Genomic DNA, 40,675 nt, shown 5'->3' on the forward strand with positions numbered 1-40,675 from the left:
GCAACAGTCAAGAAGGCTTCTTAGTTGTACTGAGTTTTTTCAGAAATCAAATATGCGTCCTATATAGTAGATGTTGAATTTTTTCCTGAACTTTCGGCATGGTTGCGGATGGTTTACAAGTTTTATTGGCTAAATCAGATCATGTCTGCGTTTGTTATTCTTGCTTAGATAGAGATGTCTAGTATATGGTAATGCGATCGCAACTCATTAGCCTTAAAGTGGTAACGACAACTTTTTGTGGAATTGCGGTCAAGCGTCGATGAATGCTCTAATCAATTTCTTGCTTTTTTTGCTGCCAATTCTGAGTAGCCTTTGGATTGCCCAAACTTTCAACCCTCTATCTTCTTATCAGCCTCTCCAAGCTCTAGACGGTGCAGCTTTATATAAAAAACAATTAACGAATGGTAATGAAGCATATTTACAAGTTATTGATCTGGGCAAAATGCACATAGACCAAATTACCGGAGAGGTAGATAATATGGGTCTAAATGAAGGTAAGTATTATAAAGGAGAAGGTGGACATTACAGCCCTTTTTTCCAAAATAAGTTGTTTTCTGAAGTTGCAGACGAATATAAAAAACTTTACGCAAACAACGTTTTCTCAATAATTAATTGTTCTTTTTTTGAGCAATATCAATCTAGTACTCAATTATCTTTTCCAATTAAACTCAATGGTGTAGTCATCAGTGGTGGCAATAGTCCTTATGGCCCAATCAAGGAACCAAAAGATAAATATTATCGTAATATTCGCTTCAAAACCTTAGTCTGGGATGAGAAGCAGGCATATATTACCGATTACAACCAAGCTAGTGGTGCGCCTCTTAACCAAAAAGCAGTGAAGAATGCTATCGTCACTTACCGATATAGCGATCATCCGGCGAAAGTATTAGCCCAAAACCAAGCGAATAAGTATCAAGTCATCGGTACTCTGAACAAAGATGGTGTTAAAGGTGACGAGTTGTTATTGATTATGACGGTGAACCAAGCAACTCTGGATGAAGCAGCCGATTTATTACGTAAATTAGGAGTCAAAGGCGATATCATTACCGTTGACGGTGGCAGATCAACTTATTTGTTCAATTCCCAGAAAGGAAATATTATTGTTCCCCAACTGTCTAATCTGCAAGAAAATCCTACTTTCCGACATTTACCTCATTATTTGGGATTCCGTAAGAAACGTAAAAATCAGGTCGCGCCAAAAATCTCAATTAGTCAACCAGTTGGTAAAGTACTTCCAAAGAAGGATCAACCTTTTTTAATATTGTGGCGGGATAATTTTGATGGCGATGTCTCGATTAAGTTGTACGATGGGAACAAACTTATCCAAAACATTTCTTCCCGTACTGCTAGCGATGGAGTTTATGAGTGGACACCACGTATTTCGGTAAAAGAAGGCTACTTTGTTCGCATTTCTAGCTGGAAAGACCGGAATATTTTCGGGCAGTTGCAACTGTAGCAGAATGGGAAAATGAAATGGATAACTAGCTAAACACAAACCTCTCAACAAGGTTGACGGTGTGGCATTGATCGGAATTGTTATTGTTTCTCACAGTAAACAACTAGCCTTGGGTGTGCGGGAACTCGCCGCGCAGATGGTTCAGGGCCAAGTTTCCATTGCTGTTGCAGCAGGTATTGAAGATCCGGAAAATCCATTGGGTACAGATCCTATCCAAGTTTATGAAGCGATCGCTTCTGTTTTCTCTGATGATGGTGTCTTGGTATTAATGGATTTGGGTAGTGCTTTGCTGAGTGCAGAAATGGCAATCGAGTTTCTACCAGAAGCACAGCAGCAAAAAGTATATTTGTGTGAAGCACCTCTAGTAGAAGGCGCGATCGCTGCTGTGGTAGCTGCGGCGGCTGGTAGAGATATTCACCAAGTTATGGCGGAAGCACGCGGCGCACTCTTAGCCAAAGCGACTCAATTGGGTGTAGTTAGTAGGCCGTTGTCAACTGTCACCCCAGCAACAACTAATGTAGAATCACCAACGCGAGAAATCCGGCTGATTGTCAGCAATCGCTTAGGATTACACGCCCGTCCCGCAGCGCAGTTTGTCGCAACCGCAGCTAGGTTTCAATCGCAAATTCTGGTGCGAAATTTAACGAGAAATACTGAACTAGTCAGGGGCGACAGTATTAACCAAGTCACAACTTTAGGGGTGCGTCAAGGACACGAACTGTTGATTACTGCTACTGGTTTTGATGCAGATGAGGCGCTGACGGCATTACAGACATTATTCGCAAATAACTTTGGTGAAGATAATGTTGCCTTGAATTCTCCACCAGCATTTCACCATGAAGTTACCCCAGCAACTCACGGCGAACTTTCGGGAATTGCAGCTTCTCCTGGAGTAGCGATCGCACCTGTTGTTCATTATCAACCCACTCACATTTCTATTACGGAATATCACGTAGATGACCCTGATGCAGAGTGGCAACGAGTACAGGCAGCAATTAACACTGCTAGACAGGAAATTCAAGCAATTTTTTCACAAGCATCTCTGCAAATTGGTGACGCTGAAGCCGCCATCTTCGATGCCCAATTACTATTTTTAGAAGATCCAGTACTGTTGGAAGCGGCTCATCAACGCATTTTAGAAAACCATATAAATGCTGAAGCAGCTTGGCAAGCTGTAGTAGATGAAGTAGCAACTTCCTACCGCACACTTGAAGATTCTTACCTGCAAGAGCGAGTTGACGATGTTGTGGATGTCGGGCAAAGGGTACTACGATTACTAGCTGGGAATGCTGCGGCTAACCTCCATCTTGAGTCACCGGCGATTTTGGTGGCGACTGATTTAACCCCCTCAGACACCGCTGGATTAGATCCGACAAAGGTGTTGGGTATTTGTACAACTTCTGGTAGCGCCACCTCCCACAGCGCAATTATCGCCCGGACATTGGGTATTCCCGCAGTTTTGGGAGTAGATGCCCAGGTGTTGCACTTGGCAGATGGTACACTTATGGCACTTGATGGTGAAAGTGGCAGAGCTTGGGTAGAACCAGAATCACATATCCTGGATTTACTGGCAGCAAAGCAGTCAGCTTGGCAAACTGCCCAACAGGAAGCACGAGCTACAGCGCACCAACCAGCAATTACTCGTGATGGTCGGCAAGTTAGCGTCTTTGCTAACATTGGTAGTATAAATGATGTCCAAGTTGCTGTGGCTAGCGGTGCAGAAGGTGTGGGACTACTTCGCACCGAGTTTCTATATTTAGATAGGACAAGTGCCCCCACTGAAGAAGAACAACTAGCAGTGTATCAGGCGATCGCCCAAGTTTTAGATAATCGTCCGCTAATTATTCGTACCTTAGATGTTGGTGGTGATAAGCCACTTCCCTATATCAGAGTCGGGTTTCCAGAAGCTAACCCTTTCTTAGGTTGGCGGGGAATTCGTTTCTGTTTAGATCATTTGGATTTGTTCAAAACTCAGTTACGGGCAATTTTGAGAGCCAGTGTGGGGCATCAAATTAAGATTATGTTGCCGATGATTGCCACTGTGACAGAGGTACGTGCAGCTAAAGCAATTTTGGGTGAAGTGCAGGCTGAATTAAATCAAGCTGGTATTTCCTTTGATGTAGCGATGAAAGTGGGGATTATGGTAGAGGTACCCTCAGCAGTTGCGATCGCAGATCAGTTAGCCGCTGAAGTAGACTTCTTTAGTATAGGGACTAACGACTTGTGTCAGTACGTCATGGCTAGCGATCGCACTAATCCCCGCGTGGCAAATTTGGTTGATGCGCTACACCCGGCGGTGTTACGGATGGTACAGCAAACTATCCAAGCTGCCCATACGGCGGGAATTTCGGTAGGATTATGTGGAGAATTGGCAGCAGATACTTTAGCAACACCAATTTTATTAGGTTTAGGGCTGGATGAATTGAGTGTGAATCCTCAAGGTATACCTGGAGTCAAGCAAGCGATCGCTCGGTTAAGTATAGTTGAAAGTGAAGCGATCGCGGCATCAGCATTACAACAAGATTCCGCAGTTCATGTCAGAGAACTAATCTCAACTTCAGTTACCCCACCTGCATAATTCGTAATTCGTAATTCGTAATTCGTAATTGAATTAGGGACTTCCAGAAATTAAATTATTCAATTTTGGAGCGAAGATGATCATTCGATTCTTCCTCCCCTGCTTCCCCTGCGCCCCCTGCTTCCCCTGCTTGCCAAAGCGATGGGATATTTTTTTAGTTGGAAGTCCCTTAGTTGGAGTCTAAGCTCGACTTTATCCAAAATTAAGAACTTAGTTCTCTTCCTACGCCAAAAACCTAAACTGTGTAGGTTAGGTTGAGGAACGAAACCCAATCTACAATTTTTCTTAACTGAACCGTATTGCACCAAAAAAGACAATTACGCGCGAGTATTTCCCCAATAATTACGAATTACGAATTACGAATTACGAATTAGTTAAAATCTTATTCCCAGTTGCCCATTAAATCCACGAATAGAATTGTAACCAGCACCAACAAAAACGTTATCAGTAGCACCTACCTGAACGCCACCTGAAACTGCAACACCTTTATCCTCTGAATAAAGTCCAACTCCTACATAAGGTGAAATTACAGGTAAACTGATAAATTTCAAAACATCTACTCCCGTAGCACCATCAGGGCCAGTTCCAATCTCAACCCCGAAATCCAAAGCCCTAGCTCCTACAGCATAGGTTACATCACCATCTTTTCCACCAACTGAAACCCAAGGTTGCGGTATAAGTTGAGCCGATGCTTGACTTGGGGCAAATAAAGCTAACAAACTTATGGATGTAATTAATGTTTTAGCAATAATCGTTATTTTCACCTTGTTCTCCTACACTAACTGCTGCATCTTAATTGTTTTCTCACAACTACCCTTGCTTCAACACTACTGTTCACTAGGGTTTGTCTATGATGGCTAATCGTGACGGATTGAACCTCATTTGAGTGCCCGATGAGTGCAAGTTATTTACTAAGTGCTAAAAAAGTATAATTAACCGCAATATTTTTTACGTGATTAAGTGGGAAAAGTAGGATGTTTTATAAGAACCCTTGATTAACCTGTTGATAAGCTGTAAATTGGTGCGTAGTAGACAGTTAATATAAAACTATACAAGTAATTAAGAAAACGTAAGGGTTTGGGATTGTTTCTCTGCGAGATGCGATCGCAGAAATAGTAAATGCGATCGCAGAAATAGCAAATGCGATCGCAGAAATAGCAAATGTAGTCCCCGAAATAACTTTTGAGTTCTCCGAAATAGCAAATATAGTCGCCGAAATAGCTTTTGCGGTACTCAATGCCCAATGAATAATCGCAGTTATTGAATCGTTAAACAAAGAAAAAAGAGGTTAAATCTATGACACTGTATCAAGTCACCCAAACTACCGACAACGGAAATGGCGACACAGTAGGCACTCTCAGCTATGCTATCCTCCAAGCCAACCGCAATGCCGGGACTGATGCGATCGAGTTCAAATCGAACATCAGAATAACGAGCGTGATGAAGACCCTGCTCAACAGTGATATCGTGGTCATCGGCAACGGCAAGACCGTCAGTGGCGATGCCAACAACAATGGAAAAACTGATACTTATGAAGATCCTTATGAAGATTTGCGTCCCTTCTTCATCAAGTCTGGAAACGTGAAATTCTCCGACCTGACTATTACCAACAGCATCGCTAAAGGAGGGGATGGCGGCGCTGGTGGCGGTGGCGGTGCGGGAATGGGAGGAGGGATGTTCATCTACGATGGCAATGTCTCTTTGAGCAATGTGACTTTTAGTAACAACAAAGCGCAAGGTGGCCAGAGCAACGCGGGAAGCGTAAACGAGCGAATGTTCGGTGGCGGTGGTATGTTCGGCAGGGCTCAAGGCGGCGGCGGGGGATTGTTTGGTTCTAGCATTAGTGAAAATGCTAATTTTGGTGTAATTGGTACTGACGGTGGTTATGGTGGCAATGGGAACTACGGCGGCTACGGCGGCAAAGCCCCAGGTGGCAATGGCGGCTTCGGTGGCGGTGGCGGCGCCGGCGGTGGCAATGGCGGCTTTGGCGGCGGCGGCGGTGGCGGCGGCAGCGGCAGCGACTTGGGCGCCGGCGGCTTTGGCGGCGGCGGCAGCGGCAGCGGCTTGGGCGCCGGCTTAAGCGACGCCAGAACCAACGGTAGCGACGGCGGCTATGGCGGCGGCTACGGCGGCAATGGCAGCCGCGAGGGTCGCTTGGGCAAGAACGGGTTCGGTGCCGGTTTCGGCAACTTCACCCGCAACGACGGCGCAGGTATGGGAGGTGCTATTTTTATCCGTAGTGGCACCCTCACCCTCAATTCCGTCAATCTGAATAACAACGTAGCTCAAGGTGGGACTCTGGACATTGGCGTTAATGATCCGGCTAAAGGCTTTGGAGGGGCATTGTTCATCATGAAGTCCACTACCAATACCAACGGCAACAACCAAGGGATGCCCAACACTTTGCCTACTGTTGTCTCTGAGGGGACGGAGCCAACTTACTCAGGTAATTCTGACAGCGATGATGATAATAACGATAATAGTGATAATAGCGACAACGTATTTGGCACCATTAACACTGTGGCTGACCCCAACGCCAGTAATCAGCTATTCACTGGCACCAGCAGCAGCGAAGTCCTTGATAAGGGTGCTGGCGACGACACCCTAAACGGCGGTGGCGGCAATGACATCTTGCTTGGAGGTCAGGGCAACGACAGCCTAAACGGTGATGCTGGCAATGACATCCTCTACGGCTCCCTCGGCAATGATAATCTCAACGGTGGTGCAGGCAATGATACCCTGATTGGCGGTGCTGGGAGCGATCGCTTTACTTTCAATTCTGGAGAACGGTTCACCCAAGCTAACGCCGAACTAGTGGGACTAGATACCATCACCGATTTTGTGCGAGGTACTGACAAAATCGTTCTATCTAAAACCACTTTCACAGGGATTGGTAGTGCGGTTGGCAATGGATTCAGTCAAACTGGTGAGTTTCGAGTAGTCCAGAATACCAATGCCCTGAGCAACCTTCTTGGGAGTATCGGCCCAGTCAATATTGTTTACAACTTAGAGACCGGAGGCTTGAACTACATCTCTGACAATCCTTTGTCACTGAGGTTCACTCGATTTGCCACCATTCAAGGCAGCCCCGCACTGAATGCCAGCGATTTTCAGATTATCGCCTAACTAGGGCAAACTCATCTAATTAGGGACTTCCAAATAAAAAACATCCAATTTTTCTTGTGGGGTGGACATCTTGTCCGCCCATAGCCAAGGGCAAGATGTTCACACCACAAGTAGTAGTAATTTATTTGTTGGTAAAATGATACAACCGAAATTACACTTCATCTCTGGATTACCCCGTTCGGGTTCTACCTTACTCGGAGCTTTGCTGCGGCAAAATCCCCGATTTCACGCCAACATGAGCAGTCCTGTTGGGGGTCTGGTCAACAGTATGCTGGAAGCCATGAGTGCAGATAATGAGTTTTCAGTCTTTATTACACCAGAACAAAAACAAGCTCTAACTTTAACGATTTTTTCAACTTTCTATCAGCAGCAAGCAGATAAAGCAGTTATCTTCGATACCAATCGCCTTTGGTGTAGCAAATTGCCTTTAATCCACCAGCTATTTCCCGATGCGAAAGTGATTTGCTGCGTGCGGAATGTCGCTTGGATAATGGATAGTGTGGAACGACTAATCAGGAAAAATGCTTTTGATGTGTCGCGTTTATTCAATAATCCTGGTGAACGTTCTACCGTTTACACGCGCACCGAAGCTTTAAGTCAGTCGGGAAGGTTAGTCGGGTTTGCTTATAACGCTCTCAAAGAAGCTTTTTATAGCGAATATAGTGAATCTTTACTCTTGGTTGACTACGACATCTTAAGCCAAGCACCTGATAAAACCTTATCGCTGATTTATCAATTTCTGGGTGAAGAACCCTTTGAGCATGATTTTAGCAATGTGCAGTATGAAGCCAACGAATTCGATCGCCGACTGAATACAGAGGGACTGCATCACGTCCGCTCAAAAGTCGAGTTTCAACCTCGTGCAACCGTTTTACCCCCTGATTTATTCGCTCAATATGAGGGTTTATCTTTCTGGGAAACTCCCACCAGCAGTAGTCTAGCAAATGTGATTGTCGCCCAGCCAAAGATTCCCCTAGCGCCCCCGCTAGAGGTGGGAAATAAGGCAAACGGATCTAGTGTTTTTTCAAACGTGAGATGATTTTAACCCTTAGCGATCGCTAATAACTAAAGGTTCGATACTGTTGATTTTGTCGAAGTTTATGTAAATGCTCCACTTGCAGTTTGTGAATTCCGTGATGTAAAAGGACTTTATGCCACAATACGCTTGGGTTAAGAATAATCGTAGGTTGGGTTGAACGAACGCGAACAGCGTCCCGTAGGGAAGTGAAACCCAACAAAGCCCGATAAATGTTGGGTTTCGTTCCTCAAACGCCACTTGCTTCTCCCAAGGGGAGACGCTGCGCGAACAAGTCGGGAAACCGCAAGGGCGCAGTGGCTCCCCAACCTACGCAGTTTAAGGTTTTTGGCTTTAACCCAAGCGTATTGCTTTATGCCAAGCTCTAATATATGAAAAAATTTTAATTATTAAAAATTGATAATTTATAATCTAAGCTGAAACTCTAATTAATCTTCGCGGCAACAACCCTACTCAAAAGTGGATACATCTCGCAGCAAACTAGGAATTTCCCCTTGAGATAAAGGAAACTCCAGCAAGGTTTCTCTAATACCCAAATAGCCAGATTCAGCAAACGACAAAAGCATTCGTGAAAGCGCTAGCCAAACTTCCGGTTCGTATTCCCAATCACGATAACGCGAAGCTTGACCAGCAATTGAACGTAGCGCCCAGAAATAAGAGTTCCGCACTACTGAACCACCCTTCTTAAACTCTGGTAAATCTTCGTGGTGGATTAAAAGGACTTTATTTTCAATTCTGGCTCTCATAGCAATTTTAGATTTCGGATTAAAAATAAATTTTAAATAGGGTGCGTTACAATCCGTTTCAGTTAAGGTTTTTTGATTGATTATTGTAGAGACGGCGATTCATCGCGTCTCTTGCCTTAACCGTAGGGTTCGTTACGACTTTAACCTAAAGCACCATGTTGTATTATCGCGGTACCTCGTCTTTACCAAAAAGCTCCTCTTTATCTCTGTGTTCTCTGCGCCTCTGTAGTTCAATAAATAACTTTTAAACCGCAGAGTCACAGAGAACGCAGAGATTTTAACACCTAAAAACTGGCGTTTAAACCCACACGAAAAGTGAATCCAGGGCTATATATGCGATTAACTCGCTCATATTGCTCACCGAGGAGATTTTCTAAGTAAACTGTCAATCCTACATTGCTAGTTAAAGGTACACGACCGCTCAAATCTAAATTTACGAAAGATGGCGAAAAATCTGTAATCGTGTCACCAGGGTTTGTAAAGAAGGCTCTGCGAGTGCCACTATTGTAAGTAACATACAAATTAGCCTGCCAACCTGAATTTTCATAACCCACGCCAGTTTGCAGCACAGAGTAGGGAATCAAACCTAACTGTAAACCTCTCTCTGAGCCTGTTTTTATTTCAGCATCTGTATAAGTGTAGTTGAGGAAAGTTGACCAGCCAGCCGCAATTCTTAATTGCAATGCAACCTCTAAACCATTGGTATCAACTAGTCCAATGTTTTCCCATCTGCCGGCGATTACTCCCAAGCGATCGCTTATACTACTACCAAAGTAGGTAAATTGCCCAATCAGATTTTGAGAAAAATTGACATCTACTCCCGCACTCCAAGTAGAGCCAGTTTCCGGTCTTAAATCAGGATTAGGTTCCCAACCATGAACTGTATCATAAACATACAACTGATCTAACCCCGGATTGCGCTGTCCCCCTGCCCAACTTCCCCGCACTGCTACTATTGGTGTGACGGCATAACGTAACCCAACACTAGGGTTGAGATAATTTCCAAACTGACTGTCAAAGCTTTGCCTTAGCCCTAAATCTATCAGAAAATTATCGCTAATATTCCAAGTATTGACAGCAAACAAAGCTGTATTGAATAAACTCCGATCTTCAGTTTCGTTATTGGCAATTCTAGTAGGATTTGTACTCAAAACATCACCGATTAAGTCGGTGTTTTTCAAATCTAATCCCCAGCGCAATTTATTATTGGAAGTAACTTTCCACTCATGATCTACTCTGGCTGTAAGTTGTTGTGTATCTAAAGCTCCTGTACGGTAAAATGCTCCTGTAGGGCCATAAGTGCTGAAATAATCTCGGTTATAACCAATTGAGGTTGTCAGGTTAGAGCTTTCGCCATTACCTAATCGAGTTTTCCAAGATAAGCCAACGTTTAAACCATCGTGGTCTAATCTATCCCTTTGCAGAGGAAAACCAAAATAAATTAAGCCGCGACGACTGCTGAGTGCAGTAACATCTAAATTCAATGAATTTTTTTTATCTAAATCTACTCCAATGCTACCAAAATAGGTACTTGTAGCTGTGTCTGCATTCGATAAAAAGCCCTGCTCATCACGATTTGCAGCACCTACAGGGACGCGGTAACGGTTATCTATAAAGAATCTTTCAAAGCTAAAATTATACTTAACTTTATCAGATGAACCACCATAAGTCACTTGCTGATTATTTAAACTCAACGAGCCAAATTCTGCACTAGCGCTCAATTTAGGTTTGCCATAACCTTCCTTGGTAATGATATTTACCACTCCCCCAAAGGCTGAGGAACCATACAATGCGGAGGCTGTGCCGCTATATAATTCTACTCGTTCAATCGACTCTACCGGAATGCTATTTAAATCAGTTCCACCATGATAAGTGTTGACATTATTGTTAATTGGTCTACCATTAATCAAAAATACAGACTGATTAATTGAGGCTCCCCGGTAATATGTACCTGTGTGAATATCTGCCCCATGCCCTACATCATTGATCGCAAAGCCAGGCATTCTTTTCAAAATATCAGCTAAACTTGTAGCGCCCTGCTTTTGAATTTCTTCTTTATCAATTACGTAAGTTGGGGTAGATTGAGGTAAGTTGTCTGGTTCTGCGATCGCTTCTATAGTAATGTCTGTATCATCTGGCTCTGTTTCTGGCTGAGTTTCTGGATTAACTTCACTCGGTGCAGATTGTTGAGTTAATAATTCGGCATTAGTAGCGGGTAGCTCAATTTCACTCAAACTCGGAATATCTGAAATGACTTCGGTTGATTTATCAGTATTTCTCTGCTTAATTTCACTCTCAGCAGCAAAGCCAGGAAAGGCTATCAGTAAACTCGGTAAAGCAACTGTTAGCAACAAAAAATCCTTTTTCACGTTCTCTTTCACACCAAGTAAAAACAGTCACCACTTAGCATTGTTGCTATAATAGTAAAATTGTGTCAAAAGACACGCTGTCATATTTCCACAGTTCAGCTTAGACAGCAGGGTGAGAAGTTGATGCAACAGTGAGGGTTTAACACCCGCGTTGGTGTTCGCGTAGCGTCTCGGCATCGCTTACTGAACGGATTGCACAGGGTGTTACAGACATAGCAGTTTTCCTCCAGTCTCTTTCCCTACGCTTCAATTTATCAGACTTAAGGAATAGATATTTATATTACTAATGATAGAGAAAATAATATTATTTAATAAGCTAGATTATAACGTTAGTGATTTTAACGAATTATTAGTAACTTTAAGTTTCAACTAATTATTATTAATTATTCAAAAAAATCTAAGTTGATTATTTACCGAAAAACTAATTATTGAATATTTACTTATGTATGTAACTTTATGGCCAGGGAATGTATATCCTTTAGGTGCGACTTGGGATGGGAAAGGGACGAACTTTGCTTTATTTTCGGAAAATGCAACAGGGGTAGAGCTTTGTTTATTTGATAATAATGACGAAGAAATTCGCGTGCCTTTGACAGAAAAAAACAATTTTGTGTGGCATGGCTACTTACCAGGAGTTGGCCCAGGTCAAAAGTATGGATTTAGAGTACATGGGCCATGGGCACCGGAGGTAGGTCATCGATTTAATCCAAACAAACTATTGATTGATCCCTACACCAAGGCAATTGACGGTGAATTTAGTAACGATCCAGCTGTCTTTGGCTACTCTTTAGATGCTCCAGAAAAAGACTTAGTTTTTTCTGAAATAGATGATGCCAAAATAATGCCAAAGTGTGTTGTGGTTGATCAATCTTTTGATTGGGAAGATGATAAACGGCTTAATACACCTTGGCATACAACTGTTATTTATGAAACTCATGTCAAAGGTTTTACCAAACTACATCCAGGTATTCCAGAAGAGTTACGTGGCACTTATGCAGGGTTAGCGCATCCGGCTGCAATTCAACACTTACAGCAATTAGGAATTACAGCAGTTGAGTTGATGCCAGTACATCACTTTCTATCTCATCCAGGACATTTAGAAGATAAAGGATTAAGGAATTACTGGGGTTACGATTCCATCAACTATTTTGCCCCCTATTCTAGTTACAGTGCTAGTGGGACTGGGGGACAACAAGTCACTGAATTTAAGCAAATGGTTAAAGCATTACATTTTGCTGGAATTGAAGTGATTTTAGATGTAGTCTACAACCACACTGGCGAAGGAAATCATTTCGGGCCAACGCTATCTTTGCGAGGTATTGATAATTCTGTATATTACCGTTTGGTAAAGGATGATCCTCGCTACTACATGGATTTTACAGGCTGTGGTAACTCTCTGAATGTGCGTCATGCTCAAGTTCTGAAGTTAATTATGGATAGCCTGCGCTATTGGGTAACGGAAATGCATGTAGATGGCTTCCGATTTGATTTGGCCTCGGCGCTAGCACGGGAATTATATGAGGTAGATAACCTATCAGCCTTTTTTGATATTATTCATCAAGACCCAATCTTAGCAGATGTGAAGCTTATTGCTGAACCTTGGGACTTAGGAGAAGGCGGCTATCAAGTTGGGAATTTTCCACTGCGTTGGTCTGAATGGAATGGAAGATATCGGGATACAGTACGAGATTTTTGGCGTGGTGTAGATGATAGTTTAGGACAATTTGCTTACTGTTTTACCGGTAGCCCTGACCTATATCAAACTAACGGGCGCAACCCCAATGCAAGTATTAATTTCATAACTGCTCATGATGGTTTTACATTAAATGATTTAGTCAGCTATAACGAAAAGCATAACGAAGCAAACGGGGAAGATAATAGAGATGGTGAAAGCCATAATAGATCCTGGAATTGTGGTGTAGAAGGCGAAACCGACGATCCAGAAGTAATGCGTTTGCGCGAACGGCAACGACGAAACTTTTTAGCAACCCTAATGCTATCTCAAGGTGTCCCAATGCTATTAGAGGGGGATGAAATTGGCTGTAGTCAACAGGGAAATAATAATGTCTACTGCCAAGATAATGAGATTTCCTGGCGGCATTGGGATTTGCATAAAGCGAACTCGGATTTATTAGACTTTACACGTGAACTAATTAATTTTCGCCATCAACATCCAGTATTCCGACGGCGTAAGTGGTTTCAAGGTCGCCCCATCCACGGTTTAGGCATTAATGATATTGCTTGGTTTAATTCTGATGGCAGTGGAATGACTGAGAAGCAGTGGCTAGTTAGTTATGCCAAAGTAATGGAGATTTTTTTGAATGGGCAGGGAATTGCTACTCCAGGGGATCGTGGTGAGCGGATTATTGATGAAAGTTTTCTGCTATTTTTTAACGCTCATTATGAGTTAATTGAGTTTGCTTTACCCAATGAATTTAAAGAAAAGGTATGGGAGATAGTAATTGACACTAATGAACCTCGCTTTTTAGATCGGGGAAAGTTAGTTTCAGGTTCTCAAAGTGTACCAGTTACAGATCGATCTTTGATGGTATTACGCCTGATCAGTTAGCAGTGTGAGGAGAAAAAATACCACTCGAACTTCCCCCTTAGAGGATGTTTTAAAAGTCCTCTGGTCGGTAGAAAAACCTTTTAGATCCCCCTAAACCCCCCTTAAAAAGGGGGACTTTGATTTTGTACAAGAAACTCTAGTTCTATTTATGGATGAGATAAAATGGTTAATCCTTTTTATCAATGACCTAATTTTACTGGCTAAGGCGGAGCATCTAATTTTTTGCAGTTAAAAGGTAAACGTTGTCCGAATCGTACCAACATAAATTTTGTCGTTACTATTATTATTTTCAGGATTCGTGATGACAAATAAACCCGGAGTTATCGCTACATTATCTGTGATTTGCAGGTGGTAAAAAGCTTCTAAATGTAAAGATGTATCCTCATCTTCAAAGGTATCACCGAAACTATTATCAGTTACTTTAGGCGGTTGACCTACCACAAATCCGGCAAAGCTATCTTCTTGCCCAATATCTTTGATTGATAGTAGTAACGCCCATGTGGAGATAAAAGCATTTGGGGTTGCTGTTAAATCTTCTGCTGTCGCATGAATAAAACCAACTCGGCCCCCAAGGGTGATACTTGGGTTAAGTTGCCAAGCGGCTTCTGCACCAAAGGAATTCGCAGTAATGGCATCTGCCTGATTATTAAAGGGATTGTTGGTTAATTCGCTGCCGGTTCCGGTATTCACATTATTGTAAGAGTAGATATAGGTAACGCTAAGTGCTGTTGTTTTGGTGGGTTCAAGGGTGATTTGAGCGATCGCACCATGAGGACTAGCAAAAATTCCCCTCTCTGGATTAGCTGCATCGCTGGTGACGTATGCCAATGACAGATTCAGAGAGTCATTTAAATTATGAGAAATACCGATACCTGCACCGCCACCTTGTCGTCGAATTGGATTTTCTCGTCCAAATGTAGAAATCGATCCGTCTCCACTACCGCTAAAAAGAGGATTGACACTAGGAACAAAATCGCCTAATCCTCCTCCCAAAGCGTACAAGGTTATGCGAGTTTGCTTACCTAGTGGAAATTTATAATCTATCTCATCTACTTCCATCTCATTGTCATCGTCGCCATCAAATCCCAAATTGGCCATTTTAGTTCCAGTAAAATCTGCCAATTCTGGCGTATTGCGTCCTTGCAAGCGTATTTGTAAGTTGTCTTTGCCGGTAAAACTTGTCTCTAAGCTAAGACGGACGCGATCGCTCAACACTAAATTATCATTGATTTGCTTGGTTCTACTGTTGGCTTTTTTCCCACCAGCAACTCCAGTCATTGCAAAGATAATCTCTCCCTCTAACTCAACTTGGGGTGAAAACTGTTGTGCTTGCAATGCATTCACTTTGTTTTCTAATAAATCGATGCGATTTGTAAAAGTTGCTAATTCTGCCGAAAACTCTGCTTGTAATTTTTGAATAGTAGTTAAAGTTTTTCGATTTATTTTACCATTAGTGATTAACTCATTTATGTGTGTTACGCAAATATTTAATTTAGTAGCAAATTGATATCTATTCAGAGTTTGATTGTCAGGATTAGTGTGACTAACGCAATCATATTGCTCAATCAATGCTTGTAGTGTTTTAAATTCCCAACTATCAACACTAATATCCGACAACTGAGAAACTGATGTAATTTTATTTAATTGATTATTTTCTATTAATGCGGGTTTAGTAGTTGCATTAGCTTTATTGATGCTGCTCAAGATAAGGGAAATGATTAAACTAATCAAGTAAATTTTCTGCAAAAAAATCAAACCCATCAATACTATCTCCTGAAAATACTACCAGTTCGCAAAAATAGGGTGACAGATATAGCGATTCTCGTTTGTATGTAATAGACTTTGACCTCTCTCCAAGCCTCTCTCCTAAAAGGAGAGAGGCTTTGAATCTTACTCCCCTTTCCTTGTAGGGAAGGGGCTGGGGGTTAGGTCTGTATTGGTCTTTCAAGACGCAATAAATTGCGTCTCTACATGAGGGTTTTGGGGTTACTGTATTGCACTTAACTCAGAAACCCTATAATTACGAATTACGAATTACGAATTATCCCAAGTCGCTGTTCGCACAGATTTAATAGTGCTTCTGTAAAAGGACGACGTTCTGCAAATTGGGTGCTGATATGAATATGTCGAACTAAAGTTAGGGTTGTATAGGATTGAATTGCAGTGAGGAATTTATCGCTTGTAAGCTGAATAAATCTTTCAGTTAAAACATTTTCATACTCTTGTAATACTTGGGAATTACCAAAAATACGAAGGCTGTATTCTTGAATATGACCAATGAAGTTACCGATATCAAGCGCCGGATTACCTTCACAATATAAATCTAGGTCGATGAGATACAACCGAGAATTATTAATAATCACTTGGTCAGGATAAAAATCACGATGGATACCACAGTGTTTTATTTCTAGAGTGTTTTCTCCTAAATGATTACTTGCTTCTAATACTCTCTCTAAGCGTTCTTGCCATTGTGGATATTGTTGCGTAACTAATGGAATCCGCTCATGCAAAATTCTTAGTTCATCTGACATGGTATGAGAACGGCGAGGAGGAATATTCGCTTGGTGCAATTTATGGGCAGCTTCAGCAATTAGTTTTGCGGGTAAAATACTGTTAGTTTGTGATAAAAATTGAGTAGCAATAACCCCTTCAACCTTACGCTGTAACCACATTTGCCATTCAGGAATTACCCCAACAGGTTCAGGTACAGAAATTCCATCAGGACTATGATCACCAAATCCCGCAAACCATAGAGATTTCTGTAATTCATAACTATGAAAATCCGTTCCCTTAGCCCTAAACTTACCAATGAGCGTAATTATTTGTCCATCATCATTAATCAATTCATATTCAATCAAACAACGCCGCCCCAACTTATGACGAATAACTTGGACTTTCTGCACACGACAATTTGCAGCGATCGCTAAACACCGCCCAAAACACTCTTCCACCCGCAACCGATCAACCGCATCCGCCAAAAAAGGCATCTTCCCATCACTAAAGTCCATACTCTGCGTACCTCTGCGCTTACCTCAGCGTCCCTCTGCGTTAAAAAACTCCCCTCTAAACCCTCAAAGAACCCTGCACTTGATACAAAGCCGCATAACGCCCATTCTGTTGCATCAATTCCAGATGAGTACCTTGTTCCACCACCTGCCCATTTTCCAGATAAAGAATCATATCTGCGCGAGTTGCCAGATAAAGATCGTGAGTAATTAAAAAAGTAGTGCGATTTTCCGACAACTGTTGCAGCGCATCAATCACAGCCTTCTCATTACCCTTATCTAACCCCGTAGTCGGTTCATCTAAAATCAGGATAGGAGCTTGACGGATAGCAGCACGAGCGATCGCAATTCTTTGGCGTTGTCCCCCAGAAAGCGTTGCGCCTCTTTCCCCTACAAGGGTGTCGTATCCTTGCGGTAAAGCTTGGATAAAATCATGAGCATTAGCTAAACGAGTCGCATCTTCGATTTCGGCATCAGACACCCCGGCAATCCCGTAGGCAATGTTTTCTCGAATACTAGCAGCGAATAAGAGACTATCTTGCAAAACTACACTAATTTGTGGACGTAATGATGCCAATGTATATTCTCGAATATCCCGCCCATCAATCATTACGCGCCCTGCTGTTGGATCGTAAAGCCGTAATAATAAACTGACTAATGTAGACTTACCACCACCAGAAGTCCCAACGATCGCAACTTGTTGTCCCGGTTGAATGTTTAAGTTAATGTCTTGCAGTAGAACTTGTCCTGATTCGTAAGCAAAGTGAACGTGATCAAAACGCACTGCACCTCGGAAAATCGGCGCAGGGATTGCATCTGACAAATCATAGACATCGGGTTGCTGATTTAATACATCTAAAATGCGCTCACTAGAAGCCGCTGCTTTTGCCAGTCGTCCGGTGTACTTAGCGAAGTTCTGCACTGGCTTAAAGGCATTCTTTAGGTAGGTGAGAAATACCAGCACATCCCCAGGTGTTAACGCATCCCGCAGCGCTAGCCAAGAGCCATACCATAAAACGATCGCTGTTCCTAATGCAATCACAGCATCAACGGTACGTTCTAAGTGAGCCGCCAGCCGTTGAGTTTTGACGCTTTCTTTGAGACTACGCTGATTTTGTTGAGCAAATACTCGTGCAAAAGCGTCTTGCAAGGATAGGGCTTTCACTAATTTAATGGCAGCAATGGACTCAGCCGCCGTCGCCGCCACAGCACCTTCTTGGTGGCGTTGCTTTAATGAGGAATCTTTAATTCGCTGGCTGAGTCGGTTAGTAACTAGCCAAAATAACGGTAGTGTGAATAGTGAAAGTAGGGTCAGGCTAGGATTCATCCAAAACATCACCCCAATCATCCCAAATAGAGTCAGAATGCTGACTACTAGCGGTAATGCTGCCGTAATCATAATTTCTTGGAGACGGCTAGCATCGCTACTGACACGGATAATTAAATCACCGCTACGCGCTCTGGTGTGATATGCCAAAGATAAATTTTGGAGATGGCAATACAAATGATTACGCACTTTTGCCATGACTCGGCTACCAACTGTTGCTAATCCGACGGTACTCCAATAGGCAGCAAGGGCGCGTAAACCTGTAATAAGTAAGACGGCAACGGCTGAGAATGTCAGTAATGTTATCGGTTCTAAACTAGCAATGATCGGAATATTATTTATCTTGTCGCCACGCAGGAGAACATAATCAAAGACAAACTTGAGCGGCCAAGGTTCTAATACGCGTAGTCCGACATCTGCAATTAAAGCGATCGCAGAAATCAAAAGTAGTCCGAACTGTGGACGAATGTCAGGCCAGAAATAAACCAGGATTCCCCACAAACCAGGCACATTTTGAGCTTTTGGCATTTATCGTTTAACCTCCATCGGCAATGGAGATGCTATATGGAGAATTTTTTGAGCGATCGCATCCCAAGTATGATTTGCGATCACCGTTTGCCGCGCCGCCTGTCCTAAAGTATGACGGAGAGTAGGCGATCGCCACAATTTTTCTAAAGCCTCTGCTAAAGCGATCGCATCACCTGGAGGACAAAGAATACCATTCACCTCTGTATCAATTAAGTCTGCCAATTGCCCAATCTGACTCACGACTACAGGCAAACCAGCCGCCATATATTCATATACTTTCAATGGTGAGAAGTAAAAATCGGATTGCGCGGCGTAGGGTGCAACGGCGACATCCATTGCTGCTAATAATTGAGGAACTTCATCAGGATTCACCGCACCTGTAAATTGAGTATGAGCATCTAATCCCCGTGCAGCTAATTCCATTTGCAGATTTTCCCGTTCCGGCCCATCGCCAACAATTAAAAGTTTGGCATTGGGAACACGTTGATACAGTAAACTAAAAGCTTCTGTGAGAATTGGCAATCCATGCCACGGTTTCAAGGTACCGACAAATCCCACTGTAAAGGTTTCTGGTTGAGTTGTAGGACGAAGGGTAGAAAAGCGGTGAGGATTGACACCATTAGGAATGACATGAACTTTGCTACCGTCCACATAATTCATTAAGTAAGTTTTCACTGCATCTGAAACAGCAATCAGTGCTGTAGCAGCTGAAAACACCCGATTTGCGACTTCTTCTGCACTTTGACGATCAATCAAACCCCGATGCTGTGCTTGTTCTGTAATCAGAGGCGAATTTACCTCCAACAAACCCGGAATTCCCATAGCTTGGGCATATTCCATCGCGCTATAACTCCAAAGAGAATAACGCTCATAAATGAAGTCAAAGGGGCCAAATCTTTCCAAATTTAAACGTAAATCAGGATTGATCGCTAAAGCAACTTGCTCTCGCACCGCCCGTTCTAATTTGGGGATAACTGGGAGTTGATGAACAACAACATTAGCTAAATCTGCGGGTAATTCTCCCCCAATCCGAGTAGCAAACAATGTGACTTGGCTACCTTGCTTTTGCAACGCTCGAATCACCTCTTGGACATGAATCGAGCATCCTTTTTGACCAAATACAGGTATACCCGGATCAGCACAAATGTATGCAATTCGCATTTTCACACCTCCTTTACGCTTTTGCGCCTACTTTGCGAGTTCCGCTTGCGGTATGCGTGAGAAATAATTTCCGTAAAATTGCAGTATTACGATGAATATCAAACTCAGACTCAATTAATTGCCTAGCCTGGGTTGACAATTTAACCCGCAAAGCTGAATTAGTCAGAAATTGCCCAAGTGCGATCGCTAATTTATCGGCATCATGTTGTGGCACAATTAACCCAGTCTCGCCATCACGCACCAATTCAGGAATACCCGTTACATCAGTACTTACACAGGGCGTTCCCAAAGCCATAGCTTCCAGTAAAACTGTTGGTAGTCCATCCCGATTACCATCTTTGCCAATAACATAAGGTGCAGCAAACACAGCAGCTTTCTGTACTAATTGAAACACCTCATTTTGTGGACGCGGGCCGACAATTTCCACAATAGATTGCAGTTCTAAATCTATAATTTGCTGACGCAAGGTCAATTCTAAAGAACCAGTACCGACAATTTGACACTGAAACTGATAATTTCTCTGCTTGAGAATGGCACAAGCATCAATCAAAACAGATAGCCCTTTCTTCTCGATTAACCGCCCGACTGAGATAATTAATGGTGGACGTTCAGCCGGAGAAGAATATTGTAATTGTCGCAAATCTAAACCGTTGTAAATGCGCTGAACTTGCTTTGCAGCTAAGTTATATGTGTTGTGCAGATATCTGAGATTATAGTCACTGACAGTTACAACACTAGCCGCATCCTGTAGCTTACGTTGCATATCTTCAAATTCCACGCTTTCATGAAATATGTCTTTAGCATGAGCCGTAAAAGTATAGGGAATGCCTGTAAAGTGAGATGCTAGCCGAGCGACACTAGTAGCCACAGTCCCAAAATGAGCGTGTAAATGAGTAATGCCTTTGACTCGCGCTTCTCGCGCTAACCATGCGGCTTGGTAGACAGTGCTAGCTTGTTCACCTTGAGCGAAAGCCAGTTTTGGCCAAAAGTCAGGGATAACTTTACTTGCTTCTTGTAACTCTGCCCAAAAATAGCTAGCGGCTGTAGGTGCGAGACTATTGAGTGATTCACTAACCCGCCCTTGAATTGGCCTGCGGATATAACTTACAGGCGCACGCACTTGGGAAATAATATTTTGAAAGTGAGTGTCACATAGTGGCCGTAAGGCGAAAATTTCTATATCTAAGCCAGCCGCTTCGTGAGCCAAAATTTCATTGACGACAAAGGTTTCAGAATAGCGAGGATAACGTTTGAGGACATAACCAATACGGATTGACATAATTCGTAGTTCGTAGTTAGTAATTCGTAATTAATGAGGTGAGATTTTTGCCTTTGACAAATGACCAATGACTAATGACTAATGACCAATGACTAATGACAAATATTCATTAACGAATTGGGGAATGCGGGTAAGTCCTTTGAGATCGACGAAATTACGGACTTGTGATGGCTCTACCTCAAGCGTTAGCCAGTTCGTTAATGCAGCAGGTGTCAGTTGATGTGGGTGCAGTACATCGATTAAGCCAAGTGCTTGTAATCGTTTAGCACGGATTGATTGTTCTTGTCGGGGTTTGATGCGGGGTAAAATTAGCGATCGCTTTGCAAATGACAACAATTCACAAGTTGTGTTGTAACCACCCATTGCAATCACACGTTCGGCTTGATTTAGTAACAGCGTCGGCTCGGCTAAATATTCCAACACACGCAGATTGTCACGTTGCGCTGCATAGTTCTGGAGTTTTTGCCGGACTTCTCGCGGCATAAACGGGCCTGTCAAGATGATACCGTTCATCTCTGGTGGTAGTTCAGCGTGAGCAAATGTCTCTGCTAACTGCGCTCCGTCTTGTCCGCCTCCCACTAAGCACAATACCAATCGTTCAGATGGCAAATTGAGCGATTTAAATGCTTGAACGCTGTCTAAATCCAGATATTTCAGGCGGCTGCGTTGGTCAAGATAGCCCGTGTAGCGGAATTTGGCAACAGTTTTTGGCTGGAAGTGATACTCTTTTGCTAGGTCATAGATGTTGCGATCGCCATACACCCAAACCTGATCGTAGTAAGTTTGAATCGCCTCTTCATTAGCTGCTCGCTTCCAATCTCGACGCACAGAAGCGGGTTCATCTAAGATATCTCGTAAACCTAAAATGCAGTGTGTTTTTCCTTGAGTACGCAAGTAATTTAGGGTTGGATCTAGCTCTCTGACCGCTCCTCGCGGTACATTATCCACAATGAAAATATCAGGTTTAAATGTTTTGATGGTGGTAAGAATAACTTGCGATCGCAGTGTAATAATTTCCTGCAATGATAGATCCAATCTTCTGGCGTGATATTGCCCATCAATGCTTTTATGCAAAGCCGGGAGCGTCAAACAGTCTACCCCTGGAGGTGTTGGTACATTGCTGGCATCTTGAATGCCACTAATCATTAAAACATCAGTTTTTAGGGGTGAACATCCTAAAGTTTGAGCAATCAACAAATTACGGCGTTTATGTCCTAGCCCCATTGTGTCGTGGGAATATAAAGCAATACGCCACTTCCGAGTATTGCTAGATAAACTACTATCCTCTGAAGACCCGATACTACCCGATGTTCTTATAATTTCTCCAGAGTGGGGTAACAAGTTGTTCATTTGCACTCCTGACTAATTTTTCCCACAGTATCTAATCCCCTTTTTATCTAGCAATCTGAAATAATTCATTGAGAACACATAGTTCTATACCCAGAGCTAAAGTTTTCATTGATACTGATTTTCTTCCACCCTCTACCTTTCTTTGTTAAAAATTTTGTGTGTCGCTTAACTTGAACTTAACGTAAGTTTAACCAGGGTTTTATGAGAAGACAATGAAGGTTACATGAGAACTTTCTCATGTAACCTTCATCAGATATCAAATATTGCCTATTCGCTTTCAAAAACTATTTTTACTCGTAACTCTAATTAAAAAACGCAGACCTTCATTGACTGCTTCCGAATTGGGAAACATTTTTGCAACATCAGGTTCTAAAAAAACTGTCAATTTTTCAATATTATTAAAATTGTCTTCACAAACTATCACACTATTGTTCGTCAAGCCATGATTTGATTGAGTTTTATTCTGTATTATGCTTGTTTGGGAAGATACAGCATTTAATTTATTAACTAGTGATTCCCAACTACTAACTTTCAAGTTAAAATGAGCTTTTGCATTTCGTAATGTTTTAAACTGTTGCTTCAGAATATCAACAGTATAAGTATGCTTCTGAGATACCTCTTTCTCTGCATTCAGGTCTGACTCAACCATATCAACTACTTCATTAATAAGTCGGTCATGATTTTCGGCAATTTGAGCAGCAGCCCCTAAAATCCGAGAAGTTGCTTTTATCTGTACATCAGTCTCTTGTTTAAGGCGATCGGCAATACTGCGAATTTGATCTCCCAGCCCGACTTTACCTTGTTTTTGTGTAGCTGGAAGTGATTTTTTGTTCATGAGTATACTTGTTTATTCAGAAAGTATGTCTTTAATTGCCAACCAGATGCGTTTAAATTTTTGTACTAAACCTATAGGATTGTTAGTTGTTTCTTCTTCTACCGAATCAACTAGAGATTGAATCCGATCCATACGCTCTGCTACAACGTAAAGACTGTTTACTGCTTCATCCTTACTTTCTAAAGATTCACGCAATAGCACAACCATCTGGGAAATTTCCCGTTTTAATCGTTCATTCTCGGCTTTGCGGCGAGTTTCCCATCCCTTAATACTAGCTTTGGAACGACGCTCATATTTGAGTTCTGCTTTAGTCTCATTGTATAAACTCAAATACATTTCTCGTTCAGAGTTTACTGCTTCATATTTAGTAATAAATTCAGTCGCTCTCGCTTTTTCTTCATTGTAGAGGCAGAGCGTTTGTTGATGACTTTTTTGCTCATCAATATAAAAGTTATAATTTTGAGTTACTCGCTCTTTTAGCTCATTAGCTTCGAGTTGGCAAGTTTGGATCTCTCGTTGGTGAACATGAACTAGCTGCGATATTTTCGCTTTTTCTTCTTTATAAAGGCAGAGCGTCTTTTGATAATTTTCTTGTTCATCAATATAAAAGCGATAATTTTGAGTGACTTGCTCTTTTAGCTCATTCGTTTCGATTTGGTAAGTTTGAATTTCTTGCTGAACATGAACCAGTTGGGATGCAGCTTCCTCATTTTCTTTCGCACGTTGTTGCCATTTATCGCGTTCAGATGCAGCTTCCTCAAGGTTGAGGCGAACAGTCATTAATGAAAGTTTAAGCTCATGATAAGGAGTTGGTTCTTTCTGCTTTGAGCGAGGATTATTAACAGCGTTATCATAATTAGAATCTCTGCGATCGCCTCTCCTCATTGCCATAATTTAAGTTCCTATGTAAGTATAAATATTTAAATATAAGTATTCAGTTTAGCCGAGATGAACTTATTGAAGTGTGATCTTGGTTCTACTGGTAATATGATCTCAATCTGGATTGGATTGTAGATTATACTGCTTTAGGCGGTAGGCGATTTATTGGCAACCCTAAACAACCAACTGTCTCGCTTTACACCTTGATTGAGGGAGAATATCAAGTCAGCCAGTTTCAAGATAACGATGCCTGCGGCGGTAAACAACGCATTATCTCACCTCTTTTCCCCGAATTAAACTTAACCGCCGAACAGATTTTTCAAGCTGGTGGATACCCTGTATAGCCTTGCAGTGCTAGAAAAGAGCGATTTCCGTTACAGACGAAATTTGTTGTCGCAGATTCTTCAGCAAATCTAGAGTCTTTTCGTAGGCAACTTTCTTTCCTTGATGTTCGTAGTACTCAGATGCTTTTTGCAGATCAGCGATCGCAGCTAAATGATATCCTAAGCGATAATGAGCTACTCCCCGATTAACGTAAGCCTGGGCATTACTGGGGTTCAGTCTGATAACTTGGGAAAAATCACGCACTGCACCAAAGTCATCTCCGTTTCGTCCGCAAGCACAAGCCCGGTTAAAGTACGCTCTATAATCGTTAGCATTGAGACGAATTGCTAGATTAAAGTCGAGCATCGCAGCTTGGGTATCTTGCAAGACAAAATGCGCTAAACCTCGGTCATTATAGATATCTGCAAGCAGTAAGGTAGTAATTCGGGGAATTTGAGTTAAAGCTAAATTAAAGTCAAGAATTGCCTCCGAGTCTTTCCCATCACCAGCACGGGCTAGCCCTCGGTTGTAGTAAGCTCGAAAATCGTAGGGTTTAAGTGCAACGGCTCGATTATAATCAACGATGGCACCGGGATAATCCCCTTGTCTGTAGAGTGCCAAACCCCGGTTCAGATAAGCCTCAGAGTTATCTGGTGCAAAATTTATGGCTTGAGTACAATCTGCGATCGCTTGATGGTAATCTTGTAGCTGGAGATAAGCAAGACAGCGATCGCTATAAGCCACAGCAAAATCTTTCTCAAGTTCAATCGCCTGGTTGAAATTCTTTATTGCTTCCTGATAATCACCACGCCGCATCTTATCTACACCCAACTCCAAGAAATCACCCGCTGTAATTTGGGTAATTAAAATGGGTGAAGAATGTGCAGGTAAAGTTAAAAAAGCGAGAGGGAAAGCAACAATTACACTAATCAATAGTCGCCAAAAATTACTCATAATACCAAATTAGGATAAGTAATATTACTTGATATTTTGGGAACAATCTTTTTGCAAAGACTCGTAATCCAAAATTGGTATAAGCATCCCATTTGATAATTCCGGCAGTAGCAAAATTAGCGGGACAAAAAGCCCCGCTAATTATTAATTCTTGAAGTTATACCAATTTGAAAAAAGAATGCGACAAATAGACCATTTGTAGAGACGCGATTCATCGCGTCTTTACCCAAGGATGTGTTGCAATCATTAATTTAATTGGTATTAGATTTTAGTCTACTTCCAGCCACTATCTGCTTGTGAAAGCACATAAGCAGTTACATCTTCAATCTGGTTAGCTTTCAAACGACTGCCGAAAGCAGGCATGGCATTTTTACCTTTTGTAACTTGGGCGATAATCGCCTCTGCTGAGTACATACCATACTTTTCTAAAGCGTCCTTCTTCAGGTTCTTCGGAGCTTGAACCAGATTTTTACCTCCTGCGTGACAAGAGGCACAATTGGCACTAAATACTTTAGCTCCACTAACAGCATCTCCTGCCAAAGCTGGACTACTGAAGGCAAAGGTGAAGATTGCTATGCCTAACAGCATCACTGTAATCATTTTTTTCATTTCGTGTTCTCTCTGCAATAACGGCTTATTCGGTGCAATATCCTCCATAATTGTCAGTTGAGCCGCTGCTATAGTCAAACGACAAGCTGTCAAACTTCGCTTGAAAGTTTTTGGATTTTTAATCTTCGAGGTTTTAGATTTAGGGTTATTAGCACGGAGCGATATCTAACGATAAGGTGCTTCTTTATTTGCAGAAGTATGAATTGATGCTGATAATTAAAATACAAACTTATGTAAGTTTGAATACTTTATAAACAATAAATAACAAAAATTTAAGGATGAAATATTAAAGATAAAAATTGTCCCGATTTATCCTTTATACTTCATCCTTTGTTTTTTATTTTACAGATCCCAACTGAGTAAGCGCATCTTCTGTGACGCGACAAATTCTCCAATCATCTAATATAGATGCTCCCATACTACGGTAAAATGCTTGGGCTGATTCGTTCCAATCCAAGACACTCCACTCTAACCGCCCACAATCACGTTCTACAGCTATCTGGGCTACTTTAGTCAAGAGAGCCTTACCAATACCTTGCCTACGATATTCTGGTAAAACAAATAAATCTTCCAGATAAATTCCTGGCTTAGTCAAAAATGTTGAATAATTATGAAAAAATAGGGCAAAACCAATAGCTTGATCCGCAGATTCTGCTAATATTGCCTCTACATACCTCCGTGAACCAAATAAATGCTCCTTAAGTGCCAGAGCATTGCCAGTGATAGCGTGAGATAATTTTTCATACTCAGCAAGCCCTTCAATTAATTTAAACAGTACGCTGCAATCAGCTGGTTCAGCACAACGCACAATCAAATTGCTACACGAAGTCATTAGTCTATAGTCCATAGTTCATAGTCCATAGTCTATAGGTAACTGTGCAATTTTTTTTGAGTAATGACTAAACGAAAGCCGAAAAAAGGTACAAAACGCCCAGTTTTTGCGAATTGCGAAGCTAATTAAGTCAGGTATTGTATCTCTATCTTCATCAATGTAATTAAATCAACCAACCTTTTAAGCGTTTGGCTATGTGAGGACGCCGCAATTTCCGCATGGCTTTGCTTTGAATTTGGCGCACCCGCTCACGAGAAAGATTGAACATATTGCCAACTTCTTCTAAGGTACAGGGTTCGCTGGTTGTCAAACCATAGCGTAGAGAAATCACATCTTTCTCCCGTGGAGTTAACACGTCACCCAAGACTTCCCAAATCTCCTGACGCATCATGTTTTCATTCATTTTTGCTTCTGGAGACAGGTTGTCTTCATCTTCTAGCAAATCCATCAATTCCGTGTCTTCTTCCTTTCCGACGCGGTGGTTGAGAGAAAGTGCTTGACGCCGTAGTTGTTGTAGTTGGCGTAGTTGCTGCACACTAATTTCCAAAGCTTCTGCCATTTCACCTTCGGTAGGATTACGACAGAGTTTTTGTTTGAGTTCTCGTTGTGCTTTTTTTAGCTTGTTAAGCTTTTCAACAATATGAATAGGTAGCCGAATTGTCCGCGCATCGTTAGCTATAGCCCTAGTAATCGCTTGTCTAATCCACCAATAGGCGTAAGTAGAGAACTTATATCCTTTATCGGGATCAAACTTTTCTGTAGCGCGATTTAAACCCATTGCTCCTTCCTGAATTAAATCCAGAAAAGGCACTCCCCGATTTAGATATCGCTTGGCAATAGATACTACTAATCTCAGGTTTGAGCGAATCATTTTGCGTTTCGCTACTCTACCTTGATACAAGCGACTTTCTAATTGCTTTTCCGTCATTTCTAGCTCGGAAGCTACTTCTAATTTGCTGGGTTCATGTTCCAGTTTTAACTGTAAAGCCGCTTGTATTTCTCTGAATTCTTCTAGAAATCTGACTCGTCGTGCTAACTCTACTTCTTCATCAGGTTTTAGGAGCGGATAACGCGCCATTTCCTTAAAAAACGCGCCGACAGCATCATCATGTTCGGTTTTATTGTATCCCGAAGGACGAGCTGCCGCCATCTCATCCCCCCCGTCGCGCTCCTCTGATTCCAGATTTTCTACTACAATCGGAGATTCTTCTTCTGCTACTGCATTTAAACTATCAAGTGACGGTTCTTCGATATCAGCAGCATTCTCCAATATTTCCATTTTTCCCAATTCAACAATATTCATAGTTTCCTTTAGGGATTGTTGCTTTGTTTGGTACATAATTTAGTTACAGCTACTCGTTTGAGGCTTGGTAGTTTTCCCTAATGGACAATGCACCCGTTTATATAGTGAAATACAGGCTGATGCTAATTTATCTACAGAGATTAGGAGACAAGAAGCAGGAGGCAGGAGGCAGGAATAACCAACCTTTAAAAGTCCGGGACTTAAGCTGTGAACGCTTTGTATCTCGCAGCACTTTCCACTCGATACAATTGTTCTTTTTAAACTGGGTTTTATACCCAGAGCTAAAGCTTTCATTCATAATTCTTTCCTCCTGCCTTATTCTCTATCCCTCCTGCCTTCTCTGATAAAATTGGCATCTACCTAGCATCTATGGTTACGGTTCTATACAACCTATAACGAGACTGGTCTTAGCACCCAACAAAACTTTGTTCTTAGGCTCCCAACAGATATATTCTTCATTTTTTTCCGAATTATCAAATATGTCAAACCCCCTCAAACTTTCTCAACCTTAACAAACATAAAAATCTCAGTTAACCATCCAATTTTCTTAAACTTTCATATATTTTTCTAAATATTTTTAATGTCTTAGGCGTTGGAAGTCACTGGATAAAACAAAAACTTGGTATTAGTGTTATGCATTCCCGATTTCAAGTTACCCAGATAATACAAATTACAATAATGGCAGCTTAATTTCGGGATGTTCTTATTTGTATAAAAGCATCTCATAAGCAGAAAGGGTTGAATATCTATCGATAGGCGGAAAAAGGCTACTCCCTATTTAGTAGATGAGTAACTGTTGCAGCAAGAGCCGACATGTTTTTATTTGTATAGTGGGTACCAAATATTTATTGCACGTCTAGTTGATACGAATTTGTCTAGTAGATTACATAAGAGGAAACTTATCAAGTATTATGAAGGATAACAGTATTGAAAAATACCATTTAAATTTAAGAAAGCAAAAAATTAGAGTTGACTTAGCTAGGTTAATTTAGACCAGGGATGTGAGGAAAATATCTAACTATAAAGTCAGAAACTATGTATATTAATGACGTAAATTTATCTCCTTTAGTGGTGTCTGAACCTAGAGAATCATACCAGTCAGGTGCAACTCTTAATCGGTGGGTTGAAGTACTGGTAGACTGTCCAGGAAGTACAGGACTATTTACTTATCGATTGCCAGCCCAGTTAGAAATCAAACCAGGGGATATTTTAAGCGTGCCGTTTGGGGCACAACAATTAGGAGCGATCGCGATTCGGTTACTGACACAACCAAATGTCGATTTACCACCAGAAAAAATCCGGGAAGTAGAAGATATAGTTAGCGTTGGGTTTTTCCCAAGTGCTTATTGGGAATTACTCAATCGAGTAGCTGCATATTACTATACGCCGTTGATTCAAGTAATCCGGGTTGCCCTACCGCCAGGGTTGCTGGGGCGATCGCAGCGGCGTATTCGCCTTGTGAGAGGCGAGGGGGCAGGGGGAAGTCGTTATTTACTGGCATCTCCTAATCCTTTGGCTTTTCTGACTCCAACTGCGCGGCAAGTTTGGGAACTTTTGCAAGGGCAGGCGGCGGGGGACTATAGTTTTGTCTATCTCCAACAAAAAGTCAAATCTGCTTATCGGGGAATTCGGGAGTTATTGCGATTTGGTTTAGTGGAAAGCTACTTAGAACCGCCACGACTGACTCGACCAAAGTTGCAAAAAGCAGTTACGCTCACAGGTACAATTGATCGAGATTTAACCACTCGCCAACGAGAAATTTTGGAAGTGCTGCGGCGGCGTGGTGGCGAGTTGTGGCTAAATGAATTCTTACAGATTTGTAAAACAACTACTCCTACCCTGAAAGGGCTGGAGGAAAAAGGCTACATCGTCATCGAAGAACGGGAAGTATTGCGAACAGAACAGGGGCCAGATTTAGTAGGCGATAGTGCTAAATCCTTAACTACTGCCCAAGCTAGCGCCTTAGAAACAATTCAGACATTAAATGGATTTGCTCAAGTTTTATTGCATGGGGTGACAGGTTCAGGAAAAACCGAAGTATATTTGCAAGCGATCGCACCTCTCCTCAACCAAGGCAAATCTGCCCTGGTTTTAGTCCCAGAAATTGGACTTACACCCCAGCTAACCGATCGTTTTCGCGCTCGTTTCGGAAATAAAGTCAGCGTCTATCACAGCGCCCTCTCAGACGGTGAACGTTACGACACTTGGCGGCTTATGCTCGCTGGAGAACCCCAAGTTGTGATTGGTACTCGTAGCGCCGTTTTTGCCCCTTTGCCCAACTTGGGTTTAATTATTTTAGATGAAGAACACGACAGCAGCTTTAAACAAGACTCCCCCATACCCACCTACCACGCCCGCACCGTCGCCCAATGGCGAGCCGAATTAGAAAATTGCCCCCTAGTGTTGGGTTCCGCAACGCCTTCGTTGGAAAGTTGGGTAAGCGTGAGGAGGCAGGAGAGTGGGGGGGCAGGGGAGGCAGGGGAGGCAGGGGAGGCAGGGGAGGCAGGAGGAGAATTCATAACTCCTAACTCCTCACTCCTCACTCAGCACTCAGCACTCAGCACTCAGCACTCATTCAGCACTCACTACTTAAGTTTGCCTGAGCGCATCAACTCCCGCCCTTTACCGCCGGTGGAAATAGTTGATATGCGGCAAGAATTGCAGCAGGGAAATCGTTCTATATTTAGTAGATCGCTGCAAGCAGCTTTGCAAGAGTTGCAAGAAAAAAAACAACAGGGAATTTTATTTATTCATCGCCGGGGACACAGTACTTTTGTCTCTTGCCGCAGTTGTGGATATGTTTTGGAATGTCCGCACTGTGATGTGTCGCTGGCGTATCACCACACCGAAGAAAAAGCGCCGGAATTATTGCGGTGTCATTACTGTAACTATGCGCGATCGCATCCTAAATTTTGCCCTGATTGTAGTTCCCCTTACCTGAAATTTTTCGGTAGCGGTACTCAACGAGTCACCCAGGAACTAGCGCGACAGTTCCCAGAGTTGCGCTTGATTCGTTTTGATAGCGATACCACCCGCAACAAAGGCTCACACCGGACTCTACTCACCAAGTTTGCCAACGGCGAAGCGGATTTATTAGTCGGTACGCAAATGCTTACCAAAGGTTTGGATTTACCACAGGTGACACTTGTGGGCGTTGTCGCCGCCGATGGATTGCTAAATTTATCAGATTATCGCGCCAGTGAACGAGCATTTCAAACCTTGACTCAAGTCGCTGGACGTGCTGGTAGAGGCGAAGATCCGGGTAGAGTAATTGTGCAGACTTATACTACAGAACATCAGGTAATTGCAGCAGTGCGATCGCACGATTATCAATCTTTCTCTGAAGCTGAATTAGAACAACGCCAAGCACTCAATTATCCGCCTTATGGGCGGTTAATTTTGTTGCGCTTAAGTAGTCTCGACCCGATTCAAGTGCAAAATACAGCGCAAATTATTGCCACAGCCTTGAGTACAGAAGAAGAATTCGAGATATTAGGCCCAGCACCAGCGAGTATTTTACGGGTAGCTAATCGTTATCGTTGGCAAATATTGATTAAATTTGACCCCGATGCCTTACCAAAGTTGCCAGATTGGGAAGAAGTGCGATCGCTTTGTCCTTCGTCTGTGAGTTTAACTATTGATGTAGACCCGATTAATATTATGTAACCCGCATTTCTCACAAGCTTGAGAGAAGGGGCAGAGGGGCAGAGGAGCAGAGGGGCAGAGGGGAAAGAACTTGTACAATAACTCTCCTCTGCTCCCCTGCTCAAGAGCACAAGCACAGGCTTTGAGCATCGGTGAGAAATCCGGGTGTAACTACATCGGTAAGGTGAGAGTGAACGCCGTTTGACCAGAAGGTTTTAAATCAAGGGTGAGATCGCCACCATCTGCGCGGGCAATTTCACGGGCTAGGCTTAGTCCAAATCCAGGCGATCGCAATCAACGCCCACCCAAACCTGATTTTGCAGCCGCAGCCGCAAAACTTGGTGTCACTGAACAAAAATTAATCGATGCACTAGGCGTTCCACCTCATCCTCCTGGCGATCGCGGAGCCTCTCATCACGAAAATCGTCCTAATCAACCAGAATAGCTGAACATTATGTAGATTAAGGAGAAATTCAATTATCCATTAATCGCATAACAATTTGATAACAGAATGCGACGACCATTTGTAGAGACGCGATTCATCGCGTCTTGCACTTACAGCAGAATCCAGGAATCATTCAATTTTGGATTTTAGTCAATGAATATATAACACCTAATCTCTTCCTCACGAGGGAATAAAAAAGTAAGCTTTTGTGGTATTAAAAATTAAAAGTATGTTTTTGCGTTGCTTCTCTCTATGTTCTTAGAGGAGAAGCTAGTTACGAGAAATCTGTAGAACTGTTGTTAAAAAAGAAAAATTGTTTGACTGTCTTGCCAAAAAACCGTAACACCTGATGAGAGAATAAGACACCATAACAAAGCGATCGCAATTTGATTGTTACCAAGCCCATTAATCAGACCTGATTTTTTGAGGTCAAAGAGAAAAAAGCCTTATTGGGCACAAAGTAAAAAGTTAGTGCTTTAAAATACTCTTGAAAGCCAGTCTTTATTGAATAAGTTTTGTGTAGAATTTGTTGGTGAGGTTATTTACCTGATTTTCAATTGCAGCAACCCAGGTTTCATTTATGAGTCAGTCTTTTTCTCAAAACCAAGCAAGACGAAATCGTAAACAAAGACTGTGGCAACAAAAGTGGAGTTTAAAGACTAAAGCGATTGTTTGGGCACTAAGCATCAGTGTCCTTCCTGTGGTTGCAATTGGAACAGCTACTTACTACGGCATTAATTTAATTACCAAACAAATTCCCGAAATAAAACAAGAGAGTGTCAAAAGTTCAACAGAAACAAAACTTGCTCTACAGAGACAATTATCACTCCTGTTAACTGGTACGGGAGTAACAGCAATTTTGGCAGGTGCGATCGCTGTTTTGGTGACGAATCGAGTTATGAGTCGAGTCAGCAAGGCAGCTGCAATTTCTAATACCATCAAAACAAAGCTACGTCCAAATAGTGAGTTTACTGAAGTTTTCATCGCTAGCCAAGATGAATTAGTGATGTTAGAGAGAAACATCACCTTATTCACAGACCTGCTTTCGGTTTTGGTACAAGAGAAAGAAGCCGAAGCTGATTACTCCCAGCTATTGATAAAAATTACCCGCTGGATTCGAGAATCATTTAATGAAGAAGATGTTCTCAAAACTACCTCAGAAGAAATTCGCAGAGCTTTAAGCATTGATCGCGTAACCATCTTTTGCTTCAACTCCAACTTTAATGGAACCTTTATCAGCGAATCAGTAGCACCTGGTTTACCGAAAATATTAGGGGTTACAGTCTCAGATCCTGGGTTAGAGGCAGGGTATATAGGAAAATACCAGAGTGGTAGCATCCATGCTATTGATGACATCCATAAAGGCGATCTCAGTGATAGTGATATTGACTTGCTGGAACAATTTGCGGTTAAATCTCATTTAGTAGCACCCATTCTCAAAGGCAAACAGCTATTTGGTTTATTGATTGCACATCAGTGTTCTAGACTTCGCTTTTGGCAGCAGTCTGAAATTGATTTGTTCGCTCAGATAGCCATGCAAGTAGGATTTGCCCTTGACTACACCAAGCTTCTAGAACAGGTAGATACCAAAGCAGATAAAGCTCAGTTATTCATAGAAATTACCCGCAGCATTCGCCAATCCCTCAACGAAGAGGATGTCCTCAAAACTACTGTGGAAGAGGTTCGTAAAGTATTGAGTACTGATCGAGTGCTGGTTTATAGCCTTAACACTGATTTGTCTGGAATTATTATTGCCGAATCAGTGGTTCCAGGTTATCCCAAAGTTTTGCGGTCTGAAATCCAAGACGTATGTTTTGGTCAGGGTTATGTAGAAAAGTATCAGTCTGGCCGCATTGTAGCCACAAACAACATTTATGAGTCCGGTTTGGCTGATTGTCATATTAGCTTGCTCGAATCCTTTGCTGTCAAAGCAAATTTGGTCGCCCCCATTCTCAAAGATGAACAGCTATTTGGCTTGTTAATTGCACATCAATGCTCCAGACCCCGTGATTGGCAACAGCCTGAGATTGATTTATTTGCCCAGATAGCAATGCAAGTAGGATTTGCTCTTGACCACGCCAGGTTGTTGCAACGAATCGAGGCTGAAGGTGTGCAAAGTCGGTTACTGGCAGATACTATCGGCAGCATTCGCCAATCGCTCAATGAAGAGGATGTCCTCAAAATCACCGTAGACGAGGTTCGTAAGGTACTGAGTACTGACCGAGTGATGGTTTATAGCTTTAATGCTAATTGGTCTGGAACTGTGATTGCCGAATCAGTCGTCCTCACCTACCCAAAAGTTTTGCGAGCTGAAATCCAAGACCCATGTTTTGGTCAAGGCTATGTAGAAGAGTATCAGTCTGGTCGAGTTCTCGCAATCAACAACATTTATGCAGCTGGTTTGGCTGATTGTCACATTAGCTTACTCGAATCCTTTGCTGTCAAAGCAAATTTAGTTGCCCCCATTCTTAAAGATGAGCAGCTATTTGGCTTGTTAGTTGCACATCAATGCTCCAGACCTCGTGATTGGCAACAATCTGAGATTGATTTATTTGGCCAAATAGCCATGCAAGTGGGATTTGCTCTAGATCATGCAAGACTCCTGCAAAGAATCGAAGCCGAAAGGATGCGAAGTCAGTTGCTAGTGGATATTATCCGCAAGATTCGCCAATCGCTTAACGAAGAGGATATCATCAAAACCACTGTGGAAGAGGTTCGCAAAGCACTGAGTACTGACAGAGTGCTGGTTTATAGTTTTTACGCTAATTGGTTCGGAATTATCATTGCCGAATCAGTGGTTTCAGGTTATCCCAAAGTTTTGCGGTCTAAAATCCACGATCCCTGTTTTACTCAAGGCTATGTAGAAAAGTACCAGTCTGGTCGCGTGGTCGCAATCAACAACATTTATGAGTCTGATTTGCTTGATTGTCACATTAACTTACTCGAATCCTTTGCTGTCAAAGCAAATTTAGTAGCACCCATTATTAAAGATGAGCAGCTATTTGGCTTGTTAATTGCACATCAGTGTTCTGAACCCCGTGATTGGCAACAGCCTGAGATTGATTTATTTGCCCAGATAGCGATGCAAGTAGGATTCACTCTCGATCATGCTAGGCTCCTACAAGCCTATCAAGCTGCCGAAGCTAACTCTGATGAATAGCTATTGCATGCCGCAGATCCCCGACTTTTACGAAGTCGGGGATATTTTTCTCACGAATGAGCAAGTAATAACAAACTATGTATTTTCACGTTAAACTTAGTGTCACTTTTGACGAAGAAGCTGCTAGAGCGATCGCTAGCGGCAAAATCCGATGTTCCTGAATTTGAATCCTGGCGTGGAGTGTTTCTGCTGTATCATCCGGCAATACTGGTACTGCGGCTTGCATCAATATTGGGCCACTGTCCATTTCTAAACAAGCTATATGCGCTGTACAGCCAGTGATTTTTACCCCAGATGCCAAAGCTTGTTCTACAGCATGGATTCCCTTGAAACTAGGTAACAAACTAGGATGGATATTAATAATTTTGTCAGGAAAGGCATCCATGAAAACTGACGTTAATAATCGCATCCAACCAGCCAAAATCACCCATTCCACATCGTAGCGCCGCAATGTCTGCACAATTTGATCATCAAATTCTTCTCGGCTTTCATAGTTGCGGTGATTTAATAAAACAGCTTCTACACCTCTATTAGCTGCTCTTACGGCTGCTTTCGCCGAGGGGTTATTGTAAATTAAAACTTGAATTTGGGCATTTAGCTGTCCATCTTGGATAGCTTGAGCAACTACATCAAAATTGCTGCCATTCCCAGAAGCCATAATTCCCAATTTTAAAGGGGCGACTTGTTGGCAAACATCGCTAATGCTAGGAGAAACCAAGCTAAGGGTAGAATCAGGGCGGAGGGTCATAACAGCTAAGAAGGAAAATTATAGATGCCAAAAAAATATACTAAATCGTGGTTGGATAATGATACAGTAGCCGCCTAGATTTTTATGACATAAATAGGTAGAATTTGATTCTTTGATGAAGTTAGAGAGACGCGATAAATCGCCGTCTCTACAGGAAATTTATCTGTAAATTAGTTCTTGACAGACTACTAGTCCGGTTGATAAAGATGATATTCTAAAACTTGGTATTAAGGAAACAAGACAGAGATTAAAGCCGCATCGAATTTGATCGCAGCATAGGTGAGTTAAATGGCAAAGGTAGCGTTGCTGATTGGGGTCAGTGAGTATGAACCAGGGCTGAACCCTTTGCCCAGTGCAGTTAGAGATGTGGAAGCAGTGTATAGTGTACTGCTGCATCCAGAGATGGGCGGATTTGCTACGTCAGATATTACCCTGCTAAAAAATCCTGAGCGACAAGTTGTAGAAATTGCGATCGAAACGCTATTCTCTGGACGGCACAAAGATGATTTGCTGTTGCTGTACTTTTCAGGACACGGCATCAAAGACGATCGCGGCAGGCTGTATCTGGCAACTCGCAACACCAGTAAGACGCCGCAGGGCGAATTGATTCGCTCAACAACAGTGTCTGCTAATTTTATTCATGATCGCATGAGCGAAAGCCGCTCCCGTCGGCAAGTGGTGATCCTAGATAGCTGCTTTAGTGGCGCGTTTGCCGAAGGGATGTCCGCCAAAGATGACGGCATGATTGACATCCGGGAGCAGTTAGGCGGTGAAGGACGAGCTGTATTGACTTCTTCTACTTCGACTCAATATTCCTTTGAGCAAGAGGGGCAAGATTTATCGATTTACACTCGTTTTTTGATTGAAGGTATCAAGTCAGGTGAAGCCGATCGCGATCAAGATGAGTTTATCTCTATCGATGAACTCCATGAATACGCCAGTCAGAAGGTGCAAGAACTTCAACCTGCAATGAAGCCGGAAATCTATGCAATTCGAGAAGGCTTTAAAATTCGACTGGCAAAGGTAGCTCCGGGTGATCCCAGACAGCGATACCGTAAAGAGGTAGCGCGATTTATTCATCGTGGCGAAATTTCTCTTGTTGGTCGTCGCACATTAGATTATCAGAGGACTCGCTTAGGATTGGAGACAACTGAGGCGAAGGCGATCGAAGATGAGGTGTTGGAACCGTACCGCAACGAGTTCCGCGAAAAGCTCCAGCAGTATCAGCAGGTGTTTACTGAACTACTGGAGCGAGATGAGAGAATTACCGATAGCGATCGCCACGATCTGCAAAATCTCCAGCAAATTTTGGGGCTGCGGAATGAGGACACGATGCCGATTGAGGCACAAGTGACTGCACGGTTTAAGACGCATCAGCAAAACCTGCAAATCTATCACCAAGCCTTTACAACGGCACTGCGGCAAGAGTTTCCTCTGAGTACGGCAAGCCGCGATCGCTTACGGCAAACCCAGCAGCAATTAGAACTTACGAATGGAGATGTTGCCACGATAGAATCTCAGATTACGGCTGATGTAAAGGCATATCACCAGAAACTCCAGGACTACCAACGGCTGTTTTTTACTGCCACGCAGCAGGAATATCCTCTCAGCGAGGCAACCCGTAATAACTTACGCCAACAGCAGCAGCGTTTGGGACTGACTGATGTAGATGTTGCACCAATTGAAGCGCAAATCACAACGCAGATTGAAAGCTATCATCAAAAACTCCAGCAGTACGAGCAGGCATTTGTGAAGGCAACGCAGCGCCAGCATTATCCAGACGAGGTGACGCAGAAGCAGTTACAGCAAACCTGGCAGACATTGGGGTTGAGTGAAGGGGATGTGGGTGCGATCGAGAAGCGGATTAATGCCCAGATTGAAACCCATCAAGCAAACTTGTGGCAATATGAGCAGGAATTTACAGAGGCTATTCAGCAAGAATATCCGCTCAGTGCTTTCAAACGCTCTCAACTAACGCAACGTCATCAAGCATTGAATCTGACTGTTGAGAATGTGACTGCAATTGAAAATCCAATTATTGCTGCGATCAAAGAACATCGGCAAAAGCTGCAACAGTATGAAGAGGTGTTTAGAGAGTCAATGCAGTTTGAATATCCTCTTAGTGATGCTACTCGTGAAGAACTTCAGCGCTTTCAGCAAATTTTAGAACTAAATGATGCGGAAACATCTACGATCGAAACAATTATTATCCAATCATCTTCAGAAGCAGAAGACCGGAAACATCAAGAGAGAATTAGACAGCAACAAGAGACAGAACAACAAGAAGCTGTACGACTAAAGCAGCAGGAGGCAGAGAAACAACGGCAGCCAGAGGAAGCAGAAAAACAACAAAAATTACAGCAGTATATTCAGCAGCCAAGCCGTACTCAACTGACTCAACCGACTCAAGAGCGAACCACTCAACCAACTCAAGAGCGAATAACCCGACAAAAGTTTTTGAAGTGGGCTGGCTTTGGAAGCGTAGGTTTAGTGACAGCAGTAGCAGGTGGTGAAATTTTTAAACGTCAATCACCCAAATATATTCCCGTTAAGTTTGAAACCATTAAGTTTGAAACGCTAACGGTAGATAAAAATGGACAGGTAATTAAACGAGAGCCTAACAAGCAAGCTAAGTTCTTTAAGGAGGACTTAGGCAATGGCATAACTTTAGATATGGTTGAGATTCCTGCTGGTTCATTTAAGATGGGTTCACCACCCAGTGAAAATGGTCGAGGTAAAAGTGAAGACCCACAGCATGCTGTGAATGTCCCTGCTTTTTTTATCGGCAAGTTTGAAGTGACTCAGGAACAGTACCAGCAAATAATGGGTAGCAATCCGTCCAACTTCAAAGGAGCAAAACGTCCTGTAGAGAAAGTGTCCTGGAATGATGCAATAGACTTTTGCAAAAAGCTGAGTCAAAAGACTGGGCGTAAATATCGCCTACCTAGTGAAGCAGAGTGGGAATACGCCTGTCGTGCAGGAACAACGACACCATTTCACTTCGGCGAGACGATTACAACTGAGTTAGCTAACTATGATGGGGATTACACCTACGCTTCTGCACCAAAAGGAAAAAATCGTCAACAAACAACAGAAGTAGGAAGTTTTCCACCCAATGCCTTTGGATTATACGATATGCACGGTAATGTCTGGGAGTGGTGTCAAGATAATTGGCATGACAGCTATAAAGGAGCGCCTAGAGATGGAAGTGCATGGGTAAATAATGATAATCAATTTCAAGTACTGCGGGGCGGTTCCTGGATCGACTATCTTAACTTCTGCCGTTCCGCGTCCCGCAACTACAACTATAGGGCGGAGCGCGTCGGCATCAACCTCTATGTTGGTTTTCGTGTTGTCTGCGTGGTTGGAAGAAGTGCTCGGTAGCCCTTTATACTCTAGCTCTTTAGCCCTCTACCCTTCTTTCATTTACCCTTTTTGAGTGTAGCGGAGCGGAACGATCTAATTTTAAAAAAAACAGAGTGAAGCAAATTACGATTAGGGGCTACTGTGCCAATCCGAATCCGGGTTTTTTGTATGAATCGGAATTTTATGACCCCCCGCAGCGCAAAAACACTGTCGCACCTAATAGGGTTCGGTTAAGACGCGATAAATCGCGTCTTTGCGAGATATAGGTATGTCATCAAAAAACCTGATCCAAACCGTATTGCGATCGCACCTGCTGATCTACGAGATTAAGCTAGAATATTAGTAGGAATTATTTTTGCTACTAATTGGTAGGAAGATGAATGTAGAAAAACTCTCTATTTCCTTGCCACCGTATTTAGTGGAGTTTGTCGAAAACTACAAGCGCAATAAAGGCTGTAAATCTCGTTCTCAAGTAATTGAAGAAGCATTAGAATTGCTGCGAAACCGAGAATTAGAGGTAGCTTACCGAGAAGCGTCTGCTGAAGTTGATAACGATTGGGATGTGACAATAGCAGATGGTTTAACAGATGAAACGTGGTGATATTTATTACGCAAATCATAGTCCGGTAAAGGGTTTAGAAATGGGTAAACGTCGTCCAGTACTAATTGTCAGTAATGATATAAGTAATAATGCTGCTACCACTGTGACAATTTTACCGCTTACTTCTAATATTAACCGTGTTTATCCCTTTGAAGTTCTGCTTAATTCAGAGATTAGTGGTCTAACCAAGCCTTCTAAAGTACAGGCGCAGCAAGTACGAACAATTTCTAAGCAACGAATTACTGGTGAAGTATTAGGTAGTTTAAACGAAGAGATGATGGTACTAATTGATGCGGCATTAAAGTTGCATTTGGGATTGGTTTGAGTTTGCAGAAAAATAGCGATGTTTAAGTAAAGACTCTAACTAGTGGTATATCGCATTAATTTTCCTGGGCTACGAGATCCCCGACTTCTTGAAGAAGTCGGGGATCTGACCACCGCTAA

At 42.5% G+C, this 40,675-nt stretch carries 28 protein-coding genes and 2 pseudogenes; 13 read left to right on the top strand and 17 right to left on the bottom strand.

All coding sequences use genetic code 11. The annotated features are described in order from the left end of the window. Positions 1–259: 259 nt before the first annotated feature. Together ABF638_RS18950 and ptsP are read left to right on the top strand one after the other, a co-directional pair. Complete coding sequence (locus tag ABF638_RS18950; RefSeq protein WP_435024560.1) at positions 260–1,456, top strand: hypothetical protein; 1,197 nt, start codon at positions 260–262, stop codon at positions 1,454–1,456. A 67-nt stretch (positions 1,457–1,523) separates the two neighbouring features. After that, a complete protein-coding gene (gene ptsP / locus ABF638_RS18955; protein WP_435024586.1) occupies positions 1,524–4,034 on the top strand; it encodes a phosphoenolpyruvate--protein phosphotransferase in 2,511 nt (836 codons plus the stop codon). A gap of 374 nt (positions 4,035–4,408) precedes the next feature. Here the strand turns inward: ptsP and ABF638_RS18960 are convergent, their stop codons facing one another. Then, the gene (locus tag ABF638_RS18960; protein WP_069074362.1) at positions 4,409–4,798 is read right to left on the bottom strand and encodes a hypothetical protein; all 390 of its coding nucleotides are present in this window, start codon (positions 4,796–4,798) and stop codon (positions 4,409–4,411) included. 272 nt (positions 4,799–5,070) lie between these two features. Continuing rightward, positions 5,071–5,310, bottom strand: coding sequence for a hypothetical protein (locus ABF638_RS18965; protein ID WP_435024561.1), 240 nt, complete (start codon positions 5,308–5,310; stop codon positions 5,071–5,073). Positions 5,311–5,330: 20 nt separating this feature from the next. Here ABF638_RS18965 and ABF638_RS18970 point away from each other — a divergent pair, with 20 nt between their 5' ends. The 3 genes and pseudogenes from ABF638_RS18970 to ABF638_RS18980 form a co-directional block, all read left to right on the top strand. After that, complete coding sequence (locus ABF638_RS18970; RefSeq protein WP_435024562.1) at positions 5,331–7,160, top strand: calcium-binding protein; 1,830 nt, start codon at positions 5,331–5,333, stop codon at positions 7,158–7,160. Positions 7,161–7,230: 70 nt separating this feature from the next. Beyond that, positions 7,231–8,199: a sulfotransferase family protein gene (locus ABF638_RS18975; RefSeq protein ID WP_435024563.1), complete on the top strand. Its 969-nt coding sequence runs from the start codon at positions 7,231–7,233 to the stop codon at positions 8,197–8,199. A 45-nt stretch (positions 8,200–8,244) separates the two neighbouring features. Continuing rightward, positions 8,245–8,331: pseudogene (locus tag ABF638_RS18980) on the top strand (adenylyl-sulfate kinase); the annotation flags it as partial. A 314-nt stretch (positions 8,332–8,645) separates the two neighbouring features. Here ABF638_RS18980 and ABF638_RS18985 read toward each other — a convergent pair. Beyond that, positions 8,646–8,942, bottom strand: a complete 297-nt coding sequence (locus ABF638_RS18985; RefSeq protein ID WP_435024564.1) for a hypothetical protein — start codon at positions 8,940–8,942, stop codon at positions 8,646–8,648. Positions 8,943–9,226: 284 nt separating this feature from the next. Beyond that, on the bottom strand, positions 9,227–11,311 hold the full coding sequence (locus ABF638_RS18990) for a TonB-dependent receptor plug domain-containing protein (RefSeq protein ID WP_435024565.1): 2,085 nt from the start codon (positions 11,309–11,311) through the stop codon (positions 9,227–9,229). 442 nt (positions 11,312–11,753) lie between these two features. On the opposite strand from ABF638_RS18990, the gene glgX reads away from it, so the two are divergent. Next, positions 11,754–13,880 carry a glycogen debranching protein GlgX gene (glgX, locus tag ABF638_RS18995; RefSeq protein ID WP_435024566.1) on the top strand — a complete coding sequence of 709 codons (2,127 nt, stop codon included), beginning with the start codon at positions 11,754–11,756 and terminating at the stop codon, positions 13,878–13,880. A 228-nt stretch (positions 13,881–14,108) separates the two neighbouring features. On the opposite strand, the gene ABF638_RS19000 is transcribed toward glgX, so the two are convergent. The 8 genes from ABF638_RS19000 to ABF638_RS19035 form a co-directional block, all read right to left on the bottom strand. Then, positions 14,109–15,641 carry an iron uptake porin gene (locus tag ABF638_RS19000; RefSeq protein WP_435024567.1) on the bottom strand — a complete coding sequence of 511 codons (1,533 nt, stop codon included), beginning with the start codon at positions 15,639–15,641 and terminating at the stop codon, positions 14,109–14,111. A gap of 266 nt (positions 15,642–15,907) precedes the next feature. Continuing rightward, entirely contained in the window at positions 15,908–16,888 is a 981-nt protein-coding gene (locus ABF638_RS19005) for a phosphotransferase family protein (RefSeq protein WP_435024568.1), read from the bottom strand. Between the two features lie 55 nt (positions 16,889–16,943). Beyond that, a complete protein-coding gene (locus tag ABF638_RS19010; protein ID WP_435024570.1) occupies positions 16,944–18,740 on the bottom strand; it encodes an ABC transporter ATP-binding protein in 1,797 nt (598 codons plus the stop codon). After that, complete coding sequence (locus tag ABF638_RS19015) at positions 18,741–19,901, bottom strand: glycosyltransferase family 4 protein (protein ID WP_435024571.1); 1,161 nt, start codon at positions 19,899–19,901, stop codon at positions 18,741–18,743. Positions 19,902–19,914: 13 nt separating this feature from the next. Beyond that, positions 19,915–21,180 (bottom strand): glycosyltransferase, encoded by a 1,266-nt coding sequence (locus tag ABF638_RS19020; protein ID WP_435024572.1) that lies wholly within the window; start codon positions 21,178–21,180, stop codon positions 19,915–19,917. 78 nt (positions 21,181–21,258) lie between these two features. Then, on the bottom strand, positions 21,259–22,530 hold the full coding sequence (locus ABF638_RS19025; RefSeq protein WP_435024573.1) for a glycosyltransferase family protein: 1,272 nt from the start codon (positions 22,528–22,530) through the stop codon (positions 21,259–21,261). Positions 22,531–22,807: 277 nt separating this feature from the next. Next, positions 22,808–23,365 (bottom strand): hypothetical protein, encoded by a 558-nt coding sequence (locus tag ABF638_RS19030; protein WP_435024574.1) that lies wholly within the window; start codon positions 23,363–23,365, stop codon positions 22,808–22,810. 12 nt (positions 23,366–23,377) lie between these two features. After that, positions 23,378–24,256, bottom strand: a complete 879-nt coding sequence (locus ABF638_RS19035) for a hypothetical protein (RefSeq protein WP_435024575.1) — start codon at positions 24,254–24,256, stop codon at positions 23,378–23,380. Positions 24,257–24,369: 113 nt separating this feature from the next. Between ABF638_RS19035 and ABF638_RS19040 the strand changes: the two are divergent. Further along, positions 24,370–24,588: pseudogene (locus ABF638_RS19040) on the top strand (Uma2 family endonuclease); the annotation flags it as partial. Positions 24,589–24,598: 10 nt separating this feature from the next. Here the strand turns inward: ABF638_RS19040 and ABF638_RS19045 are convergent. From ABF638_RS19045 to ABF638_RS19060, 4 genes are all read right to left on the bottom strand, one after another. Further along, the gene (locus ABF638_RS19045) at positions 24,599–25,522 is read right to left on the bottom strand and encodes a tetratricopeptide repeat protein (protein WP_435024576.1); all 924 of its coding nucleotides are present in this window, start codon (positions 25,520–25,522) and stop codon (positions 24,599–24,601) included. Positions 25,523–25,795: 273 nt separating this feature from the next. Continuing rightward, entirely contained in the window at positions 25,796–26,131 is a 336-nt protein-coding gene (petJ, locus tag ABF638_RS19050) for a cytochrome c6 PetJ (protein WP_435024587.1), read from the bottom strand. A 337-nt stretch (positions 26,132–26,468) separates the two neighbouring features. Continuing rightward, positions 26,469–26,963 (bottom strand): GNAT family N-acetyltransferase, encoded by a 495-nt coding sequence (locus ABF638_RS19055; RefSeq protein WP_435024577.1) that lies wholly within the window; start codon positions 26,961–26,963, stop codon positions 26,469–26,471. A 163-nt stretch (positions 26,964–27,126) separates the two neighbouring features. After that, positions 27,127–28,302 (bottom strand): RpoD/SigA family RNA polymerase sigma factor, encoded by a 1,176-nt coding sequence (locus ABF638_RS19060; protein ID WP_435024578.1) that lies wholly within the window; start codon positions 28,300–28,302, stop codon positions 27,127–27,129. Between the two features lie 999 nt (positions 28,303–29,301). Between ABF638_RS19060 and priA the strand changes: the two genes are divergently transcribed. The 3 genes from priA to ABF638_RS19075 all read left to right on the top strand — a co-directional run bounded on the left by priA (position 29,302) and on the right by ABF638_RS19075 (position 35,516). Further along, positions 29,302–31,932: a primosomal protein N' gene (gene priA, locus ABF638_RS19065; RefSeq protein ID WP_435024579.1), complete on the top strand. Its 2,631-nt coding sequence runs from the start codon at positions 29,302–29,304 to the stop codon at positions 31,930–31,932. Between the two features lie 205 nt (positions 31,933–32,137). Then, positions 32,138–32,356 carry a hypothetical protein gene (locus ABF638_RS19070; RefSeq protein ID WP_435024580.1) on the top strand — a complete coding sequence of 73 codons (219 nt, stop codon included), beginning with the start codon at positions 32,138–32,140 and terminating at the stop codon, positions 32,354–32,356. A 580-nt stretch (positions 32,357–32,936) separates the two neighbouring features. Then, positions 32,937–35,516, top strand: a complete 2,580-nt coding sequence (locus ABF638_RS19075) for a GAF domain-containing protein (RefSeq protein WP_435024581.1) — start codon at positions 32,937–32,939, stop codon at positions 35,514–35,516. An 85-nt stretch (positions 35,517–35,601) separates the two neighbouring features. On the opposite strand, the gene purN is transcribed toward ABF638_RS19075, so the two are convergent. Then, positions 35,602–36,264, bottom strand: coding sequence for a phosphoribosylglycinamide formyltransferase (gene purN / locus ABF638_RS19080; RefSeq protein ID WP_435024582.1), 663 nt, complete (start codon positions 36,262–36,264; stop codon positions 35,602–35,604). A 288-nt stretch (positions 36,265–36,552) separates the two neighbouring features. On the opposite strand from purN, the gene ABF638_RS19085 reads away from it, so the two are divergent. The 3 genes from ABF638_RS19085 (at position 36,553) to ABF638_RS19095 (ending at position 40,556) form a co-directional block, all read left to right on the top strand. Further along, positions 36,553–39,648 carry a caspase, EACC1-associated type gene (locus tag ABF638_RS19085; RefSeq protein ID WP_435024583.1) on the top strand — a complete coding sequence of 1,032 codons (3,096 nt, stop codon included), beginning with the start codon at positions 36,553–36,555 and terminating at the stop codon, positions 39,646–39,648. A 358-nt stretch (positions 39,649–40,006) separates the two neighbouring features. Further along, positions 40,007–40,231: a ribbon-helix-helix domain-containing protein gene (locus tag ABF638_RS19090; protein WP_435024584.1), complete on the top strand. Its 225-nt coding sequence runs from the start codon at positions 40,007–40,009 to the stop codon at positions 40,229–40,231. Then, a complete protein-coding gene (locus ABF638_RS19095) occupies positions 40,218–40,556 on the top strand; it encodes a type II toxin-antitoxin system PemK/MazF family toxin (RefSeq protein WP_435024585.1) in 339 nt (112 codons plus the stop codon). Before ABF638_RS19090 ends, ABF638_RS19095 begins: the two co-directional genes overlap by 14 nt. Positions 40,557–40,675: the final 119 nt, after the last annotated feature.

It is taken from the genome of Nostoc sp. CALU 1950, from assembly GCF_051172895.1.
Classification (GTDB): Bacteria; Cyanobacteriota; Cyanobacteriia; order Cyanobacteriales; family Nostocaceae; genus Nostoc; species Nostoc edaphicum_A.

What these genes read in the sequence shown, in the direction of transcription:
- ABF638_RS19010 (WP_435024570.1), bottom strand. Translation starts at nt 18,740, where the DNA reads ATGCCAAAAGCTCAAAATGTGCCTGGTTTGTGGGGAATCCTGGTTTAT.
- purN (WP_435024582.1), bottom strand. Translation starts at nt 36,264, where the DNA reads ATGACCCTCCGCCCTGATTCTACCCTTAGCTTGGTTTCTCCTAGCATT.
- ABF638_RS18950 (WP_435024560.1), top strand. Translation starts at nt 260, where the DNA reads ATGAATGCTCTAATCAATTTCTTGCTTTTTTTGCTGCCAATTCTGAGT.
- ABF638_RS19030 (WP_435024574.1), bottom strand. Translation starts at nt 23,365, where the DNA reads ATGAACAAAAAATCACTTCCAGCTACACAAAAACAAGGTAAAGTCGGG.
- ABF638_RS19025 (WP_435024573.1), bottom strand. Translation starts at nt 22,530, where the DNA reads ATGAACAACTTGTTACCCCACTCTGGAGAAATTATAAGAACATCGGGT.
- ABF638_RS19060 (WP_435024578.1), bottom strand. Translation starts at nt 28,302, where the DNA reads ATGTACCAAACAAAGCAACAATCCCTAAAGGAAACTATGAATATTGTT.
- ABF638_RS19090 (WP_435024584.1), top strand. Translation starts at nt 40,007, where the DNA reads ATGAATGTAGAAAAACTCTCTATTTCCTTGCCACCGTATTTAGTGGAG.
- ABF638_RS19000 (WP_435024567.1), bottom strand. Translation starts at nt 15,641, where the DNA reads ATGGGTTTGATTTTTTTGCAGAAAATTTACTTGATTAGTTTAATCATT.
- ABF638_RS19005 (WP_435024568.1), bottom strand. Translation starts at nt 16,888, where the DNA reads ATGGACTTTAGTGATGGGAAGATGCCTTTTTTGGCGGATGCGGTTGAT.
- ABF638_RS19015 (WP_435024571.1), bottom strand. Translation starts at nt 19,901, where the DNA reads ATGCGAATTGCATACATTTGTGCTGATCCGGGTATACCTGTATTTGGT.
- ABF638_RS18985 (WP_435024564.1), bottom strand. Translation starts at nt 8,942, where the DNA reads ATGAGAGCCAGAATTGAAAATAAAGTCCTTTTAATCCACCACGAAGAT.
- ABF638_RS19055 (WP_435024577.1), bottom strand. Translation starts at nt 26,963, where the DNA reads ATGACTTCGTGTAGCAATTTGATTGTGCGTTGTGCTGAACCAGCTGAT.
- petJ (WP_435024587.1), bottom strand. Translation starts at nt 26,131, where the DNA reads ATGAAAAAAATGATTACAGTGATGCTGTTAGGCATAGCAATCTTCACC.
- ABF638_RS19085 (WP_435024583.1), top strand. Translation starts at nt 36,553, where the DNA reads ATGGCAAAGGTAGCGTTGCTGATTGGGGTCAGTGAGTATGAACCAGGG.
- ABF638_RS18970 (WP_435024562.1), top strand. Translation starts at nt 5,331, where the DNA reads ATGACACTGTATCAAGTCACCCAAACTACCGACAACGGAAATGGCGAC.
- priA (WP_435024579.1), top strand. Translation starts at nt 29,302, where the DNA reads ATGTATATTAATGACGTAAATTTATCTCCTTTAGTGGTGTCTGAACCT.
- ABF638_RS19020 (WP_435024572.1), bottom strand. Translation starts at nt 21,180, where the DNA reads ATGTCAATCCGTATTGGTTATGTCCTCAAACGTTATCCTCGCTATTCT.
- ABF638_RS19035 (WP_435024575.1), bottom strand. Translation starts at nt 24,256, where the DNA reads ATGGCAATGAGGAGAGGCGATCGCAGAGATTCTAATTATGATAACGCT.
- ABF638_RS19095 (WP_435024585.1), top strand. Translation starts at nt 40,218, where the DNA reads ATGAAACGTGGTGATATTTATTACGCAAATCATAGTCCGGTAAAGGGT.
- ABF638_RS19075 (WP_435024581.1), top strand. Translation starts at nt 32,937, where the DNA reads ATGAGTCAGTCTTTTTCTCAAAACCAAGCAAGACGAAATCGTAAACAA.
- glgX (WP_435024566.1), top strand. Translation starts at nt 11,754, where the DNA reads ATGTATGTAACTTTATGGCCAGGGAATGTATATCCTTTAGGTGCGACT.
- ABF638_RS19045 (WP_435024576.1), bottom strand. Translation starts at nt 25,522, where the DNA reads ATGAGTAATTTTTGGCGACTATTGATTAGTGTAATTGTTGCTTTCCCT.